General features: G+C 69.0%; 66 protein-coding genes (1 of these 66 cut by a window edge). 11 read left to right on the top strand and 55 right to left on the bottom strand.

The genetic code is table 11. The features are described from left to right. Both AB0J97_RS07545 and AB0J97_RS07540 read left to right on the top strand, forming a co-directional pair. Window positions 1-609 carry the 3' portion of a class I SAM-dependent methyltransferase gene (locus AB0J97_RS07545; protein ID WP_364085826.1) on the top strand. It extends 573 nt beyond the left edge of the window, so 609 of the gene's 1,182 nt are visible here — the last part of the coding sequence; its start codon lies off the left edge, out of view; the stop codon is at window positions 607-609. 195 nt (window positions 610-804) lie between these two features. Next, window positions 805-2,613 (top strand): hypothetical protein, encoded by a 1,809-nt coding sequence (locus tag AB0J97_RS07540; RefSeq protein WP_357705880.1) that lies wholly within the window; start codon window positions 805-807, stop codon window positions 2,611-2,613. Window positions 2,614-2,674: 61 nt separating this feature from the next. Here AB0J97_RS07540 and tsaD read toward each other — a convergent pair whose 3' ends face one another. The 12 genes from tsaD to AB0J97_RS07480 form a co-directional block, all read right to left on the bottom strand. Next, window positions 2,675-3,706: a tRNA (adenosine(37)-N6)-threonylcarbamoyltransferase complex transferase subunit TsaD gene (gene tsaD / locus AB0J97_RS07535; RefSeq protein WP_352318676.1), complete on the bottom strand. Its 1,032-nt coding sequence runs from the start codon at window positions 3,704-3,706 to the stop codon at window positions 2,675-2,677. After that, window positions 3,699-4,133: a ribosomal protein S18-alanine N-acetyltransferase gene (rimI, locus tag AB0J97_RS07530; protein ID WP_364086655.1), complete on the bottom strand. Its 435-nt coding sequence runs from the start codon at window positions 4,131-4,133 to the stop codon at window positions 3,699-3,701. Before rimI ends, tsaD begins: the two co-directional genes overlap by 8 nt. 11 nt (window positions 4,134-4,144) lie before the next feature. Further along, a complete protein-coding gene (gene tsaB, locus AB0J97_RS07525; RefSeq protein ID WP_364085822.1) occupies window positions 4,145-4,789 on the bottom strand; it encodes a tRNA (adenosine(37)-N6)-threonylcarbamoyltransferase complex dimerization subunit type 1 TsaB in 645 nt (214 codons plus the stop codon). Window positions 4,790-4,816: 27 nt separating this feature from the next. After that, the gene (locus tag AB0J97_RS07520) at window positions 4,817-5,770 is read right to left on the bottom strand and encodes an aminoglycoside phosphotransferase family protein (RefSeq protein WP_364085818.1); all 954 of its coding nucleotides are present in this window, start codon (window positions 5,768-5,770) and stop codon (window positions 4,817-4,819) included. A 10-nt stretch (window positions 5,771-5,780) separates the two neighbouring features. Beyond that, window positions 5,781-6,317, bottom strand: coding sequence for a class F sortase (locus AB0J97_RS07515; RefSeq protein WP_357705883.1), 537 nt, complete (start codon window positions 6,315-6,317; stop codon window positions 5,781-5,783). A 3-nt stretch (window positions 6,318-6,320) separates the two neighbouring features. After that, complete coding sequence (locus tag AB0J97_RS07510) at window positions 6,321-7,013, bottom strand: hypothetical protein (RefSeq protein WP_364085811.1); 693 nt, start codon at window positions 7,011-7,013, stop codon at window positions 6,321-6,323. 172 nt (window positions 7,014-7,185) lie between these two features. Beyond that, window positions 7,186-7,638: a tRNA (adenosine(37)-N6)-threonylcarbamoyltransferase complex ATPase subunit type 1 TsaE gene (gene tsaE, locus AB0J97_RS07505; protein WP_352362852.1), complete on the bottom strand. Its 453-nt coding sequence runs from the start codon at window positions 7,636-7,638 to the stop codon at window positions 7,186-7,188. Beyond that, window positions 7,638-8,693 (bottom strand): alpha/beta hydrolase, encoded by a 1,056-nt coding sequence (locus tag AB0J97_RS07500; RefSeq protein WP_357705885.1) that lies wholly within the window; start codon window positions 8,691-8,693, stop codon window positions 7,638-7,640. Before AB0J97_RS07500 ends, tsaE begins: the two co-directional genes overlap by 1 nt. A gap of 19 nt (window positions 8,694-8,712) precedes the next feature. Continuing rightward, on the bottom strand, window positions 8,713-9,861 hold the full coding sequence (gene alr, locus AB0J97_RS07495) for an alanine racemase (RefSeq protein ID WP_364086653.1): 1,149 nt from the start codon (window positions 9,859-9,861) through the stop codon (window positions 8,713-8,715). 24 nt (window positions 9,862-9,885) lie between these two features. After that, window positions 9,886-11,376 carry an NAD(P)H-hydrate dehydratase gene (locus tag AB0J97_RS07490; RefSeq protein WP_364085797.1) on the bottom strand — a complete coding sequence of 497 codons (1,491 nt, stop codon included), beginning with the start codon at window positions 11,374-11,376 and terminating at the stop codon, window positions 9,886-9,888. Window positions 11,377-11,492: 116 nt separating this feature from the next. Then, a complete protein-coding gene (locus tag AB0J97_RS07485) occupies window positions 11,493-11,843 on the bottom strand; it encodes a holo-ACP synthase (protein ID WP_357705887.1) in 351 nt (116 codons plus the stop codon). Between the two features lie 13 nt (window positions 11,844-11,856). Continuing rightward, the gene (locus AB0J97_RS07480; RefSeq protein WP_364085791.1) at window positions 11,857-13,260 is read right to left on the bottom strand and encodes an alkaline phosphatase PhoX; all 1,404 of its coding nucleotides are present in this window, start codon (window positions 13,258-13,260) and stop codon (window positions 11,857-11,859) included. A gap of 204 nt (window positions 13,261-13,464) precedes the next feature. Here AB0J97_RS07480 and coaA point away from each other — a divergent pair, with 204 nt between their 5' ends. After that, entirely contained in the window at window positions 13,465-14,367 is a 903-nt protein-coding gene (gene coaA / locus AB0J97_RS07475; RefSeq protein WP_357705919.1) for a type I pantothenate kinase, read from the top strand. On the opposite strand, the gene AB0J97_RS07470 is transcribed toward coaA, so the two are convergent. Then, window positions 14,339-14,473: a hypothetical protein gene (locus tag AB0J97_RS07470; protein WP_357705889.1), complete on the bottom strand. Its 135-nt coding sequence runs from the start codon at window positions 14,471-14,473 to the stop codon at window positions 14,339-14,341. The two genes, coaA and AB0J97_RS07470, sit on opposite strands and share 29 nt — an antisense overlap. Window positions 14,474-14,536: 63 nt before the next feature. Between AB0J97_RS07470 and AB0J97_RS07465 the strand changes: the two genes are divergently transcribed. The 5 genes from AB0J97_RS07465 to AB0J97_RS07445 are packed head-to-tail and all read left to right on the top strand — an operon-like array spanning window position 14,537 to window position 18,887. Further along, complete coding sequence (locus AB0J97_RS07465; RefSeq protein WP_364085787.1) at window positions 14,537-15,463, top strand: DUF389 domain-containing protein; 927 nt, start codon at window positions 14,537-14,539, stop codon at window positions 15,461-15,463. A gap of 40 nt (window positions 15,464-15,503) precedes the next feature. Then, on the top strand, window positions 15,504-16,412 hold the full coding sequence (locus tag AB0J97_RS07460) for an ABC transporter ATP-binding protein (protein WP_357705891.1): 909 nt from the start codon (window positions 15,504-15,506) through the stop codon (window positions 16,410-16,412). Continuing rightward, window positions 16,405-17,259, top strand: coding sequence for an ABC transporter permease (locus AB0J97_RS07455; RefSeq protein WP_357705892.1), 855 nt, complete (start codon window positions 16,405-16,407; stop codon window positions 17,257-17,259). The genes AB0J97_RS07460 and AB0J97_RS07455 overlap by 8 nt, the downstream gene beginning before the upstream one ends. After that, the gene (locus AB0J97_RS07450) at window positions 17,256-18,170 is read left to right on the top strand and encodes an ABC transporter ATP-binding protein (protein WP_364085775.1); all 915 of its coding nucleotides are present in this window, start codon (window positions 17,256-17,258) and stop codon (window positions 18,168-18,170) included. Before AB0J97_RS07455 ends, AB0J97_RS07450 begins: the two co-directional genes overlap by 4 nt. Beyond that, window positions 18,171-18,887: an ABC transporter permease gene (locus AB0J97_RS07445; RefSeq protein WP_364085770.1), complete on the top strand. Its 717-nt coding sequence runs from the start codon at window positions 18,171-18,173 to the stop codon at window positions 18,885-18,887. It abuts the gene before it with no gap. 45 nt (window positions 18,888-18,932) lie between these two features. Here AB0J97_RS07445 and glmM read toward each other — a convergent pair whose 3' ends face one another. From glmM to rplM, 3 genes are read right to left on the bottom strand one after another with little or no spacing between them, the layout of a single operon-like run. Next, window positions 18,933-20,282, bottom strand: a complete 1,350-nt coding sequence (gene glmM, locus AB0J97_RS07440; protein WP_357705895.1) for a phosphoglucosamine mutase — start codon at window positions 20,280-20,282, stop codon at window positions 18,933-18,935. A gap of 1 nt (window position 20,283) precedes the next feature. Continuing rightward, complete coding sequence (gene rpsI / locus AB0J97_RS07435) at window positions 20,284-20,805, bottom strand: 30S ribosomal protein S9 (protein ID WP_125644639.1); 522 nt, start codon at window positions 20,803-20,805, stop codon at window positions 20,284-20,286. Window positions 20,806-20,831: 26 nt separating this feature from the next. Beyond that, a complete protein-coding gene (gene rplM / locus AB0J97_RS07430; protein WP_125644641.1) occupies window positions 20,832-21,275 on the bottom strand; it encodes a 50S ribosomal protein L13 in 444 nt (147 codons plus the stop codon). A gap of 322 nt (window positions 21,276-21,597) precedes the next feature. Between rplM and AB0J97_RS07425 the strand changes: the two genes are divergently transcribed. The 3 genes from AB0J97_RS07425 (at window position 21,598) to AB0J97_RS07415 (ending at window position 26,806) form a co-directional block, all read left to right on the top strand. Continuing rightward, window positions 21,598-22,362: a CAP domain-containing protein gene (locus AB0J97_RS07425; protein ID WP_364085765.1), complete on the top strand. Its 765-nt coding sequence runs from the start codon at window positions 21,598-21,600 to the stop codon at window positions 22,360-22,362. A gap of 54 nt (window positions 22,363-22,416) precedes the next feature. After that, window positions 22,417-23,403, top strand: coding sequence for a hypothetical protein (locus tag AB0J97_RS07420; protein ID WP_364085759.1), 987 nt, complete (start codon window positions 22,417-22,419; stop codon window positions 23,401-23,403). Window positions 23,404-24,790: 1,387 nt separating this feature from the next. Next, window positions 24,791-26,806, top strand: coding sequence for a hypothetical protein (locus tag AB0J97_RS07415; protein WP_364085756.1), 2,016 nt, complete (start codon window positions 24,791-24,793; stop codon window positions 26,804-26,806). Here the strand turns inward: AB0J97_RS07415 and truA are convergent. The 39 genes from truA to AB0J97_RS07220 form a co-directional block, all read right to left on the bottom strand. Further along, window positions 26,771-27,649, bottom strand: a complete 879-nt coding sequence (truA, locus tag AB0J97_RS07410; protein WP_364085753.1) for a tRNA pseudouridine(38-40) synthase TruA — start codon at window positions 27,647-27,649, stop codon at window positions 26,771-26,773. The genes AB0J97_RS07415 and truA overlap by 36 nt on opposite strands. 80 nt (window positions 27,650-27,729) lie before the next feature. Continuing rightward, entirely contained in the window at window positions 27,730-28,275 is a 546-nt protein-coding gene (gene rplQ, locus AB0J97_RS07405) for a 50S ribosomal protein L17 (protein ID WP_364085747.1), read from the bottom strand. Window positions 28,276-28,435: 160 nt separating this feature from the next. Then, the gene (locus AB0J97_RS07400; protein WP_043623495.1) at window positions 28,436-29,452 is read right to left on the bottom strand and encodes a DNA-directed RNA polymerase subunit alpha; all 1,017 of its coding nucleotides are present in this window, start codon (window positions 29,450-29,452) and stop codon (window positions 28,436-28,438) included. A 105-nt stretch (window positions 29,453-29,557) separates the two neighbouring features. Further along, on the bottom strand, window positions 29,558-30,184 hold the full coding sequence (rpsD, locus tag AB0J97_RS07395; RefSeq protein WP_352327498.1) for a 30S ribosomal protein S4: 627 nt from the start codon (window positions 30,182-30,184) through the stop codon (window positions 29,558-29,560). 23 nt (window positions 30,185-30,207) lie between these two features. Beyond that, the gene (gene rpsK / locus AB0J97_RS07390) at window positions 30,208-30,612 is read right to left on the bottom strand and encodes a 30S ribosomal protein S11 (RefSeq protein WP_020542285.1); all 405 of its coding nucleotides are present in this window, start codon (window positions 30,610-30,612) and stop codon (window positions 30,208-30,210) included. A gap of 42 nt (window positions 30,613-30,654) precedes the next feature. Next, on the bottom strand, window positions 30,655-31,035 hold the full coding sequence (rpsM, locus tag AB0J97_RS07385) for a 30S ribosomal protein S13 (RefSeq protein WP_125644650.1): 381 nt from the start codon (window positions 31,033-31,035) through the stop codon (window positions 30,655-30,657). A 215-nt stretch (window positions 31,036-31,250) separates the two neighbouring features. Next, on the bottom strand, window positions 31,251-31,364 hold the full coding sequence (gene rpmJ, locus AB0J97_RS07380) for a 50S ribosomal protein L36 (RefSeq protein ID WP_003956441.1): 114 nt from the start codon (window positions 31,362-31,364) through the stop codon (window positions 31,251-31,253). A gap of 24 nt (window positions 31,365-31,388) precedes the next feature. Beyond that, window positions 31,389-31,610, bottom strand: coding sequence for a translation initiation factor IF-1 (infA, locus tag AB0J97_RS07375; protein WP_012887858.1), 222 nt, complete (start codon window positions 31,608-31,610; stop codon window positions 31,389-31,391). Window positions 31,611-31,883: 273 nt separating this feature from the next. Beyond that, window positions 31,884-32,261 carry a hypothetical protein gene (locus AB0J97_RS07370; protein ID WP_357705901.1) on the bottom strand — a complete coding sequence of 126 codons (378 nt, stop codon included), beginning with the start codon at window positions 32,259-32,261 and terminating at the stop codon, window positions 31,884-31,886. Window positions 32,262-32,369: 108 nt separating this feature from the next. After that, entirely contained in the window at window positions 32,370-32,795 is a 426-nt protein-coding gene (locus tag AB0J97_RS07365; protein ID WP_364085733.1) for a DUF1707 domain-containing protein, read from the bottom strand. 17 nt (window positions 32,796-32,812) lie between these two features. Further along, the gene (gene map, locus AB0J97_RS07360) at window positions 32,813-33,622 is read right to left on the bottom strand and encodes a type I methionyl aminopeptidase (RefSeq protein ID WP_357705903.1); all 810 of its coding nucleotides are present in this window, start codon (window positions 33,620-33,622) and stop codon (window positions 32,813-32,815) included. 126 nt (window positions 33,623-33,748) lie between these two features. Then, window positions 33,749-34,399, bottom strand: coding sequence for an adenylate kinase (locus AB0J97_RS07355; RefSeq protein ID WP_357705904.1), 651 nt, complete (start codon window positions 34,397-34,399; stop codon window positions 33,749-33,751). Then, entirely contained in the window at window positions 34,399-35,703 is a 1,305-nt protein-coding gene (gene secY / locus AB0J97_RS07350) for a preprotein translocase subunit SecY (protein WP_357705905.1), read from the bottom strand. Before secY ends, AB0J97_RS07355 begins: the two co-directional genes overlap by 1 nt. A gap of 170 nt (window positions 35,704-35,873) precedes the next feature. Continuing rightward, the gene (gene rplO / locus AB0J97_RS07345; protein WP_364085718.1) at window positions 35,874-36,329 is read right to left on the bottom strand and encodes a 50S ribosomal protein L15; all 456 of its coding nucleotides are present in this window, start codon (window positions 36,327-36,329) and stop codon (window positions 35,874-35,876) included. A 2-nt stretch (window positions 36,330-36,331) separates the two neighbouring features. Beyond that, window positions 36,332-36,514, bottom strand: coding sequence for a 50S ribosomal protein L30 (rpmD, locus tag AB0J97_RS07340; protein WP_080043226.1), 183 nt, complete (start codon window positions 36,512-36,514; stop codon window positions 36,332-36,334). Window positions 36,515-36,516: 2 nt separating this feature from the next. Further along, complete coding sequence (gene rpsE / locus AB0J97_RS07335) at window positions 36,517-37,146, bottom strand: 30S ribosomal protein S5 (protein ID WP_357705907.1); 630 nt, start codon at window positions 37,144-37,146, stop codon at window positions 36,517-36,519. Between the two features lie 25 nt (window positions 37,147-37,171). After that, on the bottom strand, window positions 37,172-37,555 hold the full coding sequence (gene rplR, locus AB0J97_RS07330) for a 50S ribosomal protein L18 (protein ID WP_125644663.1): 384 nt from the start codon (window positions 37,553-37,555) through the stop codon (window positions 37,172-37,174). Between the two features lie 2 nt (window positions 37,556-37,557). Further along, window positions 37,558-38,100 (bottom strand): 50S ribosomal protein L6, encoded by a 543-nt coding sequence (rplF, locus tag AB0J97_RS07325; protein ID WP_125644665.1) that lies wholly within the window; start codon window positions 38,098-38,100, stop codon window positions 37,558-37,560. A gap of 16 nt (window positions 38,101-38,116) precedes the next feature. Then, window positions 38,117-38,515 (bottom strand): 30S ribosomal protein S8, encoded by a 399-nt coding sequence (gene rpsH / locus AB0J97_RS07320; RefSeq protein ID WP_125644666.1) that lies wholly within the window; start codon window positions 38,513-38,515, stop codon window positions 38,117-38,119. Between the two features lie 145 nt (window positions 38,516-38,660). Further along, window positions 38,661-38,846 (bottom strand): type Z 30S ribosomal protein S14, encoded by a 186-nt coding sequence (locus tag AB0J97_RS07315; protein ID WP_020542298.1) that lies wholly within the window; start codon window positions 38,844-38,846, stop codon window positions 38,661-38,663. Window positions 38,847-38,850: 4 nt separating this feature from the next. Continuing rightward, window positions 38,851-39,426 carry a 50S ribosomal protein L5 gene (rplE, locus tag AB0J97_RS07310; RefSeq protein ID WP_357705909.1) on the bottom strand — a complete coding sequence of 192 codons (576 nt, stop codon included), beginning with the start codon at window positions 39,424-39,426 and terminating at the stop codon, window positions 38,851-38,853. Next, on the bottom strand, window positions 39,426-39,713 hold the full coding sequence (rplX, locus tag AB0J97_RS07305) for a 50S ribosomal protein L24 (protein ID WP_357705920.1): 288 nt from the start codon (window positions 39,711-39,713) through the stop codon (window positions 39,426-39,428). The genes rplE and rplX overlap by 1 nt, the downstream gene beginning before the upstream one ends. 8 nt (window positions 39,714-39,721) lie before the next feature. Next, window positions 39,722-40,093: a 50S ribosomal protein L14 gene (gene rplN / locus AB0J97_RS07300; RefSeq protein ID WP_090769698.1), complete on the bottom strand. Its 372-nt coding sequence runs from the start codon at window positions 40,091-40,093 to the stop codon at window positions 39,722-39,724. A 191-nt stretch (window positions 40,094-40,284) separates the two neighbouring features. Beyond that, entirely contained in the window at window positions 40,285-40,578 is a 294-nt protein-coding gene (gene rpsQ / locus AB0J97_RS07295; protein WP_357705910.1) for a 30S ribosomal protein S17, read from the bottom strand. Next, complete coding sequence (gene rpmC, locus AB0J97_RS07290; RefSeq protein ID WP_080047279.1) at window positions 40,571-40,807, bottom strand: 50S ribosomal protein L29; 237 nt, start codon at window positions 40,805-40,807, stop codon at window positions 40,571-40,573. The genes rpsQ and rpmC overlap by 8 nt, the downstream gene beginning before the upstream one ends. Continuing rightward, window positions 40,807-41,226 (bottom strand): 50S ribosomal protein L16, encoded by a 420-nt coding sequence (rplP, locus tag AB0J97_RS07285; RefSeq protein WP_125644673.1) that lies wholly within the window; start codon window positions 41,224-41,226, stop codon window positions 40,807-40,809. The genes rpmC and rplP overlap by 1 nt, the downstream gene beginning before the upstream one ends. Window positions 41,227-41,228: 2 nt before the next feature. After that, window positions 41,229-42,077: a 30S ribosomal protein S3 gene (rpsC, locus tag AB0J97_RS07280; protein ID WP_355378612.1), complete on the bottom strand. Its 849-nt coding sequence runs from the start codon at window positions 42,075-42,077 to the stop codon at window positions 41,229-41,231. Further along, window positions 42,077-42,430, bottom strand: a complete 354-nt coding sequence (gene rplV / locus AB0J97_RS07275; protein WP_080043235.1) for a 50S ribosomal protein L22 — start codon at window positions 42,428-42,430, stop codon at window positions 42,077-42,079. The genes rpsC and rplV overlap by 1 nt, the downstream gene beginning before the upstream one ends. Window positions 42,431-42,461: 31 nt before the next feature. Then, window positions 42,462-42,740, bottom strand: a complete 279-nt coding sequence (rpsS, locus tag AB0J97_RS07270; RefSeq protein ID WP_030451498.1) for a 30S ribosomal protein S19 — start codon at window positions 42,738-42,740, stop codon at window positions 42,462-42,464. Between the two features lie 11 nt (window positions 42,741-42,751). Then, window positions 42,752-43,588: a 50S ribosomal protein L2 gene (gene rplB, locus AB0J97_RS07265; RefSeq protein WP_125644676.1), complete on the bottom strand. Its 837-nt coding sequence runs from the start codon at window positions 43,586-43,588 to the stop codon at window positions 42,752-42,754. 106 nt (window positions 43,589-43,694) lie between these two features. Continuing rightward, entirely contained in the window at window positions 43,695-43,997 is a 303-nt protein-coding gene (gene rplW / locus AB0J97_RS07260) for a 50S ribosomal protein L23 (protein WP_111180891.1), read from the bottom strand. Then, window positions 43,997-44,647 (bottom strand): 50S ribosomal protein L4, encoded by a 651-nt coding sequence (rplD, locus tag AB0J97_RS07255; RefSeq protein ID WP_357705911.1) that lies wholly within the window; start codon window positions 44,645-44,647, stop codon window positions 43,997-43,999. The genes rplW and rplD overlap by 1 nt, the downstream gene beginning before the upstream one ends. Further along, window positions 44,644-45,297 (bottom strand): 50S ribosomal protein L3, encoded by a 654-nt coding sequence (rplC, locus tag AB0J97_RS07250; RefSeq protein WP_357705912.1) that lies wholly within the window; start codon window positions 45,295-45,297, stop codon window positions 44,644-44,646. Before rplC ends, rplD begins: the two co-directional genes overlap by 4 nt. 14 nt (window positions 45,298-45,311) lie before the next feature. Next, on the bottom strand, window positions 45,312-45,620 hold the full coding sequence (gene rpsJ / locus AB0J97_RS07245; protein WP_012887830.1) for a 30S ribosomal protein S10: 309 nt from the start codon (window positions 45,618-45,620) through the stop codon (window positions 45,312-45,314). A 252-nt stretch (window positions 45,621-45,872) separates the two neighbouring features. Next, window positions 45,873-47,066, bottom strand: a complete 1,194-nt coding sequence (tuf, locus tag AB0J97_RS07240) for an elongation factor Tu (protein ID WP_125644684.1) — start codon at window positions 47,064-47,066, stop codon at window positions 45,873-45,875. 111 nt (window positions 47,067-47,177) lie between these two features. Then, the gene (gene fusA / locus AB0J97_RS07235; protein WP_357705913.1) at window positions 47,178-49,277 is read right to left on the bottom strand and encodes an elongation factor G; all 2,100 of its coding nucleotides are present in this window, start codon (window positions 49,275-49,277) and stop codon (window positions 47,178-47,180) included. A 39-nt stretch (window positions 49,278-49,316) separates the two neighbouring features. After that, complete coding sequence (rpsG, locus tag AB0J97_RS07230) at window positions 49,317-49,787, bottom strand: 30S ribosomal protein S7 (RefSeq protein ID WP_043623423.1); 471 nt, start codon at window positions 49,785-49,787, stop codon at window positions 49,317-49,319. A 2-nt stretch (window positions 49,788-49,789) separates the two neighbouring features. Next, a complete protein-coding gene (gene rpsL, locus AB0J97_RS07225) occupies window positions 49,790-50,164 on the bottom strand; it encodes a 30S ribosomal protein S12 (RefSeq protein ID WP_020542315.1) in 375 nt (124 codons plus the stop codon). A gap of 556 nt (window positions 50,165-50,720) precedes the next feature. Continuing rightward, a complete protein-coding gene (locus AB0J97_RS07220; RefSeq protein WP_357705914.1) occupies window positions 50,721-54,596 on the bottom strand; it encodes a DNA-directed RNA polymerase subunit beta' in 3,876 nt (1,291 codons plus the stop codon). Between the last annotated feature and the right edge of the window lie 119 nt (window positions 54,597-54,715).

Here is a 54,715-nt window from a genome sequence, read left to right as displayed (position 1 = left end):
GTCGCGCGGGCCCCGCGGGCCTGCCTGAAGGTCGCCCCCGGCATCCCGTACGAGTTCATCCCCGACGGCGCCGAGGCCGAATGGGTCTCCTGGAAGGGCGAGGTCAAGGAGGCCACCCTCTGGACCGGCCCAGAGGACGGTCCGGCCGACGGCACCGACCTCGTCCGCCGCGCCACCCTCCTCCCCGGCGGGCACACCCTGACCGCCACCGGCGTGCAGGCCCCCGTCGGCCCCATGGGCCGCTACGTCTACGAGCCCGACGGCGCCGCGATCCGGGCCCACCTCGTGGGCGAGGTGGCCGAAATGATCGACGGACGCCTGGCCGACCCCATGATCGCCTACATCACCGCCGACGAGCCGAGACACACCCCCTGGGCCGCCGGATACGAGGTGGACGAGGTCATGCCGTTCTCGCTGAAAAAGCTCCGCGCGGCCCTGCGCGAACGCCGGATCGGCAATGTCACCATCAAGAAACGTGCGTCTGCGGTCGACATCGAACGCCTGCGAACCGATCTCCGACTTTCCGGCGAGAACTCGGTGCTCATTATCCTGACCCGCATTCTCGATAAGCCTTCGGTTATCATCTGCAACCCCATCTCACCTGCCTGAACAAACCAAAGCGGTCATTCTTCCGCTAAATACGATCTTTCACTGTGGCCCTGCCGGACCTTGATCGAAAGGCTAAGGTGGACGGGCGGGAGTTCTCCCCCTTATGCGGTAACCCGCGTACTCGCCTTTTCATCTGCAAACCGGACCTATCCCACCGCTGCGCGGCAGACCGTCGGCGAGCGAAGGAGCCTTTCGGTGGACCATTCCAACCACACCACCCTTCTGCAGGCAGGCGGCCAGTCCGCCATCTCCGAGAGGATGCGAGACCTCCTTGCGCGCGCCGCCCAGGACCATGTCTATGAGCAGCGCACCCAGGGAGCCGTGCTCGACGAGATCCGCCAGCGGCTGGAAGGCATGGAGTGGCTGCTGCGCGAGGTGCGCGAACGCGAGCTCGGCGGTCTGAGCGGCACCCTCGAATCGGTCAGCGGGCGGCTCGACGACATCACCGCCAAGCCGCCGATGTGGGCGGAGGGCCTGGCCCAGCACGTCGAGGCCGTGCGCGACCACGTCGACGCCGTCGGGGAGAAGATCGGCCATGTCGACGCCCGGGTCGCGCCGGTGGCCGAGCTGCCGAGCCTGTGGGCGGATCTGGGCACCGTGGGCGAGGCCGTCGACGAGGCGCTCAAACGCCTGCAGACGGTGCTCGACACCACCGACGGCATCACGCAGGGCATGACCGACTTCGCCGCCAAGCTGACGCAGCTCAACTCCAGCATGGAGGCGGCGGCCAGCCGCTTCACCCGGCTCGACAAGTCGGTGGCCGACCTGTCGGGCCGTACCGAACGGGTCGAGGGCGTGGTCGGCGAGCTGGCCGAGAGCGTCGCGGCCACGTCGCAGCAGGTGGCGGTCAAGATCGACGCGGCCGAGCAGCGGCTGACCGGCCGGCTCGACGACACCGACCTGCACATCGCCGCCCGCCTCGACGAGGCCGACAAGCGCCTGGCGGGCCGGCTCGACGAGACCGACGAGCGCCTGACCCACCGCCTGAACGAGCGGCTCGACCGCGCCGACGAGCGCCTGGCCGCCCAGCTCGACGAGGCCGACCAGCGGCTCACGGGCCGGCTGTCCGACGTCGAGCAGCGGCTCACCGCCCGCCTCGACGAGGCCGACCGACACCTCGCCGTCCAGCTCGGGGAGAGCGAGCTGCGGCTCAGCGGGCGGCTCGACGGCGTCGACTCCCGGCTCGACCGGGTCGAGGGCCGGCTCCTGGGGCTGGACACCCGGCTCACCGGGTTCGACGGGCGGCTGGAGTCGGCCGACGAGTGCCTGGCCGACATCGACACCAGGCTCGACGGCGTCGACGGCCGCATCAGCGGCGTCGACAAGCGCCTCACCTCGGTCGACGGCCAGCTCGGCGGCCTCGGCAAGCGCCTGGGCACCATCGACGGCCACCTGGTCCGCCACGACGACCGCTTCGACGCCCTCGACGGCCGCCTGGGCTCGCTCGACGAGCGCGCCTCGGGCACCGACCAGCGCCTCACCGAGACCGCCGTCCGCAGCGAGGGCCGCTTCAACAAGCTCGACAACCAGATGGAGTCGATCGACGAGCGGCTGGTCGAGGCCGAGGAGCACCTCATCACCCGCTTCGACACCCTCGACGGGCAGTTCAGCGGCCTCGACAGCCGGTTCAACGGCCTCGACACCCACCTCAACGGCCTGGCCGCCCGCGCCGATCAGGCCGGCGAGCACCTGGAGTCGGTCGACGACCGCATCCAGGCCATGAACCAGCAGGTCAGCCAGCTACCGGCCGCCCTGGCCATCCCCGAGCGAGTCGGCGAGCTGATCCAGTCGCAGGCCGGCGCGCAGGCCGACCGCCTGTCGGCCGCCGCCGACACGCTGACCGAGCTGGTGCGTTCCAGGCCCGACCGCGACGAGCTGAGCGAGACGGTCAGCGGCATCGTGCAGCCCGCCACCGACGACCTCACCAAGCGGCTGGCCGCGCTGGAGGAGACCATGCTGGTGCTGGCCGAGGCCCTGCTCCGGCCCACCAGGACGAAAGACTGAGGCCGCCCCGGCGGTGTGGCACACCCGCGCCGCACCGCCGGCCTTCCCGGCCCGCCAGGGCTCAGACGTGGACCGTCGTGATCGGCAGCGACGAGTCCGCCGGGATCTCCAGGGTCGAGGGCGTGACCCCCGCCGCCACCAGGTCGGACCCCAGAGCGGCGACCATGGCCCCGTTGTCGGTGCACAGCCCCGGCCGGGGCACCCGCAGCCGCACGCCCGCCGCGTCGCAGCGCTCCTGGGCCAGCGCCCGCAGCCGCGAGTTGGCCGCCACGCCGCCGCCGATCAGCAGGTCGTGCACGTCGTACTTCTTGCACGCCTGCAACGCCTTGCGGGTCAGCACGTCGACCACCGCCTCCTGGAAGGACGCGGCCACGTCGGGCACGTGGATCGACTGCCCGGACGCCTCGCGCGCCTCCACCCAGCGGGCGACGGCGGTCTTGAGCCCGGAGAAGGAGAAGTCGAGCGTGCCGTCGTCGATCTTGCCTCGCGGGAAGGTCACGGCGGTGCCCGAGCCCTCGCGGGCGGCCCTGTCGATGTGCGGGCCGCCGGGGAAGGGCAGCCCGAGCACCCGGGCCACCTTGTCGAACGCCTCGCCGGCCGCGTCGTCGACGGTCGAGCCGAGCGAGATGACGTCTTCGGCCACGTCTGGCACCAGCAGCAGCGAGGAGTGACCGCCCGAGACCAGCATGGCGATGCACGGCTTGGGCAGCGGGCCGTGTTCGAGCTGGTCGACGGCCACGTGGGCGGCCAGGTGGTTGACGCCGTAGAGCGGGACGCCCAGGCCCAGCGCGTACGACTTGGCGGCGGCCACGCCCACCAGCAGCGCACCGGCCAGGCCCGGCCCGGCGGTGACGGCGATGGCGTCGATGTCGGAGAACTTGAGCCCGGCCTCGGCCAGCGCCGCCTCAACGGTCGGCGTCATGGCCTCCAGGTGCGCGCGGGAGGCGACCTCGGGCACCACGCCGCCGTACCTGGCGTGCTCGTCCATGCTGGAGGCGATGGTGTTGGCGAGGAGCGTGTGGCCTCTGACGATGCCGATGCCGGTCTCGTCGCACGACGTCTCGATGCCCAGGACCAGGGGTGCGTCAGCCATCCAGCTTCCTTCTCATCATGATCGCGTCGGTGCCGTCGTCGTAGTAGCGGCGGCGGGTGCCGATCTCCTCGAACTCGAAATGCCGGTAGACGGCCTGGGCGCGCGGGTTGTCGGCGCGCACCTCCAGGAAGATCTCGCGCGCTCCCCTGCGCCGCGCCTCGGCCAGCAGCTCGGTCAGCATCGCGCTGCCGATGCCGGTGCCCTGGTGCTTCTCCAGCACGGCGATGGTCTGCACGTCGGCCTGGTCGGCCGCGACCGCGATGCCGCTGTAGGCGACGATCTCGTCATCATCGGCCAGGGCCACCAGGTAGTGGCGCGAACGCGGCATGTCGGCCAGCTCGCCGCGCATCATGCCCTCGCTCCACGCGTCGAGCGGGAACATGGCCCGCTCGATCGCCATGACCGCCGGCAGGTCGGCCTCGGTCATCGGCCGGAGTCTCACGCCGTCACCCTCTTGGGCGCGCCCGGCACCACGGCGTCGGGCCTGCGCAGGTAGATGGGCCGCGGCGGGTCGAGCGGCACGCCCGCGGCCAGCCGTTCGGCGGCCAGCGCGGCCAGCGCCCCCGCGTAGGGGTAGGGCGGGGCGTCATGGCCGCCCAGGACGTCGGGGTAGAGCGCGGCGCCGGCGCCCACCACCGGCAGGCCCTCGACGGGCACGTCGGCGGGCCGGTCGACGAACGGGCCGTCGATCCGGGTGCGCATGTCCTGGTAGCGCGCCCAGAACACCTCCTTGCGCCGGGCGTCGGTGGCGGCCAGGAACGGCTCGCCGAGCCCGCTGCCGTAGGCGACCGCGTCGAGGGTGCAGATGCCGTACGCGGGGACGGCGAGCGTCGTCGCGAGCCCCTGCGCGGTCATCAGACCGACGCGCAGGCCCGTGTAGGGCCCGGGGCCGCTGCCCGCGACGATGGCCGTCACGTCACGCAGGGCGGCGCCCGACTCGGTCAGCACGCGTTCGATGGTGGGGACGAGCAGCTCGCCGTGGCGGCGGGCGTCGATCGTCGTGGACTCGGCGAGCACCCGCTCACCGTCGTGGAGGGCGGCGGTGACGGCGGGCGTCGCGGTATCAAAGGCCAGGACCAGCACGACTGTTTAGCCTACCCGCCGGACGGGTCACACCCAGCCGGTACGCCGTTTCAGCCAGTCGAGGGCGACCACTCCCTGCGCCCGCTGGAACGCCCTGAGCGTGGGCAGCCCCGGCGGATCCGGCTGCCGGCCCTGCCGGACGAAGTAGCCGGTGATGGCCGCGATGACCGCGGTGACCGCCGGGTCGGGGTCGTCGAACAGCTCGTGCGGGGCGGGACCGCCCTGCATGCCGACCGACGGCAGCATGGCCACCTGGTCGTACCAGGGCGCGGCCAGGCAGGCCCACGGCCAGTCGACCACGTAGACGCGGTCGGGCGTGAGCAAGACGTTGTCGGCCCGCACGTCGGCGTGGACCAGAGTGTCGCCGGCCGCCGCCGTCGCCCAGCCGGACTCCAGCTCGGCCAGCTCGGCCAGGTGGCGCGCCGCCCACGGGTCGAGCCCGGCGGCGTCGTCGGCGGCGTCGTCGGCGGCGTCCTCGGCGAGGAGGGTGCGCCAGCCTCGGAAGGACTTGTCCATGACCTCCCCGATCGCGGGCGCCTCGATCGGCGACGGGGTGAGCGCGGCGGCCATCTCCTTCACGGCCGTGAGCACCCGGTCGAGCTCGTCGCGCCGCCAGGGCATCGCGGGGTGCACGGCCTCGACGTCCTCGAAGACCAGCGCCACCCAGCCCTCCAGCTCGAACGCCGTCAGCAGTTTCGGCGCGGGGACGGACTCGGGCAGCGCGGCGGCGTTCCTGAGCTCGGAGCGGTAGATGCGCACGCTGTCGGGGTTGGGCTCGGGGCCGACGGCCTTGACGAACACGCGCCGTCCGTCGCTCGTCCGCAGGCGCACGGCGGCCGCCGGGGAGAAGCCGCCCTCCTGGGTGACGGCCTCCACGACCTGGTCGCCGAGGAAGCCCTCGACCGCCTCGCGCACCAGCGGGTGGACCTCTTCCCAGGGCACACGGGAGCCGGACGCCGGCGGGTTGTTGTCTGTGCTCATACCTCCATGATCAAGCCTTGGAGGCGTAGACGATGATGTTGTCGACGTATTCGCCCTTGGCGGAGTCGAACTTGCCGCCGCAGGTCACCAGCTTGAGCCCGTCGTCGACGTACACGCGGCGGGCCGGGAAGCTGTCCTTGGAGACCTGCTCGATGGCGTCCACCTTGAAGCTGACGACCTTGCCGTCGCTGCGTTCCACCTTGACGGTCTCGCCCTTGCGCAACTGCCTGAGCTTGTAGAACACGGCGGGGGCGGTCTTGGTGTCGACATGGCCGATGATCACCGAGGCGCCCTTCTCGCCGGGCACCGCGCTGCCGCTGTACCAGCCGGCCACCTTCGGCTTCTCGTACGGCGGCAGCTCGACCTCGCCGTCCTTGCTCAGCCCGAGCTTCATCAGCGGGGCCTCAAGGTCGAGCGAGGGGATGTCGATGCTCTTGGGCACCACGCTCGCCGCGGGAGTGGAGGAGTTCTGCATGCTCTTGCCGAAGGCGACCAGCAGCAGGCCCGTGACGGCGCCCGCGAGCACCACCCGACCCGGACGTGCCATCCGTCAGGCCCGGCTGCGCCGCTTGGCCACCACGACCGCGCCTCCGACGAGGACCAGGGCGACCAGCGCGCCGGCCGGGCCCAGCGGGATCGAGGACTCGTCGTCGACGTCGCGGCCGAAGGTGCCGCCGCCGCCGGCCCTGGGCGCCTTGGTCGGCACGCCGGTCGGCTCGGCCTCGGCCCTGACCACCTTGATCGTGGCCTTGCCGACGTCGTTGGTGCCGTCGCACTTGACGTCGACGGTGTAGGAGCCGCGCTTGACCGTGCCCGAGACCGTCGCCTCACCCCGGACCCAGGGCGAGCCGTTGGCCGGGGTGCCGGACGCGGTCGGCGAGGCCGATCCGGCCGGCACGGGGTTGAGCGGGACGCCGTTGATGAACGCCTTCGAGGTCGCGGTGCCGGTGTGGGCCGGACCGCCGGAGGGCACCGGGCAGTTGGCCAGGATCCACACCTTGGACGTCTCGCCCGCGGTGACCCGGTCGGGGTTGAGCTGGACCGCGATGCTCGGCCGTTTGGCGGCCGGCGTGGCCGTCGCCGTGGTCGTCGCCGTCGTCGTCGCCGTCGTGGTGGCGGTGGTGGACGTGGTGGCTGTGGCCGTCGGTGTGGCTGTCGGTGTGGTCTCGGCCGAGGCCGCACAGCCGGTCAGCCCGACCACCATGATGGCACCCGCGTACGCGACTCGCCTGACCCTGAGCACCGCCGCACCCCACTTTGCCGTCTTGCACCCAGCATCCACCAAAAAAGTGGATGTCGCCCCTCCTGATACCCAGAAATTCTGGGCAAATCCCTGACCAACGATCATGATTTATGTCTTCGGACAGGTACGTCAAGGGTGCCAGCTTTGCCAGGAATTGACGGACGTTTTAGCCTTAGGCCGGATCAGACGGCGTGTCGGCCCACCGGTCGCCCACCCCGCGCAGGGTCACCAGGCGGGCGTCGTCGCCGGTCTCGCGGTCGATGTGGATCTCCAGCCGGTCTTCGGCCAGCCCCTCGACCAGGCCCTCGCCCCACTCGACCACGGTGACCGACTCCTCCAGCGAGGCGTCGAGGTCGAGGTCGTCGACCTCCAGGTCGCCGCCCAGCCGGTAGGCGTCGGCGTGCACCAGGGGCGGGCCCTGCCGCAGCGACGGGTGCACCCTGGCGATCACGAAGGTGGGCGAGGTGATCGGCCCGCGTACCTTGAGACCTTCGGCGATGCCCTGGACCAGCGTGGTCTTGCCCGCGCCGAGCGGGCCGGACAGCACGATCAGGTCTCCGGGCCGCAGGTGGGCCGCCAGGCGGGCGCCGTAGGCCCGCATGTCCTCCGCTGTCGCCAGTCGCACTACAACTCCACTCGCTTGATCAGGTCGCGCAGCGCGTCGTTGACGATCCCCGGGCGTTCCAGCTGGATCAGGTGGGAGGTGTCGGGGATCTCGGTGACCTGCGCCTTGGGCAGCGCCGCCGCGATGGCCCTGCTGTGGTCGGGCGGGGTCAGCCAGTCGCGCTCACCGTAGACGATGGCGGTCGGGACCGGGTCGAGGACGTGCAGCGCGGACAGCTTGTCGTGGTTCATCAGGGCCGGGTAGAAGGCGGCGAACACCTCGGTGGGGGTCTGCCTGATCATCGACTCGGCGAAGTCGACCACGGTCGGGCTCACGTTCGCGGAGTCGCCGAAGCCCATGTAGCGGGTGATCAGGAAGGCGATGTCGCTGCCCGCGTGCCGGGTCTTGTCGACCAGCGAGCCCTTCCTGCCGAGCAGCGACACCGTGGACGGCGCCACCTTGTGCACGGCCTTGGACACCATCGCCGGCAGCCCCAGCGTCAGCTCGGCCAGCTTGCCCGCCGAGGTCGCGATGAGCGCGGCCGCCCGGATCTTCCCGCCGAACAGCTCAGGGTGGCTGTCGGCCAGCGCCATGATCGTCATGCCGCCCATCGAGTGGCCGACCACCACGCACGGGCCGGGCACGAACTCCTCGATCACCTCGGCGAGGTCCTGGCCCAGCCGGTCGATCGTGCTGTCGTCGGCCGTGCCGCGCTGCGAACGGCCGTGGGAGCGGATGTCCCACAACACCAGACGGTAGTTCTCGCGCAGGTCCTTGCGCTGGTAGTGCCACGATTCGAGGTTGAGGCAGTAGCCGTGGCACATCACGATCGTCAGCGGCGCGTCCTCGGGGCCGTCGATCTCGACGTGCAGCGCCACCCCGTCGGAGGTGACGAGCGTGCGCTCCCTGCCGCGCAGCTCGCCGAACGGCTCGCTGGCCTCCTCGTCGTGCCGCAGCCTGATCCGGCCGACCGCGTAGCGCTTGGCCAGCGCCGCCGCCGCGACACCGGCCGACGCCGCTCCGACGATCGCGCCGGCGATCCCGACCCTGCGCCGCCGTGTTGTCGTCGTCGTCATGTCCCCGATCCTTCTCCGCTCATGGCCGCTCCGGAGTGCTCGTCGTCACATGCTGGTGGACCCGTGGCACCCGGGAACCGATCCTGGTCACGATCTCATGCGTGATCGTGCCGAGGGTATCCGCCCATTCCTGGGCGGTCGGCTCGCCCCCGTCGCCGGGACCGAACAGCACGACCTCGTCGCCCGGCGACAAGGGGTCGTCGCCGACGTCGATCACGAACTGGTCCATGCACACCCGGCCCGCCACCGTCCGGCGGCGCCCGCCCGCCAGCACCTCGGCTCTTCCCGTCGCGTGCCGGAGTATGCCGTCGGCGTAGCCGAGCGGCACGAGGCCGAGGGTGGTCTCGCGGTCGGTGACATAGAGGTGGCCGTAGGAGACCCCCGATTCCTCCGGGACCCGCTTGACGAGCGCGATCCTGGCCGTCAGGGTCATGGCCGGACGCAGCCCGAAGTCGCCCAGCTCCGGCACGGGGCTCAGGCCGTACATGGCGATGCCCGGCCTGACCAGGTCGAAGCGGGCGGCGGGCAGGGTCAGGACGGCGGCCGAGTTGGACAGGTGCCTGATCACCGACGACCCGGCGGCCCCCGCCTGCTCGGCCAGCTTCAGCGCGCTCTCGTACGCCTCCACCTGCTGACCGACCGACGGATGGCCGGGGACGTCGGCGCAGGCGAAGTGGGACCACAGGCCGACGATCTCGACGACGCCCTCGGCCCGCAGCTCCAGCGCCCTGCTCAGCAGGCCCGGCCAGGTGGCCAGGGGCGCGCCGCCCCTGCACATGCCGGTGTCGGCCTCCAGGTGGACCTTGGCCGGGCGGCCCGCACGGCGGGCGGCGGCGGCGATCTCGCCGAGCACGCCCTCGTGGGCCGCCGACAGCTCGATGTCCTCCGCGACGGCCCGGTCGAGGGGCTCGCCGGGGGTGATCAGCCAGGCCAGGACGGGCGCGGTGACGCCGCCTTCGCGCAGCGCCAGCGCCTCGGCGACGAACGCCGTGCCCAGCCTGGACGCGCCGCCCTCAAGGACGGCCCTGGCCGAGGGCACCAGCCCGTGGCCGTAGGCGTCGGCCTTGACGGCCCCCATCAGCTCGGCGCCGCCCGCCCGCTCCTTCAGCAGGGCCACGTTGTGCCTGATCGCGGACAGGTCGACCCGCGCCTCGGCGGGGGTGGCCATCGAGGAGTACATCTCTCCAGTGTGTCAGCTCGGACGGGTGGTCGAGCGCGGTTCGCGCCGCTCAGGGGCGGGGTTCGCCGTGACGGAGCGGATCGCCTCCGGGACGGCCGCCGCCACCCCGGCGGCGGTGAGCGGGGCGCCGCGGGCGGCCAGCCGTCCGGCCAGCCCGTGCACGTACGCGCCGACGGAGCCCGCGTCGTAACAGCACAGCCCCTGGGCCAGCAGCGCGCCCGCCACGCCCGACAGCACGTCGCCGGTGCCCCCGGTGGCCAGCCAGGACGTGCCGGTCTCGTTGACGCGGACCGGCCTGGCCTCCTCGGCCACCACCGTGGTCGAGCCCTTGAGCAGCACGGTCACGCCCAGCTCGGCGGCGGCCCGGCGGGCGTGCTCCAGCCGGGCGGCCTCGATGTCCTCGCGGCTCACGCCGATCAGCCGCGACAGCTCGCCCGCGTGCGGCGTGATCAGCACGGGCGCCCGCCTGCGCAGCAACGACCGGTCGCGGGCCACCAGCGTGAGCCCGTCGGCGTCGATCAGCACGGGGACGTCGGAGGCCAGCACGCGGGCGGCCAGCTCGTGCGCCCAGTCGCCGGTGCCGAGCCCCGGGCCGAGCAGCCACGCCTGGACGCGGCCGACGTCCTCGATGGACGGCCGGTCGAGCGGGGTGATCACCGCTTCCGGCCAGTGCGCGCGCACCTGCTGGACCGGCTCGTGGGTGCCCGCGTAGCGGACCATGCCCGCGCCCGCCCGCAGCGCGCCACCCACGGCCAGCACGGCCGCGCCGGTGTACAGGTCGCTGCCCGCGGCCACCCCGAGCACGCCTCTGCGGTATTTGTCGGACTCGTTGCCGGGCCTGGGCAGCAGGTCCTCCACGTCCGCGTGGGTCGGCGCCGCCACGTCCGGATCGGGCAGGAAGGGGCCCAGCCCGATGTCGACCAGCTCGACCCTGCCCGTGTGCGCGGCCCCGGGATCGACCAGCAGGCCCGTCTTGTACGCCCCCATCGTCACCGTGACCCGCGCCCGCACCGCCGCGCCCGCGACCTGCCCGGTGCTCGCCTCGACGCCGCTCGGCACGTCGACCGCGACGATCGTGCCGTGGGCCGCGTTCGCCTCCTCGGCCAGCCGGGCGTACGGCTCGCGCAGCGCGCCCGTGGCGCCGATGCCGACCAGCCCGTCCACGATCAGGTCGGCGTCCGCGACGGCGTCCTGGCCGGCGACGCGGCCTCCGGCGCGCAGGAAGGCGCGCAGCCCGGCCTCGTGCGTCCTGGAGCCGGCCAGGACCGCCGCCACCCGGGCTCCCCGGCGGGCCAGGCGTTCGCCGGCGTAGAGGGCGTCGCCGCCGTTGTCGCCGCTGCCGACCAGGAGCACGACGCGGGCGCCGTACACCCGGCCCAGCAGGTCGGCGCAGGCGGCGGCCAGGCCGTGGGCGGCCCGCTGCATGAGGGCGCCCTCGGGCAGGCGCGCCATCAGCGTGCGCTCGGCGCCCCGGATCTGGTCGGCGGTGTAGGCGGTCTTCATGGCCTCACCCCGTTCGGCTGCTCGGTCGCCATGTGCCGCCGCCTTCCCCCGCTCCGGTCGCTTCGCTCCCGCCGCTCCTCCACGGGACGGCACTGCCTCGCGCGCATGATCCGAAGTTATCCCTCCGCGATCACGTAGGCCACGGCGACGCCCCCGTCATGGCTGAGCGACAGGTGCCAGCGCTTGACCCCGAGGCCGTACGCCACGTCGGCGACCTTGCCCGACACGTGCAGCTCCGGCTTGCCCAGCTCGTCGCAGCGCACCTCGGCCTCCAGGTGACCGAGCCCCCTGGGCGCGCCGAGCGCCTTGGCCACCGCCTCCTTGGCGGCGAACCTGGCGGCCAGCGAATGCGTCGGCAGGGGCCGCTCGATGTCGGTGAACAGCCGCTCACGCAGCTGCGGTGTACGTTCGAGAGCCGCCTCGAAGCGGGCGATGTCGACGATGTCCACTCCGATACCCAGGATCATCGTCCCAGGCTACTCAGAACAGGCCGCGTTCCCACGGCCCCCAGATGGCGAACGAGCGCCCCCGCTTGGCCTGGACGTTCACGAAGAGCGTCAGCCCGCCCGGCCCGAACGTCGAGCCGGCGAACTCGGCGCCCGGATCGTCCGGGATCGGGTGGAGGCGGCAGAAGTCGAAGATCTCGCCCGTCCTGGTGAGGCCGCGCAGGTAGTTGTCGCCGTCGCCGTCCTCGCAGAGCACCAGCGTGCCGCGCCGGCTGACGGTCACGTTGTCGGGCAGGTCGAGCACCGACGAGCGCGGCGACTCGTGGACGAGCCTGAGCCGCCCGCTCCACGTCTCGTACGCCCACACCTGCCCCCGCCCGTCGCCGAACCCGGAAGGCGGCGGGTCACCCGGCGCGGTCGCCCCGCCCTGGGTGGAGACGAAGTACACGACGCCCTGGTGGAACACCGCGCCCTCCAGCCTGGCGAAGATCGCCGCGCCCTCCGCGCGCCCCTGCCGCCCCACCGCCTGGACCGCCTCCTCGTACGGCGGCCTGCCGGTGAAGCGCGGGTCGGGGTCGTCGATGTCCACCCAGCGCGTGGCGTAGGAGGCCCCCGCCCGCTGCCCGCGCGACAGGTCGGCGCGCTTCACCCCGTCGACGGCGAGCATCTGGAGCCTGCCGCCGTCGAGCAGCCGGCCCTCCCGCATCGGGTGCCTGGGCGGCAGGTAACGGTAGAAGCCGGAGGGGAAGGAGAAGTTGTCCTCGGTGAGGTAGACGGCGCCGGTGGAGGGGTCGAAGGCGGCCGACTCGTGCGGGAAGCGGCCGGCCGACCTGATCGGTCGCGCGCTCGCGACCCCGTCGACCGGCACCTCGAACAGGTAACCGTGCCGGCGCGTGAGCCTGCTGTTGTCGCCGCCGGACGGGTCGTCGCCCACGTCGGGGCCGTTGACCGTCTCCTCGCAGCTCACCCAGGCCCGCCAGGGCATCGGGCCGCCGGAGCAGTTCATCATGGTGCCGTTGAGCGAGGGGCCGCTCCTGAGCACCTCGCCGTGGCCGGTGACGTGCAGGGTCGAGGTGCCGCCGCCCGCCATGGGGTCGTAGGCGGCGTCCTTGTCGCCGAACGCGCCGACCGGGCCGGCGACCTCGTGGTTGCGTACGAGGATCGTGCCGCCCTTGGGACCGGCGAAGGCCGCCATGCCGTCGTGCCGGCCGGGGACCGTGGTCCCGTCGGAGAACGTCTCGCCCGCGGCGCTGAACGAGCGGTAGCGGAAACCGTCGGGGAGGTGCAGGCGTACCTTGCCGTCGCGCAGGTCGGCGACCGGCTTCAGCGGCCCGTAGCCGGCCGCGGGACGGACGCCGCCGCGGGCCCCGGCGCAGGCGACCCCGGCGAAGGGCCCGGCGACGGCGACCACGCCGGCGAGGAAGCGGCGACGATCCACAAGACCTCCCGGAGGATACGTCCGGAACGGTAGCCGCCTGCCGGTTCCGGCATGCCCGGATCGTCAGAACCGCTCTTCCTTCCCGGAATCATGCTTTGGTAATCCCACGTTTTTATCCACAGGCTGTGGACGACCGCCGCGCCGCACCCGCCCATGATCGCATTTGTCCCCCATCGCTACGCTGCCTAGGTGAACAACGGCTACGTGGAACTGAGCAGGGAGCAGTGGAGCGAGCTCCGCAAGAACACGCCCTTGACTCTCACCGCAGACGAGCTGGAGGACCTTCGCGGCGTCGATGACCCCATCGACCTGACCGAGGTCACCGACATCTACCTCCCCCTGACCCGGCTGCTGAACCTGCACTTCACCGGGTCCAAGCAGCGCAGCAGCGTGCTGAGCGCCTTCCTCGGGGACGCGGGGACGCGCCTCCCGTACATCCTGGGCATCGCCGGCAGCGTCGCGGTCGGCAAGTCGACCACGGCGCGGCTCCTGCACACCCTGCTGGCCCGCTGGCCCGAGCACCCGCACGTGGAGTTGATCACCACCGACAGCTTCCTCTACCCCAACGCGGTGCTGGAGGCCAAGGGCATCATGCAGCGCAAGGGCTTCCCGGAGAGCTACGACCGGCGCGCGCTGGTCAGGTTCGTGGCGGAGGTCAAGGCGGGCGCCCCCGAGGTGTACGCGCCCGTCTACAGCCATCTGGAGTACGACATCGTCCCCGGCGCCCGCCAGGTCGTGAAAAATCCAGACATCTTGATCATCGAGGGCCTGAACGTCCTCCAGCCCGCCCCGCCCACGTCCCTGGCCGTCAACGACTACTTCGACTTCTCCATCTACGTGGACGCCAAGGTCGAGGACATCCGCACCTGGTACGTCGAACGCTTCCACAAGCTGCGCCGCACCGCCTTCGAGGACCCCAAGTCCTACTTCAAGTACATCGCCGAGCTCACCTACGAGCAGGCCACGGAGTTCGCGGTCAACGTGTGGCGCGACATCAACGAGCGCAACCTGGTCGAGAACATCGCCCCCACCAGGGGCCGGGCCGATCTCGTCCTGAAGAAGGGCGCCGACCACGCGGTCAGGCGGGTACGGCTTCGCCGGACCTGAACACCTCGTCGAAGACGTAGGCGGCGAACCGGCCCGCGCACTCCTGGTCGTCGATGTCGGCGAACCAGCAGTCCTCACCATGATCGTGGCATCTGAAGCGAATCATGTGAGGCAGCCTCGCGTACGCCGGTCAACGCGACGTCAATGTCCGATGGACAACAATGGCGGAGTGCTGCATCTGCGACTGATCATCCCTCCCGACCGCACCGACGAGGCCGTCGAGCTGCTTCAGGAGTGCACGGGCGTCACCAACATCGTCGTCCTGCCGGGCGCCGCCCGCGAGCCGGCGGGCGACGTCGTCCTCTGCGACTCCGCCCGCGAGGCGGCCAACGAGGTGATCAGCCGGCTCAAGTGGCTGGAGGACGTCGGCTCGATCGCCATCGAGCAGGTGGACCTGTCGCTGTCCAGGGCGGCCACGGCGGCGGTCGAGGAGGCTCCCGGCGATCCCGACGACGCGGTGGTGTGGGAGGAGCTGGCCCACAAGGTCTCCAGCGAGTCCCGCATCACCTGGGCCTACCTGGCCTTCCTGGCCATCGCGACGCAGCTCGCGGGCATCGGCGTGCTGCAGAACTCGCCCATCCTGATCGTCGGCGCGATGGTGCTCGGCCCGGAGTTCGGCGCGATCGCCGCCATCTGCTTCGGCCTGCTGGGCCGGCGCGGACGTCTGATCACCACCGCCCTCCGGACGCTGGTCATCGGCTTCACGGTCGCCATCGCCGTCACCTTCGCCTGCGCGCTCGTCTCCAAGTGGTTCGGCTGGATCGACATCGGCAACCTGAAGGCGAACGCGGAGGTGCAGTTCATCGTCAAGCCCGACAAATGGTCGTTCATCGTGGCGCTGCTGGCGGGGGCGGCGGGCGTCCTGTCGGTGACGGCGGGCAAGTCCTCGGCGCTGATCGGCGTGTTCATCTCGGTCACCACGGTCCCGGCGGCCGGCTACCTCGCCGTCGCGCTGGGGCTCGGCGACTGGGCCGAGGTCGCGGGGTCGGTCTCGCAACTCGCGGTGAACATCCTCGGCATGATCATCTCGGGCACGGCCACGCTCATGGTCCAGCGGAAATTCTGGCCTCAAGTAGGACAGCGTTCATCCGTGTGAACGAGGCCACGCCCACCCCGCGACGGGTAGGGTCCGCCACATGCACATCCTCGCCACCGAGGGGCTGACCAAACGCTTCCCCACCGTCACCGCGGTCGACGGGCTCACGGTGACCGTGGGATCCGGCGTCACCGGTCTGGTGGGGGCGAACGGCGCGGGCAAGTCGACACTGATCAAGATGCTGCTCGGCCTGCTGCCGCCCAGCCAGGGCGCCGCGCGGGTGCTCGACCTCGACGTGACCGCGCAGGGCGCCGAGATCCGCCGGCTCGTCGGCTACATGCCCGAGCACGAATGCCTCCCTCCCGACGTCTCCGCGACCGAGCTGGTCGTCCACCTCGCCAGGATCTCCGGGCTGCCGCGTACGGCCGCCCGCGAGCGCGCCGCCGACGTGCTGCGCCACGTGGGCCTGGCCGAAGAGCGCTACCGCCCGATCGGCGGCTATTCCACCGGCATGAAGCAACGGGTCAAACTGGCCCAGGCCCTCGTGCACGACCCCAAGCTCGTCTTCCTCGACGAGCCCACCAACGGGCTCGACCCGCGCGGCCGCGACGAGATGCTGACGCTGATCAGGCGCATCGGCACCGAGTTCGGCATCAGCGTGCTGGTCACCTCCCACCTGCTGGGCGAGCTGGAACGCGTCTGCGACCACGTCATCGTCATCGACGGCGGCCGCCTGCTGCGCTCGTCGGCGATCTCGGAGTTCACCCAGGCCACCCAGACGGTCACGGTCGAGGTCGAGGACGGCTTGGAGCCGCTGGCCCGGCGGCTGACCGAGACCGGCCAGACCGTCTCCCAGCAGGGCCGCCTGCTGGTGGTCAAGGTGCTCGGCCCCGAGACCTACGACGCCATCCGCGACGCCGCCGTCGACCTCGACCTGTGCCTCATCCGCCTCGAACAGGGACGCCACCGCATCGAGGACGTCTTCAGGGAGGAGACGGCCAGTGTCTGAGATCTACGACATCGGCTACCGGCACTACGACGGCCCCCGCATGGGCGGCGCGTACGCCACCCGCGCGCTCACCGTCCACAGCCTGCGCGGCATCTTCGGCCTCGGCCGTCCGGCGCGCAGCAAGATCGTGCCGTTCGCGCTGGTCGTCATCATGCTGCTGCCCATGGTGGTGTCGATCGCGCTCATGGCGCTGGCCCAGCAGCGCGGCATCCCCTACAGCGGATTCGCGGTCCTCCTGCAGGCCGTGGTGGCCATCTTCCTGGCCTCCCAGGCCCCCACGGTCGTCGCCCCCGATCTGCGCCACCGCGTGCTGCCCCTGTACCTGTCCCGGCCGATCTCGGTCTTCCAGTACGTCGCCGCCAAGGTGATCGCGATGACCGCCGCGCTCTTCCTGCTGGTCGGCGGGCCGCTGACGCTGCTGTGGATCGGCGAGCTGGTCGTCGACCTGCCCGGGCCGCCCGCCACCGGCGAGTACCTCGGCGCGCTGCTCATGGCGCTGGTGCTGGCGCTGCTGCTGTCGGCGTTCGGCCTGGCCCTCGCCTCGTTCACGCCGCGGCGCGGGCTGGGGGTGGCCTCGGTGATCACGGTCTACCTGCTGAGCTCGGCGTCGGTGCCGCTGCTCTACGGGACGATGATCAGCACCGGGAACGAGTCGGGGGCCGCCTGGGCCTGGCTGATGAACCCGTTCTGGCTGGTCGACTCCGTGCAGTCGTGGCTGTTCGGCACCCCGTCCCACGCCGATGGCCCCTACCCCAGCGGTCCCGCCTCGGCGGCGATCCTGGTGGTGCTGATCGGCGTCGGCCTGGCCGCTCTCGCGCTGCGCTACAGGAAGGCGGCCTCGCGATGAGGATCGAGCTCTCCCAGGTGTCCCGCTGGTACGGCAACGTGGTGGCGGTCAACGACGTGACCATGACGATCGGCCCCGGCGTCACCGGCCTGCTCGGGCCCAACGGCGCCGGCAAGTCGACGTTGCTGCACATGATGGCCGGGTTCCTGGCGCCGTCCGGCGGCTCGGTCACGCTGGACGGCACCCAAGTCTGGAAGAACCACCACATCTACCGAAATATCGGTCTGGTCCCGGAACGCGAGGGTGTGTACGGCTTCCTCACCGGCTGGCAGTTCGTGCTGTCCGCCGCCCGCCTGCACGGCCTCCCCGACCCCGTCGAGGCCGCCCGCAAGGCCCTGGCCACGGTCGAGATGGAGGAGCCGAAGGACCGCCGGGTGGAGACGTACTCCAAGGGCATGCGCCAGCGGGTCAAGGTGGCCGCCGCCCTCGTCCACGACCCGGCCGTGCTGCTGCTCGACGAGCCGTTCAACGGCATGGACCCGCGCCAGCGCCTGCACCTGATGGACCTCATCCGCGCCATGGGCACCGCCGGCAAGACGATCCTGTTCAGCTCGCACATCCTGGAGGAGGTCGAGCGGGTCGCCCAGCACATCGAGGTCCTGGTGTCCGGCCGGCACGCGGCCTCGGGCAACTTCCGCGAGATCAGGCGCCTGATGACCGACCGGCCCCACCTGTTCGTCATCCGGTCCAGCGACGACCGGAAGCTCGCCGCGGCCCTGATCCGCGACGAGTCGGCCGGCGGCATCACGCTCCGCCCGGACGGCCTGGAGGTCCAGGCGACCGAGTTGCGGCGATTCGCCCGGCTGCTCCCCCGCGTCGCCCGCGACGAGGGTGTGCGCCTGCACCAGGTCTCCCCCGCCGACGAGGACCTGGAGAGCGTCTTCGCCTACCTGATCAACAGGAGCACCTGAATGAACACCGTGGTCGCGGGCATCACGTACCGCTCACTGCTCGGGCGTCGCCGCATCATCCTGCTCCTGCTGCTCCCGCTGGCCCTGATCGCCCTGGCCGTGCTGCTGCGCGTGGCGACCGGCACCGACCAGAAACTGGCCGTGGACCTGATGCAGAAGTTCGCCGTCCAGGCCATGCTGCCGCTGCTGGGAGTCATCGCGGGCACCGGCGTCATCGCGCCGGAGATCGACGACGGCACCGTCATCCACCTGATGTCCAAGCCGATCTCCAGGCCCGTGATCGCGCTGACCAAGTTCGGGGTGGCGGCCTCGCTCATGGCCGTGTTCGGGGCCCTGCCGACGTACGTGGCGGCCTGGATCCTGGTGGGCGGCGAGGACGGCATCGCGACCGGTTTCGCCCTCGGCGCCCTGGTCGCCGGCATCGCCTACGCCGCGCTCTTCCTGCTCCTCGGGGTCGTGACCAAGCACGCGGTCACGATCGGCGTCATCTACGCCCTCGTCTGGGAGGTCACCGTGGTCACCTTGATGCCAGGGGCGGGCAAGTTCTCGGTCCAGGAGTGGGCCAGGACCATCGCCGACCAGATCTCCGACTCGCCGTTCCTGCAGTCGACCGTCACGATGGGCTTCGCCGTCCCGGCGCTCGTCATCGTGACCGTGGGCGCGGTCTTCTGGGCCGGCCGCAGGCTGCGGGTGTTCGCCCTCACCGGCGACGAGTAGCGGCCCGGCGGGTACGGCGCGACGCCGTACCCGCCCAGGCGCGCGTCAGGAGGCGCAGGCCGTACGGACCACGTCGGCCAGGCGACCGGCCACCTGGTTGGCGTGCTCCTCGGAGGCGGCCTCCACCATCACCCGGATCATGGGCTCGGTGCCGCTCGGCCGGATCAGGACCCGGCCGGTCTCCCCCAGCTCCGCCTCGGCCTCGGCCACGGCGGCGATGAGCTCGGGCACCGACGCCTTGCCCTTGTCGACGTCCTTGACGTTGATCAGGATCTGCGGCAGCGGGGTCATCACCGAGGCCAGCTCCTTCAGCGGGACGCCCGACTTGGCCACCACGCCCAGCAGGTGCAGCGAGGTGAGCAGGCCGTCGCCCGTGGTGGCGTGGTCGAGCAGGATGACGTGGCCGGACTGCTCGCCGCCCAGGTTGAACCCCTCGGACTTCATGCGTTCGAGGACGTAACGGTCGCCGACCGCGGTCTCGATCACGGTGATGCCGGTCTCGCGCATCGCCAGCTTGAAGCCCAGGTTGGACATGACGGTCGCGACCACGGTGTCCTTGGCCAGCTGGCCGTCGCCGTGCATGGCGGCGGCGAGCACCGCCATGATCTGGTCGCCGTCGACGACCGTGCCCGTGTGGTCGACCGCCAGGCAGCGGTCGGCGTCGCCGTCGTAGGCCACGCCCAGGTCGGCGCCCCTGGACACGACCACCTGCTGGAGCTTGTCCAGGTGGGTGGAGCCGTGCCCGGCGTTGATGTTGAGCCCGTCGGGCCTGGCGCCGATGGCCTCGACCCGGGCGCCCGCACGCACCAGCGCCTCGGGCGCGACCATGTGGGCGGCGCCGTGCGCGCAGTCGACCACGATGTGCAGGCCGTCGAGCGCGGCGGTCATCGTGGTCAGGACGTGCGAGATGTAGCGGTCGGCCTCGCCGTACGCGTCGCGTACGCGCCCGACCCCCGAACCGACGGGGAAGGACCAGTTCTCACCGAGCCGGCGCTCGATCTCGTCCTCGACCACGTCGGACAGCTTGAAGCCGCCCCTGGCCAGGAACTTGATCCCGTTGTCCGGCGCCGCGTTGTGCGAGGCGGACAGCATGACGCCGAGGTCGGCGCCGAGAGCGGCGGTGAGATGGGCGACGGCCGGGGTGGGCAGCACGCCGAGGCGCAGCACATCCACTCCAGACGCCGCGAGGCCGGCGACCACTGCGGCCTCCAGGAACTCCCCGGAGGCTCGCGGGTCCCGGCCCACGACGGCCACGGGACGACGCCCCGTGGCCGCGAACGCGCCCGCATCACCGAGTACGTGGGCGGCCGCCACGGACAGATCCATGGCCAGCTCGGCCGTGAGGTCGCGACCAGCGACCCCACGTACCCCGTCGGTGCCGAAGAGGCGCGCCAATTTAGCGCTTGCTGTACTGCGGAGCCTTGCGGGCCTTCTTGAGGCCGTACTTCTTCCGCTCCGTGGCGCGGGCGTCACGGGTGAGGAAGCCGGCCTTCTTCAGCGGCGGCCGGTTGACGTCGACGTCCAGGATCGCCAGGGCGCGGGACAGGCCCATGCGCAGCGCGCCGGCCTGGCCGGTGACGCCGCCGCCGTCGATGCGCGCGATGACGTCGAACGCCTCTTCGGCACCGAGCACCACGAAGGGCTCGTTGACGATCTGCTGGTGGACCTTGTTGGGGAAGTAGACGTCCAGCGAACGACCGTTGATCGTCCACTTGCCGGTGCCGGGGACGATGCGCACGCGGGCGATCGCCTCCTTGCGGCGGCCGGTGCCGTACGAGTTACCCGTGGTGACGGGCTTGCGCACGGGCGCGTCAGCGCTGGCAGCGGACTCGGTGGTGTACTCGGACGGGAAGTCCTCGCCGGAGAATTCCTCCAGCTCGGTCTCGACGACCGTCTCGACACCGGTGGGCTCAGCCACGGTTCTCCTCTAACTCTTTCGAACTACTACTGGGCGATCTGGGTGATCTGGAACTGCACCGGCTGCTGGGCCTGGTGCGGGTGGTCGGTACCCGCGTAGACCTTCAGCTTCTTGGCCATCTTCCGGCCGAGGGAGTTCTTCGGCAGCATGCCCTTGACGGCCTTCTCGACGGCCTTCTCCGGCCGCTTGTCCATGAGCTCGCCATAGGTGACGGAACGCAGACCGCCCGGGTAGCCCGAGTGACGGTACGCCTTCTTCTGCTCACGCTTGTTACCGCTCAGCGCGATCTTGTCGGCGTTGATGACGATGACGAAGTCACCGGTGTCGACGTGGTTCGCGAAGATCGGCTTGTGCTTGCCGCGGAGCAGGTTCGCGACGTGGCTGGCCAGCCGGCCCAGCACGACATCGGTCGCGTCGATGACGTACCACTGACGCTGGACGTCGGCGGGCTTCGGTGAGTACGTGCGCACGGTCGTAGCCTTCTTTTGCTCGCGTCTTCGGCGCTGTCGGATGCGACAGCTACATGGGTCGGTCGGTGCGGGCACACGGCAGCCCGGACCTTCCGTCTCCCGAGCCCGATGGGCTTGATGATGGGAGATGACGCCGGACGCGCCGCGCATCGGTCACGCTGGACCTATGCACACAACGAACGATTAGGTTACCCGCCTGAAGGCGCGCAGGTCAAAAGACCGGTAACCCTGCACGAGTCTACCCGACGACAGAACGGTTCCATTTCGTTTCCCTGGCATCCCTTCTTTCCCGGTACCCGACATCTCTATCGTTAGCTGCGGTATGTGGCGGAACTCTCACACCCGGCAAACCCAGCGGGGCGCGCGGCGCCGGAACAGCCTGGGCGTGCTGACCTGCCTGATGGCCGCGTTGTTCACGGGCGTGCTGCTCGGCCGGCTGTCCGACGACGTCGAGCCCACCGCGCACATCTACCTCAACGAGACCGCCCCGCCCGCCGCGGCCACCGCGCGCCCCGCCCCCACCACGGCGCAGAAGGCCCGGCCCGAGCTGGACCGCATCCCGCGGCAGGCCACCACGGTCAGGACCCCGCGCGGCAGATCCACCCCCAAGCCCACGAAGACCCCGGAAGGGCAGATCGCGGGCTTCGACGCCAAGGGCGACCCCACCCAGGTGTTCACCGGCGGCGGCGACGACCAGGCCAAGGTGATCCCCGGCATGGCCGCCCGGGTCATCACGCTCACCAACGCCGCCCGCGCCGAGCACGGCTGCGGCCCGCTGCGCGTGGACGGCAGGCTCGCACGCTCGGCGCGCCAGCACTCGCTGGAGATGGCGCGTACCGGGCAGCTCGCCCACAACTCCCCCGACGGCGCCTCCCCCTGGGACCGCATGGACCGCGCCGGCTACCACTGGGGCGCCGCCGAGAACATCGGCAACGGTTACAGCACTGCCGAGCAGGCCGTACGCGGCTGGCTGGACAGCCGCGACCACCGCAGGAACATCCTGGACTGCACTCTCAAGGCCATCGGCGTCGGCGTCGCCTCCGGACCGGACGGCCCATGGTGGACCCAGGACTTCGGGACCCGATGACGAACATCACGGTAATGTCTCCGCATGGTTTCCAACGGCAATGAGGAACGTGGCATGGACAGCGGTCCCCGCCGTTCGCGTAGAGACCGCGCCGCCGGGGCCGAGACCACTCAGCAGTCACCGCAGGCCCCGCCGTACGCGCAGTCCTCGTTCGGGCAGTCTCCGTTCACACCGGCCCAACAGCAGCAGCCGCCGACCGGGCAGCCCGGACAGCCGCCGCTGAGCGGGCCGACGCCGCCGGCCGGGCAGTCCGCCCAGTCGCCGGACTCCGGGCAGCCGACGCAGGCGCAGCAGAGCAGGGTCGGCTGGAGCCCCTACGACGAGGGCCGGCGCTCACGCGCCCCGCTGTGGTTCGCGATCGGCGGCGTCCTGCTGCTGGGCCTGCTCGGCGGCGGCCTGGCGATGATGTGGAACGCGGGCAGCCCCAGCACGGCCGAGGCCGGCGCGCCCACCCGTACCTCCGCGCCGCTCCCGTCGGCCCCGCCCGGCAAGTACGGCTTCGCGGCCGACCGCAAGACCGACCCCGACCCGATCACGGTCAAGGAGATCTTCGGGTCGGCGAAGAAGTTCACCGTCTCGGGGCGCGGCTACGAGATGACGGTCACCAGCAAGGACAAGAAGTGCACCGACGGCGCCCTGGGCGACAAGCTCCAGAAGGCCCTCAAGTCCGGCAAGTGCACCCAGTTCCTGCGGGCCAGCTTCCGTGACAAGGCCGGCAAGGTGATCGGCACGATCGGCGTGGCCAACCTCAAGACGAGCGGCACCGCCACCAAGGTGGCCAAGGTCGGCGACGCGAGCAACTACGTCAAGCCGCTGGCCGGCAAGGACAGCGTCACCAAGATGCTCGGCTCGGGCAGCGGCGGCGCCAAGATCTCGACCCACGGCCACTACGCGATCATGGTGTGGTTCCAGAACAAGGACGGCAGCAAGCCGGACAAGAAGGGATCGAAGCGTATCTTCGAGGCCATCAAGGACCTCACCGACGCGACGGTCTTCAAGGCTCTGGACAGCCGGTCGATGACGGGGAGCGCGCTCAGCTGAACCGGCATCACGGTCGATAACCCCTCAAAGGGGACGGCGGTTCCCGTTGGGAACCCCCATACCGACATAACGATCTCGCTACTCTCGCTAGGCTCGCCCTATGCGTGGCCAGGAACCCGGGTCTGAGCACGATCGCAGGGAAGCCGACCGTACGACCGCATCACCGATGCCACCGCCGAGTTTCGGCCGCATCGGGGGCGGCGTTCCGTCGGCCATCACCCCGTCCGACGAGCCGACCGGCGACGAGACGCGGGTTCCGCGTGGCACCCCACCGGAGCCCGCCGGGTCGTCCGCCGGCGTACAACCGTGGGAGGTGGCCGGCGACGACTCGGCCCCCTACGACTGGTTCGCCGACGACGCCCCCGCCCCCTCTTCCGCCCCCACCAAGCCCCCCTACGGAACCGGCGCCCCCTCCGGCCCCGTCACGGGCGGCCCGTCCGGCACACCGGGGCCCACCGCCTCCGGTCCCGACGAAGAGACCATCACCGCCTCCCGCCCCCCACACAGAGGGGACGCCCCCACCTGGGCCCCCGGAACTCCAGCCACGCCCACCCCTGGCTCCAACGCCCCCGGCACGTTCGCCGACGCCCCCGGTACGTTCACCGGTGCGCCCACCGCGGCGTCCGGCCCCCTTGGCGCCCCCGCCGGCATCTCCGACCCCGCCGGTGCCCCCGCCGGTGCCCCTGACTGGGCCATCGACGCCCCCACGAGACCCGCCTGGGCTCCCCACATTCCCGAGGACCCCACAGGGCCGCCCCGATCGTCCGACCGACCCGGCTGGACCCCGGGCACCTCCCACGAGACCGGCTGGCCCCCCGGCGCCTCCCCCGAGTCCGGCTGGACCCCTGAGCAGCCGCCCGCAGCCCCGGGGCGCGCACCCGGAGCGCCCAGCCAACCCGCGTGGGTCCCCCCCGACCAACCTGGGCGAACTCCCGCCACCCCCGGCCAGGCCGCACGGGCCCCCGGAACCCCGCACGACACCGGACGAACCGACGGAGCTCCAGGCCAACCCGCATGGGCACCCGCCCCTCCCGAGGAGACCGGCCGAGGGCCCGGAACCCCAGACCAGGCAGCATGGGGCCCCAGGGCGTCCAACGAGACCGGCCGAAGCGCCGGGCCCTCCGACACGCCCGGCCGGAACGCCGGGCCCGCCGACGCGCCCGCCTGGCCTCCCCCCACCTCCGACGCGCCTGCGTGGCCTCCTCGCACCTCCGACACGCCCGAGTGGGCTCCCAGCGCGTCCGACGAAGCCACCTGGACGCCCAGAAACGCCGCCGAAGCCACCTGGGGTCCCCAGCCTGAGGACGACGCCTCCTGGTCCGCCGCCCCCGCGCAGTGGGCCGCCACCCCGGAGGAGGACCCTCCCGGCTGGCCCGCCAAGCCGGTCGTGCCCGGCGCGCCGCCGTGGGAGCCGCCACCGGCGTTCACGGCCGCCGCCGCGGGCCTGCAGGTGTGGCCCGCCCCGGTCGCCGACCCGGACGTCATGCCCCCCTGGCCCGCCGCCACGGGCGAACTGGTGGCCGAGCCGGACAACGACGACCCGGCCACGGGCGAACCCACCGCCCGCTTCCCCACCACCCCGACCGGCCACCCCGCGGACCCGACGGCAGCCGACCAGCACCCCAACCGACCCCCCACCCCACCAACCGGCACGCCCGGTGGCCACACGCCGCCGACCGGTACACCGACCGCCCACCCCGTCGATGCACCCACCAGCCCGTCGGCCGCCGGGGCCGACACCATCGGCACCGCCGCCACCGGCACGCCCGGCGACCGGCACGCCGCCGAGCCCGCGTTCCCCCGCGACCCCGACGCCACACTGCCCGGCCGCAACCCCGCGCCCCACACAAACCCGGCACCCCACAAACCCGACACCCCGCCGTACAGCCCGGACGCCACGCCGTACAGCCCGGACCCGGCGCCGTACGCGCCGGACCCCGCGTCGTACGGCGGTTCCGACGCAGAACCGTTCAACGGCGGGGGCGCAGGGTCGTACGACCCCGATGCCACCCGCCCCGGCGGGATTCCCAAAGCGGCCCACTACTTCGACCCCGAGGCCGCCAAGCGCGAGGCCGCGGCCGCCGTCCAGCAGCACGCCGCGCCCGCCCCTCCCCACGGGGACGACCCGACGGCCCAGGACACCCCGCCGCAGGGCATGCGCGCGTCCGACCCCCGCGAGGAACCCACGGGCCCCATGCGGACGGCCCACTACGTCGAGCCCCACCCCACCAACCCGACGGGACGCCCCCCGGAGCCCGGCGACGTGCCCGTATGGCCCCCCGCGACCCCCGTGCCCCCCGCCGAGGAGAGGCTCCCGGAGGAGGTCCACACGGAGGACGGCCGCGAGGAGGCGAACCAGCGCACGTCCGGCCACACCCCGACGACGCACCCAGAAGGCGCACGCCCGGCGGACCCCCACCCCGAGCCCAGGCACCCAGCCGAAACGGCCTCAGCGGACCGGCCCGCCGACGACGAGCGTCCATCAGACCAGCGCCCGGACGAGACACCCGCCACGGACAAACTCCCCGACCTGCCCTTCAACCAGGACCTGTGGAGCAAGAGGCCCAGCACCGCCCTGGACCTCCCCACCCCGCCCGCCGGCACCCCCACCTTCCCACCCGGCGCGTTCAGGCAACCCCCGTTCCAGATCCCGCCCCCGCCGCCCCCCGCCCGGGGCAAGAGCAAGCGGGCCCTGCTCGTCACCCTCGGCGCCCTGGCCCTGGCAGGCGTCGCGACCGGCGGCTTCTTCGCCTACCGCGCCCTGAACACCGCCCCGCCGGCCGCCACGACCGCGGGTCCCCGCCCCACCCCGCCCACGTTGCTGCCCAGCACGGAGCTGTCCAGCAGCCCGCCCGCCGACGTCCCGGGCTCGTCGATGCTGAACTCGGAGGAGACGGACCCGAAGAAGATGTCCCTGACGGAGGCGTTCCCGAAGAAGAAGGTCTCGGCGGCCGGCGTGACGTTCACCAGGGTCAAGACCGACACGGAGACGAGCTGCGACAAGGCGGCGACCGGCGCGTTCGCCGACGCGCTGAGCGAGCGGAAGTGCAGCCGGATCATCCGCGCCACCTACGTCGACAGCAAGCGCCGCTGGGCCGTCACCACCGGCATCGCGGTGCTGCCGACCAAGGAGGACGCCACCCTGACCGACCAGGCCAAGAACCTCTCGCGCAACATCTGGTTCCGCGCGCTGCCCGGCGCGAAGGGAAGCGGGGGCGAGCGGGTGTCCATCGCCGGCGGCTACGCGGCCGGCCTGGTGTGGGGCAGGTACATCGTCTTCAGCTACGCCACCCACGTCGACGGCCACACCCCGGACGCCAAGGACAAGACGCTGGCCAAGGTCAGCGGGGCGTTCAGGGACCAGACCTCACTCGTCCTGGAGCGCCGCGTCACCAAGGGCTGAGAGCGTGCGGACCCGCCGCGTGGCGGCTGCCCGCGCGGCGAGTTCGTCCGCCGCCGGGTAGCCCACCTCCTCCAGGCACAGCCCGTGGGCGGGCGCGACGTGCACCCCGGAGTCCCGTACGGCCCGCGTCAGCACCTGGCCGGGCCACTCCACCGGCCGGCGCCCGTCGCCGGCGGCCAGCAGGGAGCCGACCAGCGCGCGGACCATCGAGTGGCAGAACGCGTCCGCCACGACGGCGGCCACCAGCACGCCGTCCGCCTCGCGCGTCCACTCCAGGCGTTGCAGCTCCCTGATCGTCGTGGCGCCCTCGCGCTTCTTGCAGAACGCCGCGAAGTCGTGCTCGCCCACCAGCCGCCGGGCGGCCTCGTTCATGGCGTCGAGGTCCAGCGGACGGCTGTGCCAGACCACCTCGTGCCGTCGCAGCGGATCGGCCCCGCCGGCCGTGTCGCACACCCGGTACGCGTACCGCCGGAACATTGCGGAGAACCGGGCGTCAAAGCCCTCAGGAGCCACCGAGACCCGATGAACGCGTACATCCAAGGGCAGAATCCCACCCAGCCGCCGGACGAGCGCAGAGAGCCGCTCATCGAGCTCCAGGGGCCCGCGGTTGCCGTCGAGCTCGGCCAACGACGTGACCGGCACGTCCACGTGCGCCACCTGCCCGCGCGCGTGCACGCCCGCGTCAGTGCGCCCCGCCACGGTCAGCGCGGCGGGCTCGGCCAGGCGCAGGATCCTGGTGAGCGCCAGCTCGATCTCACCCTGGACGGTACGGCGACCGGGCTGCCTGGCCCATCCGGAGAAGTCGGTCCCGTCGTATGCCAGATCCAGGCGGAGCCGTAGCACGATCGTCCCTTTCACGTTCACGGAAAAGGGCCCGGACCCCCGCGAAGGGGATCCGGGCCCGATTCAACCAGCCTGAGAGATCAGGCCTCGTCCTTCTTCGCCTCGGCCTCGGCGGCCGGGGTCTCCTCAGCGGCAGCCGGGGTCTCCTCGGCGGCGGCCTCAGGAGCCTCGGGGGCCTCGGTCTCGGCGACCTCGGTCTCCTCGGCGGCCGGAGCCGGAGCGGCAGCGGCGGCCGGCGCCTCGGCGCGGCGGGTGGTGACACCGTTCAGCGGCTCGGACACCAGCTCGATGACGGCCATCGGAGCGTTGTCGCCCTTACGCGCGCCGATCTTGGTGATCCGGGTGTAACCCCCCGGACGCTCGGCGAACGTCACCGCGATCTCGGTGAACAGGTGGTGAACCACGCCCTTGTCCCTGACCACGGTCAGGACCTGGCGACGGTTGTGGATGTCGCCCTTCTTCGCCTTGGTGATCAGGCGCTCCGCCAGCGGACGAAGGCGCTTGGCCTTGGTCACCGTCGTGCGGATCTTGCCGTGGCGGAACAGGTCCGTGGCGAGGTTCGCCAGGATCAGCCGCTCGTGCGCCGGGCTGCCGCCAAGACGTGCACCCTTGGTGGGCTTGGGCATTGCTTTCTCCTCTTGGGTTAACCCGCCCCGGCCGTACCAGGTACCGGAGTCGGGCCGGCCGCAATCATGGCGACTGGGCCGTTACGTTCGTCACGCGCCGAGCGGTCGGACCACTCGGCGCGTGCGGGGCACGTGCGGAGACGGGGTCTCCGCACGAAGCTCAGTACTGCTCGGTCTCGACGTACGCGCTGTCGTCGTCGTCGTAGCCGCCGCCGGCCACCGCGCTCGGGTCGAACCCGGGCGGGGAGTCCTTGAGCGCCAGCGACATCTCGTGCAGCTTCTGCTTGACCTCTTCGATCGACTTGGCCCCGAAGTTCCTTATGTCGAGAAGGTCCTGCTCGCTGCGGGCGACGAGCTCACCCACGGTGTGGATGCCCTCGCGCTTGAGGCAGTTGTAGGAGCGAACGGTCAGGTTCAGCTCCTCGATCGGCAGCGCCAGGTCGGCGGCCAGGGCGGCGTCGGTCGGCGACGGGCCGATGTCGATGCCCTCGGCCTCGACGTTGAGCTCACGGGCCAGGCCGAAGAGCTCGACGAGGGTCTTGCCGGCCGAGGCCACCGCGTCGCGGGGCTTCATGGCGGGCTTGGTCTCGACGTCGAGGATGAGACGGTCGAAGTCGGTGCGCTGCTCGACTCGGGTCGCCTCGACCTTGTAGGTGACCTTGAGCACCGGGGAGTAGATCGAGTCGATCGGGATGCGCCCGATCTCCTGGCCCGGCTGCTTGTTCTGGGCGGCGGAGACGTAGCCGCGACCGCGCTCGACGGTCAGCTCCATCTCCAGCTTCGCCTTGCCGTTGAGCGTGGCGATGCGCAGCTCGGGGTTGTGCACCTCGACACCGGCCGGCGGCGCGATGTCGGCGGCGGTGACCTCACCGGGGCCCTGCTTGCGCAGGTACATCACGACCGGCTCGTCGTGCTCGGAGGAGACGACCAGCTCCTTGAGGTTCAGGATGATGTCGGTGACGTCTTCCTTGACCCCGGGAACGGTCGAGAACTCGTGCAGCACGCCCTCGATGCGGATGCTCGTCACGGCCGCGCCCGGGATGGACGACAGCAGCGTACGGCGCAGCGAGTTGCCGATGGTGTAGCCGAAGCCCGGCTCCAGCGGCTCGATGACGAACCGGGACCGGGTCTCGTCGATCGACTCTTCGAGAAGAGTCGGACGCTGAGCGATCAGCATGGTGTGGGTTCTCCCCTTGTCGTGTGGCGCCCGCTATATGACGCCACTCCGATAAACAGTCTAGTTCGGGCACGGAAATCCGCACCCGAACTAGGACGTCAGTGACTACTTGGAGTAGTACTCGACGATGAGCTGCTCTTGGACCTGGGTGTCGATCTGCTGGCGAACCGGCAGCTGGTGGACCAGGACGCGGAGCTTCTCCGGCACGACGCCGAGCCACGCGGGAACCGTGCGCTCGCCCGCGGTCGCCCGAGCGACCTCGTACGGCAGCAGGTTGCGCTTGGTCTCGCGGACCTCGATGATGTCGTGCTCGCGAACGCGGTACGACGGGATGTCGACCTTCTTGCCGTTCACCAGGATGTGGCCGTGGCGCACCTGCTGGCGGGCGGCGTCACGCGACTGGGCGAAGCCGGCGCGGTAGACGACGTTGTCGAGACGGCTCTCCAGGATCTGGAGCAGCACCTCACCCGACTTGCCGCTCTTGCCCGCGGCCTCCTCGTAGTAGTTGCGGAACTGCTTCTCGAGGACGCCGTAGATACGACGGGTCTTCTGCTTCTCGCGAAGCTGAAGCTGGTACTCGGACTCCTTGGGGCGTCCGCGGCCGTGCTCACCCGGCGGGTAAGGACGGATCTCGATGGGGCACTTGGCGGACTCGCACTTGCTGCCCTTGAGGAAGAGCTTGGTCTTCTCGCGACGGCAGAGCTTGCAGTCCGCGCCCGTGTAACGAGCCATTTCTCAATATCTCCTGGGGAAATTCAGACGCGGCGGCGCTTCGGCGGACGGCAGCCGTTGTGCGGGACCGGCGTGACGTCCTGGATCGAACCCACCTCGAGGCCGGTGGCCTGGAGGGAGCGGATCGCGGTCTCGCGGCCGGAGCCGGGACCCTTGACGAACACGTCGACCTTGCGCATGCCGTGCTCCATGGCGCGGCGGGCGGCGTTCTCGGCGGCCATCTGGGCGGCGAACGGGGTGGACTTACGGGAGCCCTTGAAACCCACGTGGCCGGCGCTGGCCCAGGAGATCACGTTCCCGTTCGGGTCGGTGATCGAGACGATCGTGTTGTTGAACGTGCTCTTGATGTGGGCGTGCCCGTGAGCGACGTTCTTCTTTTCCTTGCGGCGCACCTTCTTCGGTGCACCCTGACGGCTCTTAGGAGGCATTGTTTGCCATTACTCCTGAGATCTTCGGTCCGCGGCTGTGGACTACTTCTTACCGGGCTTCTTCTTACCGGCGACGGTCTTCTTCTTGCCCTTACGGGTACGCGCGTTGGTCTGCGTGCGCTGACCGTGGACCGGAAGGCCCTTGCGGTGCCGGATGCCCTGGTAGCAACCGATTTCGATCTTGCGACGGATGTCGGCCTGGACCTCGCGGCGCAGGTCACCCTCGATCTTGAAGTTCGCCTCGATGTAGTCACGCATCGGGACGAGCTCGGTGTCGGAGAGCTGGTGCACGCGGAGGTCGCCGCTGACACCGGTCGCCTGGAGGATCTCCTGGGCGCGGGTGCGGCCGATTCCGTAGATGTAGGTGAGAGCGATCTCCAGCCGCTTCTCGCGGGGGAGGTCGACGCCAACCAGGCGAGCCATGGTCGGGCATTCTCCTTCTTTTGAGCGGAGGTCTTGCGCCGCACTACCCCTCCCCATGCCCGGGGTGAGGGCCCCGGCCTCCGACCGGGGGTCTCCTGAGAGGTACGGATCGCTCCGCCTGCTCAGGTGTGAGACGCGATTACTGTCGCAGGCTCCTCATGCGTCGAGCCCGCTCCCTGAAATTCGGGGCGGACTCGGAGAAACCTTGCGTACGACTAACCCTGACGCTGCTTGTGGCGCAGGTTGTCGCAGATCACCATGACGCGACCGTGCCGGCGGATCACCTTGCACTTGTCGCAGATCTTCTTGACGCTCGGCTTTACCTTCATTGTCCTTCGTGTTCCTCAGACGTCTTACTTGTATCGGTAGACGATCCGCCCGCGACTCAGGTCGTAGGGGCTCAGTTCAACGACTACCCGGTCGTCAGGAAGAATCCGGATGTAGTGCATCCGCATCCGTCCGCTGATGTGGGCCAGGACCTTATGGCCGTTGTCGAGCTGCACCCGGAACATGGCGTTCGGGAGCGACTCAACCACAGTGCCCTCGATCTCGATGGCGCCGTCTTTCTTGGCCAAAATCCCTCGCGTTTCACTGATCGGTCGTCTGAGGCTACGGTTCACTAAGCAGCCGCGACCTCACGCTTCGAAGAGAGCGGCGATCGGCAAAGACCGCCGACGCGTGATAGTCATAGTGAGCCGACTAAGGAGTGTACGACACCTGAGCCAAAAACGCGAAACGCGTGCCAGGTGTCCTGACACAACCACGTAAGAGTCTACCCCACGGCTCCTACTCCTAAGACCGTACGACGGAAGGCCCGCCGGGGAGGGCGGGCCTTCCGCGAGGCGTTCCTAATAGATGCGGTGCCGGTCACCGCAGTACCGGACCGAGCCGCCCCAGCAGGTCCAGGTGTAGATCTTCTTGATGTCCCGGCCGGACCAGGTCTCGTCGTGGTTCCCGTCCCACTTCTTGAAGAACTGGTGCCAGCTCCCGTTCGCGTAGTACCGGAACCACACGTAGCCGAACTTCGGCGTGGACTCCCTGCCGTACCAGTGGGTGTAGACCCTGCCGTGCGACCGGTACGTGCTCCCGTGGGTGGACGCCTTGTGGTTGCCGGCGTAGAACGTGCCCCACCCGCCGGACGAGGCCGCCTGCGCGGCGGGGGCGACGGCGAGACCGGTGACGGCGATCGAGCCGGCGAGGGCGGCGGCTGCGAGGACCTTGCGCATCTGATTCCTCCGTGAATCGTGTTCCTGACACGGCTCACGCTAGGAACGACCGCCCTCATGCACTGCGGAGGAATACACACAGTGCATTACGGCACAAACGGCTCCGGACTAGTCGCGCTTCTGCCCGTTCCCGAAGATCGTGCTCATCAGCAGGATCGCGCCCCACGGGCCCATCACCCACAGCGGCCACGGGTAGATCATGTGGCCGGTCGAGATGCCCACGATCAGCCAGATCACCCAGTTGACGGCGCTGGCCGCGGCCCAGGCGCCCCAGGCCGCCCGCATGCCCGGATGGAGGTTGCCACGCGTCGCGGGCACGGCCTCGGGCTTGGCGGGCCGGTGGCGCAGGTCGACGTCGGGCAGGTCGGCCGTCAGCTTGGCCAGGTCGCCGTAGGTCTTGCTCTTGTAGAGCTCTTCAAGCCGCTCATTGAACTCGTCCATCGTGATGCGGCCCTGCGCGGTGTGCTCGCGGAGGATGGCGGCGACCCGATCGCGGTCGACGTCCGAGGCACGCATCTCGGGGCTGTTCGCCATTCCCACCACTCCCGGGGTCAGAGCTGAAGGTGACGCAGGCGCTCTTCGCCGCCGTCCAGGGCGGTAAGCACCCAAGGTCCATTATGTGTCACCGCGACGCTGTGTTCGAAGTGTGCCGACGCCTTCCCGTCGATCGTCACCACCGTCCAGTCGTCGGACAGCACGCGCGTGCGCTCGGTGCCCAGGTTCACCATGGGCTCGATGGCCAGGCACATGCCTTCCTCCAGCAGCGGGCCACGGCCCGGCTTGCCCTGGTTGGCGATCCACGGGTCCATGTGCATCTCGGTGCCGATGCCGTGGCCGCCGTACTCCGGAGGGATGCCGAAGCGGCCCTGAGACTTCACGTAGCGCTCGACCTCGTAGCCGATGTCGGACAGGTGGCGGCCGATCTTCAGCGCGGCGATGCCGCGCCACATGGCCTCCTCGGTGACCCGCATCAGCTCGGTCAGCTTCGGGTCGACCTCGCCGACCGGCACCGTGACGGCGGAGTCGCCGTGCCAGCCCTCCAGGATCGCGCCGCAGTCGATGGAGATGACGTCGCCCTCGCGCAGCTTGCGGGCGTCCGTGGGGATGCCGTGCACCACCTCGTCGTTGACCGACGCGCAGATCGTCGCCGGGAAACCCTGGTAACCCTTGAACGACGGGATCGCGCCTTCGTCCCGGATCGCCTTCTCGGCGATGGAGTCGAGGTCGAGCGGCGTCATGCCCGGCTCGACGGAACGCCTCAGCAGATCGAGCGTCCGTCCGACCACCAGGCCGGCGGCCCGCATCTTCTCCAGCTGCTCGGGCGACTTGATCTGGATTCCGTGTCGGTTTCTCTTGAACATTGTTCGGCACCCCCCGGGGGTTCTAACGGGCCTCGTGGGAGCCCTAATTCCCCCACAATAGCCGCACACAAAAAAGGAAGGTGGCACGGATATCCGTGCCACCTTCGCAGGAGATCGTGTCCGGCGTCATCCCAGGAACGGGCGGATCGCCTCCATTGCCCGCTGAGTCACCTCTTCGACCGGCCCGGTCGCGTCTACGCCCACGAGGATGTCCTCGTCGACGTAGTACGAGACCAGCGGCGCGGTCTGCTCCTGGTAGACCTCCAGGCGGTGCCTGACGGTCTCTTCCTTGTCGTCGTCACGCTGGAACAGCGCGCCGCCGCAGGCGTCGCACTTGTCGTCCTTCTTGTCGTCGAACTCCACGTGCCAGATGCGGCCGCACTGACTGCACGTACGCCGCCCCGCCAGCCGCCGGACGACCTCGTCGTCGTCCACGACCAGCTCCAGCACCAGGTCGAGCTCCAGACCCCAGTCCTTGAGCATGTCGCGCAGGATCTCCGCCTGCGCGACGTTCCTCGGGAAGCCGTCGAGCAGGAACCCGTCCTGCGCGTCGTCCTCGGACAGTCGGTCGCGGACCATGGCGATGGTGACCTCGTCGGGCACGAGATCGCCACGGTCCATGTAGGTTTTGGCCAGCTTGCCAAGGTCCGTGCCGCCGGAGACGTTGGCACGGAAGATGTCACCTGTCGAGATCTTCGGGATGGACAGGTTCGATGCGATGTACTGGGCCTGAGTCCCCTTACCCGCTCCGGGGGGCCCGACGAGAACGAGACGCACTACCGCAGGAAACCTTCGTAGTTACGCTGCTGCAGCTGGCTCTCGATCTGCTTCACCGTGTCCAGGCCGACACCAACCATGATCAGAATGCTCGTCCCTCCGAACGGGAAGTTCTGGCTAGCCCCGGCCACCGCCAGCGCGACGATCGGGATCATGGAGATCAGACCCAGATAGAGCGCGCCAGGCGCGGTCAGACGGGTGAGCACGAAGTTCAGGTATTCAGCCGTCGGACGGCCGGGACGGATGCCCGGAATGAACCCACCGTACTTCTTCATGTTGTCGGCGACTTCAGCGGGGTTGAACGTAATCGACACGTAGAAGTACGTGAAGAAGACGATCAGCAGGAAGAACGTGGCCATGTAGACCGGGTGGTCGCCTCTGACCAGGTACTGGGAGATCCACTGGACGACCGCGTTGTTCGAGGTCGGGAAGAGCGAGGTCAGCAGCTGCGGCAGGTAGAGCAGCGACGAGGCGAAGATGACCGGGATGATGCCGGCCTGGTTGACCTTGAGCGGGATGTACGTCGAGGTGCCGCCGTACATCCTGCGGCCCACCATGCGCTTGGCGTACTGGACCGGGATGCGGCGCTGCGCCTGCTCGACGAAGACCACAGCCGCGATCATGAAGACACCGACGACCATGACCACCGAGAAGGTGAACTTGTTCGCACGGAAGATGTTGGACAGCTCGGACGGGAAGACCGCGACGACCTGCGTGAAGATCAGGATGGACATGCCGTTGCCGACGCCGCGGTCGGTGATGAGCTCACCCAGCCACATGATCACCGACGTGCCGGCCGTCATGATGATGACCATCGTGACGATGCCGAAGATGTTGTCGGGGTCGAGCAGGACGTCCTGCTGGCAGTTCGGGAACAGCTGACCGGAACGCGCGAGCGCGATGAAAGCGGTCGACTGGAGGATGCCGAGGCCGATGGTCAGATAACGCGTATACTGCGTGATCTTGGCCTGACCCGCCTGGCCTTCTTTCTTGAGAGCCTCAAGACGTGGAATCACCACGACGAGCAGCTGGAGAATGATGCTCGCGGTGATATACGGCATAATGCCCAGCGCGAACACCGACAGCTTCAGGAGCGCACCACCACTGAAGAGCTGCACCATCCCATAGATGTTGCCGGTGGCTCCGTTACGGGCCTGATCGAAACAGGCCGCGAGGTTCTGGACGTGAACTCCCGGAGTCGGAAGAACCGAGCCGAGACGGAACAGCGCGATGATGCCCAGGGTGAAGAGCAACTTCTTGCGCAGGTCCGGTGTCCGGAACGCCCGGGTAAACGCGGTCAGCACGGTCCCTCCTGCGCGCCTTTATGGCGATGTGAGTATGCGGTGGTGCGGGGATCTGCCATGTCAAGTCTCAGTCAAACGAGCCGGACAGAATCCTGCCGCCTCGCCGAACTCTAACGCACTAAGGGCGTGGGGGCCCATTGTCGGAACCCCCACGCCTCGTCATAGCGGAGCTACAGCTCGGTAACGGAACCACCGGCGGCGGCGATCTTCTCCTTCGCGGCGGACGAGAAGGCGTGAGCCGTAACGTTCACAGCGACGGAGATCTCGCCGGTGCCGAGCACCTTCACGAGCTGGTTCTTGCGAACGGCGCCCTTGGCCACCAGGGCCTCGACGGTGACGTCGCCACCCTCGGGGAACAGCTCGCCGAGCTTGTCCAGGTTGACGACCTGGTAGGTCGTCTTGAACATCGCGTTGGAGAAGCCCTTGAGCTTCGGCAGACGCCTCTGCAGCGGCACCTGGCCACCCTCGAAGCCGAGGGGAACCGTGGTACGGGCGTGGCTGCCCTTGGTGCCGCGACCGGCCGTCTTGCCCTTGGACGCCTCGCCGCGACCCTTGCGGATCTTGGCCTTGTTGGCACCCGGAGCAGGACGCAGGTCGTGAATCTTGAGCGGAGCCTTGTCAGTCATGACTAGTCGACCTCTTCCACCTCGACGAGGTGCGTCACCACGGACACCATCCCGCGAATCTCGGGACGGTCCTCCTTGACGACGACATCGCCGATTCGCTTCAGGCCAAGCGAACGCAGCGAGTCACGCTGGTTCTGCTTGCCACCGATCTTCGAGCGAACCTGAGTGATCTTCAGGCGTGCCATGACTAGCTCACCGCCTTCGCGGCCGCGGCCTCGGCGATGCCCTCGCGCTGAGCCTTGAGCATGCGGGCCGGGGCGACGTCCTCGATCGGCAGACCACGGCGGGCGGCGATCTCCTCGGGGCGCGAAAGGCCCTTCAGAGCCGCCACCGTGGCGTGCACGATGTTGATCGGGTTGTCCGAGCCGAGCGACTTGGACAGCACGTCATGGATGCCGGCGCACTCCAGGACCGCGCGCACCGGGCCACCGGCGATGACGCCGGTACCGGCCGAGGCCGGACGCAGGAAGACGACACCGGCCGCCTCCTCGCCCTGCACGGTGTGCGGGATGGTGCCCTGGATCCGAGGCACCTTGAAGAAGTGCTTCTTCGCCTCTTCGACGCCCTTGGCGATGGCCGCGGGGACTTCCTTGGCCTTGCCGTAACCGACGCCGACCAGGCCGTTGCCGTCACCGACGATGACGAGGGCGGTGAAGCTGAAGCGACGACCACCCTTCACGACCTTGGCCACTCGGTTGATCTTCACTACGCGCTCGATGTACGAGACGCCCTTGTCGGCGGCGCCACCGCGGCGATCGTCACGACGGTCCCGCCGCTCGCCACCGGTGCCGCCACCGCGACGCGGAGCTGCAGCCATCAGTGGTTCCTCTTCTCAGTTGCCATCAGAATTCCAACCCGCCTTCGCGGGCGCTGTCCGCCAGAGCCGCGATGCGACCGGCGTAGCGGTTGCCACCGCGGTCGAAGACGACCTTGGTGATCCCGGCTTCCTTGGCCCGCTGAGCGAGGAGCTCGCCGACCTTCTTGGCCTTCTCCGTCTTGTCGGCCTCGAGGGTGCGCAGCGAGGCGTCCATGGTGGACGCGCTGACCAGCGTGTGGCCGACGGAGTCGTCCACGATCTGGACGAACATGTGACGGGTCGAGCGGTTGACGACCAGGCGCGGACGCTCGGCCGTACCGACGACGAACTTGCGGACGCGGCGGTGACGGCGAGCCCGCGAGACGGTGCGGGCAGCCGTGTGCTTGCTGAACGCAGTCTTCGGAGCCATGCCTACTTACCAGCCTTTCCGACCTTGCGGCGGATCTGTTCGCCCTGGTAACGCACGCCCTTGCCCTTGTACGGGTCAGGCTTGCGCAACTTGCGGATGTTGGCCGCGACCTCGCCGACCTTCTGCTTGTCGATGCCGTCCACGTGGAACAGGGTCGGCTTCTCGACGCGGAAGGTGACACCCTCGGGGGCGTCGACGATGACCGGGTGGCTGAAGCCCAGCGAGAACTCCAGCTGCGTCGGGCCCTTGGCCTGGACGCGGTAACCGACGCCGACGATCTCAAGGGCCTTGGTGTACCCCTGGGTGACGCCCTGCACCATGTTGGCGATCAGCGTCCGGGACAGGCCGTGCAGCGCACGGACCTTGTTCTCGTCGTTGGGCCGGGAGACGGCGATGGCGCCGTCGTCGTCACGACCGACCGAAATCGGGTCCGCGACCGTGTGAGAAAGCGTGCCCTTCGGGCCCTTGACCTGGACATCCTGGCCGGTGATCGTGATGTCTACGCCACTGGGCACAGGGATGGGCAGCCGTCCGATTCTCGACATGCTGTGTTCCTCCCCTCTACCAGACGTAGGCGAGGACTTCGCCGCCCACGCCACGCTTGCCGGCCTGCTTGTCAGTCATGAGACCGGCGGACGTCGAGATGATCGCGACGCCCAGCCCGCCCAGGACTCGAGGCAGGTTGTCCTTCTTTGCATAAACCCGCAGACCGGGCTTGGAAACCCGGCGCAGGCCCGCGAGCGAACGCTCACGGGTGGGCCCGAACTTGAGCTCCACCACGAGGTTCTTTCCAACCTTGGCGTCTTCGACGGCCCAGGACTGGATGTAACCCTCCTGCTGGAGGATCTCGGCGATGTGCGCCTTGATCTTCGAATACGGCATTGACACGCTCTCGTGGTACGCCGAGTTCGCGTTACGCAGACGCGTCAACATGTCTGCGATCGGGTCGGTCATCGTCATGGCCAGTGGCCTTCCTCGCCGCGGTTTCCAGTCGGCCAAGCAGCGCTCTGCCGGTGGACCTTCGGCGCGGTCATGGACGCGGAGCGTCCTGTCTTCTTCTGAACATGGGTCCCAGGGGACGACGCGGGGCCGTCCCCCAGGGTATCTACCAGCTCGACTTGGTGATGCCGGGCAGCTCGCCCCGGTGCGCCATCTCGCGGAAGCACACGCGGCACAGGCCGAACTTGCGGTACACGGCGCGCGGACGACCGCAACGCGAGCACCGGGTGTAGGCCCTGACCTCGAACTTCTGCTTGCGCCCCGCCTTGGCGATCAGCGACTTCTTCGCCATTGGATCAGGCCTCCTTGAACGGGAAGCCGAGGAGCTTCAGCAGCGCCCGGCCCTGGTCGTCGTTCGTCGCGGTGGTCACGACCGTGATGTCCATGCCCCGCGGACGGTCGACCTTGTCCTGGTCGACCTCGTGGAACATGACCTGCTCGGTCAGACCGAACGTGTAGTTGCCGTTGCCGTCGAACTGCTTCGGCGACAGGCCGCGGAAGTCACGGATACGGGGCAGCGCGAGCGCCAGCAGGCGGTCGAGGAACTCCCACATGCGGTCGCCGCGCAGCGTGACGTGCGCACCGATCGGCATGCCCTCACGCAGCTTGAACTGCGCGATGGACTTGCGCGCCCGGACGACGGCCGGCTTCTGGCCGGTGATCACGGTGAGGTCGCGTACGGCGCCTTCGATGAGCTTGGAGTCGCGAGCCGCCTCACCGACACCCATGTTGACCTTGATCTTGGTCAGGGCCGGGATCTGCATGACGTTCTCGATGCCGAACTGCTCGCGAAGCTGGGCCGCGATCTCCTCGCGGTACTTCGTCTTGAGTCGCGGCGTCGGGCGCTCGGTCTCAGTGGTCGTGGCGGTCATCAGCTGTCCTCACCCGTCTCCTCGGCCTTGTCGGCCTTCTTGTCGGCGGGCTTCTCGTCCTTGAGCTTCTTCACGTTGGACACGTGGATGCGGCCCTCCATGGTCTGCACGCCGCCGGTCTTGGCGCCGCGCGGACCCTGGTGGGTCTCCTTGGTGTGCTTCTTGATCATGTTGACGCCCTCGATCACCACGCGGTCCTCGCGCGGGTACGTGGCGATGACGTGACCCTTGACACCCTTGTCCTTGCCGGCGATGACCTGAACCAGGTCACCCTTCTTCACATGCAGCTTCGGCATTACAGCACCTCCGGGGCGAGCGAGATGATGCGCATGAACTTCTTGTCGCGCAGCTCGCGGCCGACCGGGCCGAAGATACGAGTGCCACGAGGGTCACCGCTGTCCTTGATGATGACGGCGGCGTTCTCGTCGAAGCGGATGTAGGAGCCGTCGGGCCGGCGGCGCTCCTTGACCGTGCGGACGACGACGGCCTTGACCACGTCGCCCTTCTTGACGCCCGTGCTGCCCGGCAGCGCGTCCTTGACAGTGGCGACGATGATGTCGCCGATACCGGCGTAGCGTCGGCCCGAGCCACCGAGAACACGGATGCAAAGGATCTCCTTTGCACCAGTGTTGTCGGCGACCTTGAGCCGCGACTCCTGCTGGATCACGTTGAACTCCTGTTAGTCGCGCCGGTTCTCATTTCTGAGCCTGGCGGAACCTGTCGTTGTCTTGTTCCCACGGCCACAGTCCACGCAGGGGCCGCACCGCAGGCGACGCGAGGCCCTGGAGGACCTCGCGTCCTTGGACGCCGTCATGGGGGCCCTGAGGCCCCCACGAGGCGCGGTATATCCGAGAAGGCCTACTTGGCCTTCTCGAGGATCTCCACGACCCTCCACCGCTTGGTGGCGGAGAGGGGGCGGGTCTCCATGAGCAGCACGCGGTCGCCGACGCCGCAGGCGTTGGCCTCGTCGTGCGCCTTGTACTTGGTCGTACGGCGGATGACCTTGCCGTACAGACGGTGCTTGACGCGGTCCTCGACGGCGACGACGACGGTCTTGTCCATCTTGTCGCTGACGACCAGGCCCTCACGGACCTTGCGGAAGTTCCGCGAGTCGTTCGTCTCGGTGGTCTCGGTGGTCTCGGTCTCAGCCATCGCTCGTCTCCTTCTCGACCGTGACGATGCCGAGCTCACGCTCGCGCATCACGGTGTAGATACGGGCGATCTCGCGGCGGACGGCGCGCAGCCGCCCGTGGCTCTCCAACTGACCGGTCGCTGCCTGGAAGCGGAGGTTGAACAGCTCCTCCTTGGCCTCCTTGAGCTTCTGGACCAGAGTGTCCTGGTCCTCCACTCGCAGCTCGCCGGCGGTCAGGCCCTTAGCCATCACGCCTCACCCACTTCACGCTTAACGATCTTGCACTTCATCGGCAGCTTGTGGATCGCCCTGGTGAGGGCCTCACGCGCGACCGACTCCGCCACGCCGGACAGCTCGAACATCACGCGTCCGGGCTTGACGTTGGCGATCCACCACTCCGGCGAACCCTTACCGGAACCCATGCGGGTCTCGGCGGGCTTCTTGGTGAGGGGACGGTCGGGGTAGATGTTGATCCACACCTTGCCGCCACGGCGGATGTGACGGGTCATGGCGATACGAGCGGACTCGATCTGGCGGTTGGTCACGTAGGAGTGCTCAACAGCCTGAATGCCGAACTCGCCGAACACGACCCTGGTGCCGCCCTTGGCGGCTCCGCTGCGGTCAGGCCGGTGCTGCTTGCGGTGCTTGACCCTGCGCGGGATCAGCATGGTCAGCTCCCTTCAGCACCCGGCTGCGCAGCCGGGCCGGTCTCAGGGGCAGCCTGCGAAGCTGCCTCGGTACGGGGGGCGCGGTCGCCACGGCCACCGCCACCACGACGCGGACGGTCACCGCCGCCACGACGCGGACGGTCGCCGCCGCCACCGCGACGGTCGTCACGCTCGCGACGCTGGCCGGCACGAGCGCCGGCGGCGGCCGCCTCACGCTCGGCGCGGCTGGTCGGAGCCTCGCCCTTGTAGATCCAGACCTTCACGCCGATACGGCCGAAGGTGGTACGGGCCTCGTAGAAGCCGTAGTCGATGTCCGCGCGAAGGGTGTGCAGCGGCACGCGACCCTCACGGTAGAACTCCGACCGCGACATCTCGGCGCCGCCCAGACGACCGGCGCACTGGACACGGATGCCCTTGGCGCCGGACTTCATGGCCGACTGCATCGCCTTGCGCATGGCGCGGCGGAACGAGACACGGCTGGACAGCTGCTCGGCGACGCCCTGGGCGACGAGCTGGGCGTCGATCTCCGGGTTCTTGACCTCGAGGATGTTGAGCTGGACCTGCTTCTTGGTCAGCTTCTCGAGGTCGCCACGGATACGGTCCGCCTCGGCGCCGCGGCGGCCGATCACGATGCCGGGACGCGCGGTGTGGATGTCCACCTGAACGCGGTCCGTCGTGCGCTCGATCTCGACCTTGGAGATGCCGGCCCGCTCCATGCCCTTCTGCAGCATGCGACGGATCGCCACGTCCTCGGCGACGTACGACTTGTACAGCTTGTCGGCGTACCACCGGCTCTTGAAGTCGGTCGTGATGCCGAGGCGGAACCCGTGCGGGTTAACCTTCTGGCCCACTATCGGGTCCTTCCCTTCGGCTCGCGGGATTCCACGATCACGGTGATGTGGCTCGTCCGCTTGTTGATCCGATAGGCGCGACCCTGTGCACGCGGGCGGAACCGCTTCAGCGTCGGGCCCTCGTCGACCCAGGCGCGGCTCACGACGAGCGTGCTGGGGTCGAGGTTGAAGTTGTGCTCGGCGTTCGCCATGGCGCTGCTGAGCACCTTGTAGATCGGCTCGCTCGCCGACTGGGGAGCGAACTGCAGCACGGCCTGCGCCTCCGAAGCGGGCAGCCCGCGAATAAGGTCCACCACGCGGCGGGCCTTGAGGGGCGTGACACGGACGAACCGCGCCTGAGCCCTGGCTTCCATCGCTTACTCCTCTAAATGCTTCTGAAGGCGTCTATCGCCGGCTGCGCCGGTCTTCCTTGACGTGGCTGCGGAACGTCCGCGTCGGGGCGAACTCTCCGAGCTTGTGGCCGATCATCGACTCGGTGACGAACACCGGGACGTGCTTGCGGCCGTCGTGCACGGCGATCGTGTGCCCGAGCATGTCGGGAACGATCATGGAGCGCCGCGACCACGTCTTGATGACGTTCTTGGTGCCCTTCTCGTTCTGGGCGTCCACCTTCTTCTGAAGGTGGTCGTCCACGAAGGGACCCTTCTTAAGGCTACGTGGCATTTCGGCTGCTCCTACCGCTTCTTCCTCTTGCTCCGACGACGGATGATCAGCCGGTCGCTGGACTTGTTGGCCTGGCGGGTGCGGCCCTCGGGCTTGCCCTTGGGGTTCACCGGGTGGCGACCGCCGGAGGTCTTGCCCTCGCCACCACCGTGCGGGTGGTCAACGGGGTTCATGGCGACACCACGGACGGTCGGGCGCTTGCCCTTCCACCGCATACGGCCGGCCTTGCCCCAGTTGATGTTGGCCTGCTCGGCGTTGCCGACCTGGCCCACAGACGCCCGGCAGCGCACGTCGACCATGCGCATTTCACCGGACGGCATACGCAGGGTGGCGTACTGGCCTTCCTTGGCGAGCAGCTGGATCTGGGCGCCCGCGGAACGACCGAGCTTCGCGCCGCCGCCCGGACGGAGCTCCACCGCGTGGATGAAGGTACCGGTCGGGATGTTGCGCAGCGGCAGGCAGTTGCCCGGCTTGATGTCGGCAGCGGGGCCGTTCTCGATTCGGTCGCCCTGCTTGAGGCCGGTCGGCGCGATGATGTAGCGCTTCTCACCGTCGGCGTAGTGGAGCAGAGCGATGTTGGCGGTGCGGTTGGGGTCGTACTCGATGTGAGCGACCTTCGCCGGGATGCCGTCCTTGTCATGCCTACGGAAGTCGATGATCCGGTAGGCGCGCTTGTGTCCGCCGCCCTGGTGGCGCGCGGTCACCCGGCCGTGTACGTTTCGGCCGCCCTTGCTGTGAAGGGGCGCAAGCAGCGACTTCTCGGGCGTGCTGCGGGTGATCTCGGAGAAGTCCGAGACACTCGACCCGCGGCGACCCGGAGTCGTCGGCTTGTACTTACGGATGCCCATCTTTTTCGTTCATCCTTCGTCGGTTACATGGGCGAGCCCGCCGCACCGAAATGCGACGGTCTCGTCCCTCGCAGACCTTTCGGTCCGCTTCCTATCTATGGCGCTGCTAGCCGATCTGACCGAAGATGTCGATCCGATCGCCCTCGACCAGGCTCACGATGGCGCGCTTGGTGTCGGGACGCTTGCCGAAACCGGTGCGGGTGCGCTTGCGCTTGCCCTGCCGGTTGATGGTGTTCACGCTGGTGACCTTGACCCCGAAGATCTGCTCAACGGCGATCTTGACCTGGGTCTTGTTCGCGGTCTTCTTCACCAGGAACGTGTACTTGTTGTTCTCATCGATCAGGCCGTAGCTCTTCTCAGAGACGACCGGCTTGATGATGATGTCGCGCGGGTCGGCGATCTTCTCCATCAGGCGTCTTCCTTCCCGCCCTGGCTCAGCCGCGCGACGACCTGGTCGTACGCCTCCTGGGTGAAGACCACGTCGTCGTGCACGAGCACGTCGTAGGTGTTGAGCTGCCCGGCGTCCAGCAGGTGGACCTCGGGAGCGTTACGCAGGCTCATCCAGGTCAGCTCGTCGGCCTCGTCGACGACGACGAGCACGCGGGGAGCCTGGGTGATCTTGCGCAGGGCCTCAAGGGCAGCCTTGGTCTTGGGGGTCTCCCCCGCGATCAGCGTGCTGACCACGTGGACGCGACCGCCACCGGCCCTGTCGGACAGCGCACCGCGCAGGGCGGCGGCCTTCATCTTCTTGGGCGTGCGCTGCGAGTAGTCACGCGGCACGGGCCCGTGGACGGTGCCACCGCCGGCGAACTGCGGCGCGCGGGTCGAGCCCTGACGGGCGCGGCCGGTGCCCTTCTGGCGGTACGGCTTCTTGCCGCCACCGCGGACCTCACCACGGGTCTTGGCCTTGTGGGTGCCCTGCCGGCGAGCGGCGAGCTGGGCCACGACCACCTGGTGGATCAGCGGAACGTTGACCGTCGTGCCGAAGACGTCTTCGGGCAGTTCGACGGTGCCGGCCTTGGCGCCGCTGGCGTCGAGGACGTCAATAGTGGTGCTCACTTGGCAGCCCCCTTCTTGGCAGCGGTGCGAACGAGGACCAGGCTGCCGTTAGCGCCGGGGATCGCACCCTTGATCAGGATGAGGCCCTTCTCGGCGTCCACGGAGTGAACCTTGAGGCTCTGCACAGTGGTGCGGACGTTACCCATCCGACCGGCCATGCGCAGGCCCTTGAATACGCGGCCCGGGGTGGCGCAGCCACCGATGGAACCCGGCGAGCGGTGCTTGCGCTGCGTACCGTGCGACGCGCCCAGACCGGCGAAGCCGTGCCGCTTCATGACACCGGCGAAGCCCTTGCCCTTGCTCTTGCCCGTCACGTCGACGAACTGGCCGGCCTCGAAGGTGTCGGCCAGCAGCTCCTGGCCCAGGGTGTAGTCGCTCGCGTCGTCGGTGCGGATCTCCGCGAAGTAACGGCGCGGGGTGATGTCGTGCTTACGCAGGTAGTCGCCGAGCGGCTTGTTGACCTTCCGGGGGTCGACCTGTCCGAAGCCGAGCTGAACGGCGGAGTAGCCGTCCTTGTCTGCGGTGCGGACCCGGGTCACCACGCACGGACCGGCCTCGACCACGGTCACCGGAACCATCCGGTTGTCCGCGTCGAAGACCTGGGTCATGCCGAGCTTCTTGCCCAGGACGCCCTTGATCGTCTTAGCCATGTCAGTGCGTTCCCTCAGAGCTTGATCGAAATGTCGACACCCGCGGGGAGGTCGAGCCGCATGAGCGAGTCAACCGTCTTGGGGGTCGGGTCGATGATGTCAATCAGCCGCTTGTGCGTGCGCATCTCGAAGTGCTCGCGGCTGTCCTTGTACTTGTGCGGCGAGCGGATGACGCAGTACACGTTCTTCTCGGTCGGCAGCGGCACCGGGCCCGCGACCTTCGCGCCAGTCCGCGTCACCGTCTCGACGATCTTCTTGGCCGAGCTGTCGATGACCTCGTGGTCATAGGCCTTAAGCCGGATGCGGATCTTCTGTCCCGCCATAGTGGCCTCGGTGTCCTTCGCTGTCGTCTGAAAAAGTATCGTGCGGCCTTGTGCCGCTGTGTTGGTGCAGGTCTGACCCTGCGTAACCCCACGAGACAGACACTGTTGATCTGTCTTTTCTTCCGTGATCCGGCAGTTACTTCGGTCACTATGGCCGAAGCGACTGCTGGATCACGGCGCTTTACGCGAGGCCCTTGACGTGGTGCGGCGGTCGGCCCTGATGTGGGGCCGACCGCCGCCCCGACGGTCGAGCTACTTGAGGATCTTCACGACCCGGCCGGCGCCGACGGTGCGGCCACCCTCACGGATCGCGAACTTGAGGCCTTCCTCCATGGCGATGGGCTGGATCAGCTCAACGCGCATTTCGGTGTTGTCGCCCGGCATGACCATCTCGGTGCCCTCGGGGAGGTTCACAACACCGGTCACGTCAGTCGTACGGAAGTAGAACTGCGGGCGGTAGTTGTTGAAGAACGGCGTGTGGCGGCCGCCCTCGTCCTTGGACAGGATGTAGACCTGGCCGGTGAACTCGGTGTGCGGGGTCGTCGTGCCCGGCTTGATGATGCACTGGCCGCGCTCGACGTCGTCGCGCTTGATGCCGCGGAGCAGCAGGGCGGCGTTGTCGCCGGCGTGACCCTCGTCGAGCATCTTGTTGAACATCTCGATGCTGGTGACGGTGGTGGTCGTCTTCTCCGGCTTGATGCCGATGATGTCGACCTGCTCGTTGACCTTGACGATGCCGCGCTCGATACGACCGGTGACGACGGTGCCGCGACCGGTGATCGAGAAGACGTCCTCGACGGGCATGAGGAACGGCTTCTCCGTGTCACGGGGAGGCTCGGGGACGTTCTCGTCCACCGCGTTCATCAGCTCGATGATGCTGTCGGCCCACTTCTCGTCACCCTCAAGAGCCTTGAGAGCCGAGACGCGGACGACGGGCAGGTCGTCGCCGGGGAACTCCTGCGCGGACAGGAGCTCACGGACCTCCAGCTCGACGAGCTCGAGGATCTCCTCGTCGTCGACCATGTCGGACTTGTTCAGCGCCACGACGATGTAGGGGACGCCGACCTGGCGGGCCAGGAGGACGTGCTCCTTCGTCTGCGGCATCGGGCCGTCGGTGGCGGCGACCACGAGGATCGCGCCGTCCATCTGAGCGGCACCGGTGATCATGTTCTTCACGTAGTCGGCGTGACCGGGGCAGTCAACGTGAGCGTAGTGACGCTTCTCGGTCTGGTACTCGACGTGCGCGATGGAGATCGTAATACCGCGAGCCTTCTCCTCGGGCGCCTTGTCGATCTTGTCGAACGGAGTCGCCTTGTTGAGCTCGGGGTAACGGTCGTGAAGCACCTTGGTGATCGCCGCGGTCAGCGTGGTCTTGCCGTGGTCGATGTGTCCAATGGTGCCGATGTTCATGTGCGGCTTAGTCCGCTCGAACTTGGCCTTGCCCACTGGTTCTCTCCTTGAGAATCTGACTGACTTTCGTCTACACACTCGGGCCCGGGAGATCCCAGACCCCTAGGCGGCGGGGTGGCTCGCACCACCCCGCCAGGGACCGGGAAGTTATTCGCCCCGGGCCTTCGCGACGATCTCCTTGGCGATGCCCGGGGGCACCTCCGCGTAGGAGTCGAACTGCATGCTGTAGCTCGCGCGCCCCTGCGTCTTGCTACGCAGGTCACCCACGTAGCCGAACATCTCAGACAGCGGCACGAGCGCCTGGACGACTCGGGCGCCGGCCCGCTCGTCCATCGCCTGGATCTGCCCGCGGCGACCGTTGAGGTCACCGATGACGTCACCCATGTAGTCCTCGGGCGTGGTGACCTCGACGGCCATCATCGGCTCGAGAAGAACGGCGTCCGCCTTGCGCGCGGCCTCCTTGAAGGCCATCGAGCCGGCGATCTTGAACGCCATTTCCGAGGAGTCGACGTCGTGGGCGGCACCGTCGGTCAGCGTAACCTTCACGCCCACCATCGGGTAACCGGCCAGCACGCCGAACTCGGCGGCCTCCTGGGCACCGGCGTCGACCGAGGGGATGTACTCCCTCGGGACGCGGCCACCCGAGACCTTGTTCTGGAACTCGTAACCGTCGTTGCCCTCGCCCAGCGGCTCCAGGTCGATGATCACCCGCGCGAACTGACCGGAACCACCGGTCTGCTTCTTGTGGGTGTAGTCGACCTTCTCCACCTTGCGGCGGATGGTCTCGCGGTAGGCCACCTGCGGGCGGCCCACGTTGGCCTCGACCTTGAACTCACGACGCATACGGTCGACGAGGATCTCCAGGTGAAGCTCGCCCATGCCCCAGATGACCGTCTGACCGGTCTCCTCGTCACGACGGACCTGGAAGGACGGGTCCTCCTCGGCCAGCCGCTGGATGGCGGTGGACAGCTTCTCCTGGTCGCCCTTGGTCTTGGGCTCGATGGCGACGTTGATGACCGGAGCCGGGAACGTCATCGACTCGAGCACGACCGGGTTGGCCGGGTCGGCAAGGGTGTCGCCGGTCGTGGTGTCCTTCAGACCCATGACGGCGACGATCTGACCGGCGATCGCCTGCGGGCGCTCTTCGCGCTTGTTGGCGTGCATCTGGTAGATCTTGCCGATCCGCTCCTTCTTGCCCTTCACCGAGTTCACGACCTGTGAACCGGTGTCGAGCGTGCCGGAGTAGATGCGGATGTAGGTGAGCTTGCCCAGGTGCGGGTCGCTGGCGATCTTGAAGGCCAGCGCGGAGAACGGCTCGGTCGGGTCCGCGTGACGCTCGATCACCTTCTCCTCGTTGCCGACCGCGTAACCCTTGAACGCCGGGATGTCGGTCGGGGCGGGGAGGTAGGCGACGATCGCGTCGAGCAGGGGCTGAACGCCCTTGTTCTTGAACGCGGTGCCGCAGAGCACCGGGTTGATGGAGCTGGTCAGCGTGGCGCGGCGGATGGCCGCGACCAGCTGCTCCTCGGTGGGCTCGGTGCCCTCCAGGAAGAGCTCCATCAGCTCGTCGTCGTTCTCGGCGACCGTCTCGATGAGGCGGTCACGCCACTCGCGGGCGGCGTCGGCGTGGTCGGCCGGGACGTCGACGGTGTCGTACATCTCGCCCTTGGCCGCGTCGGCGCTCCAGATGAGCCCCTTCATCTTGATGAGGTCGATGACGCCCTTGAAGTCGGCCTCGACACCCCACGGAAGCTGAATCACAGCGGGGGTCGCGCCCAGGCGGCTGACCATCATCTCGACGCAGCGGTGGAACTCCGCGCCGACACGGTCCATCTTGTTCACGAAGCAGATGCGCGGGACTTCGTAGCGGTCGGCCTGCCGCCACACCGTCTCCGACTGCGGCTCGACACCGGCGACACCGTCGAACACGGCGACGGCACCGTCGAGGACGCGGAGCGAGCGCTCCACTTCGATGGTGAAATCGACGTGACCCGGAGTGTCGATGATGTTGATGGTGTGACCGATCCACTCACAGGTCGTCGCGGCAGACGTGATCGTGATGCCGCGCTCCTGCTCCTGCTCCATCCAGTCCATGGTGGCAGCGCCCTCATGGACTTCACCGATCTTGTAGTTGATACCGGTGTAGAACAGGATGCGCTCGGTCGTGGTGGTCTTGCCCGCGTCGATGTGGGCCATGATCCCGATGTTGCGGACCTTGGCCAGGTCAAGAGCGGTCGTAGCGGCCACTTTAACTCGCGTCCTCGTCGTCTCGTCGAACCCGCCGGGTTACCAGCGGTAGTGGGCGAAGGCCTTGTTGGACTCGGCCATCTTGTGGGTGTCCTCGCGCTTCTTCACACTCGCCCCGAGGCCGTTGCTGGCGTCGAGGAGCTCGTTCATGAGGCGCTCGGTCATGGTCTTCTCGCGGCGGGCGCGGGAGTACTGCACCAGCCAGCGCAGGGCCAGGGTGGTGCTGCGCGCGGCGCGCACCTCGACCGGCACCTGGTACGTCGCGCCACCGACACGGCGGCTGCGAACCTCGAGGGTCGGCTTGACGTTGTCAAGCGCGCGCTTGAGGGTGACGACCGGGTCGTTGCCCGTCTTCTCCCTGCAGCCTTCGAGGGCGCCGTACACGATCGACTGCGCGATGGAGCGCTTGCCGTCCAGGAGCACCTTGTTGATCAGGGCGGTCACCAGCGGCGAGCTGTAAACCGGGTCAGACATGAGCTGACGACGGCCAGGAGAACCCTTACGAGGCATTGTTAGCTCTTCTCCTTCTTCGCGCCGTAGCGGCTGCGGGCCTGCTTGCGGTTGCGGACACCCTGGGTGTCGAGCGAACCGCGGATGATCTTGTAGCGAACACCAGGCAGGTCCTTCACACGACCGCCACGCACGAGCACGATGGAGTGCTCCTGCAGGTTGTGGCCCACACCGGGGATGTAAGCCGTGACCTCGATGCCGTTCGTGAGCCGAACGCGAGCCACCTTGCGCAGTGCCGAGTTGGGCTTCTTCGGGGTCGTGGTGTAAACGCGCTGGCACACACCGCGCCGCTGCGGACTCCCCTTGAGGGCAGGAGTCTTGGTCTTGGAGACCTTGTCCTGCCGGCCCTTGCGGACCAACTGCTGAATAGTGGGCACTGCCACTCCGTTTCGTGCCTTGGCCGGTGTTACGTCATTGGGTCTTGCTTTTCGCAGGTTCTGCCGGTGTCATGACCTGCTGGTTTTCCTCGTCTCGGCGCCCCCGCGGTCGGGCGTGTCGCGCTATTCACACAGACACAGCCACGGAGACTTGCGAGCCTGAGAGTCCAGCCGACGCTCTCCCTATGGATATGAGCGCACAGCCGAAAGCCCGCTAGAGACGGGCACGATGCTCAAGACTACCCAGGCCCAGCCGACACGTCAAAACGGCACGGCAACGCCTGTCGGCCTCGCCGCTCCGTGCCACCGTGGCCTGTCTCATCCAGCCCATCCGAAGCGCCGCGGCAATGATACCGGCACTGAGGGCCGACGTGTGCCAATTCGCCAGGGAGCCCCGCAACCGGCCCACAGACCGCCACGGCGGCGGACCCTCTCCCCCGGACCGCCCCCGACGCCCAGAGCGCCTGTGACCGCCTACGGCAGCGCGTACGGCCGGAAAAGCGCCACGCCCGGGCCTCTCGGAAGAGACCCGGGCGCGGCGCTTGCGAAACAACTGCTATCGGTTGTACTGACCGAAGTCGTACTCCTCCAGCGGGACGGCCTCGCCGCTGCCCGTGCCGAAGGTGTAGTCGGCCGCCGAACCGTCGTAACCGCCGACGGTGTACATGGCCGCCTTGGCCTCCTCGGTCGGCTCGACCCGGATGTTGCGGTACTGGGGCATGCCCGTACCGGCCGGGATGAGCTTACCGATGATGACGTTCTCCTTCAGGCCCAGCAGCGAGTCGGACTTGGCGTGGATCGCCGCGTCCGTCAGCACCCTGGTCGTCTCCTGGAAGGAGGCCGCCGACAGCCACGACTCGGTGGCCAGCGACGCCTTCGTGATGCCCATGAGCACCGGACGGCCCGCGGCCGGCGAGCCGCTCTCGGCCACCGTCTCGCGGTTCATCTGCTCGAAGCGCGGACGCTCCACGAGCTCGCCGGGCAGCAGGTCGGTGTCACCGGACTCCAGCACGTTCACGCGCTTGAGCATCTGCCGCACGATGATCTCGATGTGCTTGTCGTGGATCGACACACCCTGCGACCGGTAGACCTGCTGGACCTCGGCCACCAGGTGCAGCTGCACGGCCCGCGGGCCGAGGATGCGCAGCACCTCGTTGGGGTTGACCGCACCGGCGATCAACTGGTGGCCGACCGTCACGCGCTGACCGTCCTGGACGAGCAGGCGCGAACGCATCGAGACCGGGTAGGCGATCTCCTCCGACCCGTCGTCGGGGGTGATGACGATCTTCCTGGTCTTGTCGGTCTCGTCGATCCGGGCCCGGCCCTCGGCCTCGGAGATCGGGGCGACACCCTTGGGGATGCGCGCCTCGAACAGCTCCGTGACACGGGGCAGACCGTGGGTGATGTCGGCGCCGGCCACACCACCGGTGTGGAACGTACGCATCGTCAGCTGCGTGCCGGGCTCACCGATCGACTGGGCGGCGATGATGCCGACCGCCTCGCCGACGTCCACGAGCTTGCCGGTGGCCAGCGAGCGGCCGTAGCAGGTCGCGCAGACACCGATCTTGGCCTCGCAGACGAGCGCGCTGCGGGTGCGGACGGTCTCGACACCGGCCTCGACCAGCTTCGTCACGTGGATGTCGTTGATGTCGACACCCGCCGGGACGATGACCTTGCCGTCGACCTCGACGTCCTCGGCCATGATGCGGCCGTGCACGTTGGACTCGGCGTTCTCCGCCTTGACCAGGTTGCCCGACGCGTCGCGCTCGCCGACGTGCAGCGGGACCGCGCGGTCGGTGCCGCAGTCGATCTCGCGGACGATGACGTCCTGGGCGACGTCCACCAGACGACGGGTCAGGTAACCCGAGTCGGCGGTACGCAGGGCGGTGTCGGCCAGACCCTTCCGCTGACCGTGGGTGGAGATGAAGTACTCCAGCACCGACAGGCCCTCACGGAAGGAGGCCTTGATCGGACGCGGGATCGTCTCACCCTTGGTGTTGGACACCAGGCCACGGATGCCGGCGATCTGCCGGACCTGCATCTTGTTACCACGGGCGCCCGAGTTGACCATCATCCAGACCGGGTTGGTCGCCGGGAAGGCGTTGACCATGTCGGTCTCGACGTCGGCCGTGGCGTGGGTCCAGATCTCGATGAGCTCCTGGCGGCGCTCCTCGTCGGTGATCAGACCACGCTCGTACTCGCGCTGGACCTTGTCGGCCCGGCGCTCGTAGTTCTCCATGATGTCGGTCTTGTTCGGCGGCGCGACGACGTCCTCGATCGAGATCGTGACGCCGGAGCGGGTCGCCCAGCGGAAGCCCGCGTCCTTGAGCGCGTCGAGCGAGTTGGCGACCTCGACCTTGGGGTAGGTGTCGGCCAGCTCGTTCACGATCGTGGACAGCTGCTTCTTGCCCACCTGGAAGTTGACGAACGGGTAGCTCTCGGGGAGCGTCTGGTTGAACAGGCACCGCCCGAACGTCGTCTCCAGCCGGATCGAGTCACCCTGCTCCCAGCCCTCGGGAGCGACCCAGTCGCGCGGAGGCAGGACGTCCTTGACCCGGATCTGGATCTTCGCCTGGATCTCCAGCTCGCGACGGTCGAAGGCCATCTGCGCCTCGGCGATCGAGCCGAACACGCGGCCCTCGCCGGTCGCGCCTTCCTTCTGGGTGGTCAGCCAGTAGAGGCCGATGACCATGTCCTGGGTGGGCATCGTCACGGGCTTGCCGTCGGCCGGCTTGAGGATGTTGTTGGTCGAGAGCATCAGGATGCGTGCCTCGGCCTGGGCCTCAGCCGACAGCGGCAGGTGCACGGCCATCTGGTCGCCGTCGAAGTCCGCGTTGAAGGCGGTGCAGACGAGCGGGTGGATCTGGATGGCCTTGCCCTCGACCAGCTGCGGCTCGAACGCCTGGATGCCCAGACGGTGGAGCGTCGGAGCGCGGTTGAGCAGCACCGGGTGCTCGGTGATGACCTCTTCGAGCACGTCCCACACGACGGGGCGGGCGCGCTCGACCATCCGCTTGGCCGACTTGATGTTCTGCGCGTGGTTGAGGTCCACGAGCCTCTTCATCACGAACGGCTTGAACAGCTCCAGCGCCATCTGCTTGGGCAGACCGCACTGGTGCAGCTTGAGCTGCGGGCCGACGACGATGACCGAACGGCCGGAGTAGTCGACTCGCTTGCCCAGCAGGTTCTGGCGGAAACGACCCTGCTTGCCCTTCAGCATGTCGCTGAGGGACTTCAGCGGCCGGTTGCCGGGGCCGGTCACCGGGCGACCGCGACGGCCGTTGTCGAACAGCGCGTCGACGGCCTCCTGGAGCATCCGCTTCTCGTTGTTCACGATGATCTCGGGCGCACCGAGGTCGAGCAGACGCTTGAGGCGGTTGTTCCGGTTGATGACCCGGCGGTACAGGTCGTTGAGGTCGGAGGTCGCGAACCGGCCACCGTCGAGCTGCACCATCGGGCGCAGGTCCGGCGGGATGACCGGGATGCAGTCGAGCACCATGCCGCGCGGCGAGTTGGTCGTGTTCAGGAACGCCGACACGACCTTGAGCCGCTTGAGGGCGCGGGCCTTCTTCTGGCCCTTGCCGCTGCGGATGGTCTCGCGCAGGTTCTCGGCCTCGGCGTCGAGGTCGAAGCTGATCAGACGGTCCTGGATCGCCTGCGCGCCCATGCCGCCCTTGAAGTAGCGGCCGAAGCGGTCGCGCATCTCGCGGTAGAGCAGCTCGTCGCCCTCAAGGTCCTGGACCTTGAGGTTCTTGAAGCGGCTCCAGACCTCGTCGAGCCGGTCCAGCTCGCGCTGGGCGCGGTCGCGGAGCTGGCGCATCTCGCGCTCGGCGCCCTCGCGGACCTTGCGCCGCTGGTCGCCCTTGGCGCCGGCGGCCTCCAGCTCGCCCAGGTCGGACTCGAGCTTCTTCTGCCTGGACTCGACGTCGGCGTCACGGCGCTGCTCGATGTGCTGCCGCTCGACGGAGATCTTCGCCTCCAGCGAGGGCAGGTCACGCTCACGCATGTCGGTGTCGACGTGCGTGATCATGTAAGCCGCGAAGTAGATGACCTTCTCCAGGTCCTTCGGGGCCAGGTCGAGCAGGTAGCCGAGGCGCGACGGCACGCCCTTGAAGTACCAGATGTGCGTGACGGGCGCGGCCAGCTCGATGTGGCCCATCCGCTCACGGCGCACCTTGGCCCGGGTCACCTCGACGCCACAGCGCTCACAGATGATGCCCTTGAACCGGACGCGCTTGTACTTGCCGCAGTAGCACTCCCAGTCGCGGGTCGGACCGAAGATCTTCTCGCAGAAGAGTCCGTCCTTTTCCGGCTTGAGAGTCCGGTAGTTGATGGTCTCGGGCTTCTTGACCTCGCCGTGCGACCACTGACGGATGTCGTCGGCGGTCGCAAGACCGATCCTGAGCTCGTCGAAGAAGTTGACGTCTAGCATTGTGTGCGATCTCCCCCTCAGACTTCTTCCACGCTGCTCGGCTCACGCCGGGACAGATCGATACCGAGTTCCTCCGCCGCGCGGAAGACGTCCTCGTCGGTGTCGCGCATCTCGATGGA

Source organism: Nonomuraea sp. NPDC049607 (genome assembly GCF_040675375.1).
Classification (GTDB): Bacteria; Actinomycetota; Actinomycetes; order Streptosporangiales; family Streptosporangiaceae; genus Nonomuraea.
Note: the sequence above shows the minus strand (reverse complement) of the source record. Positions and strands in the feature narration are given on the sequence as shown.

What these genes read in the sequence shown, in the direction of transcription:
- alr (WP_364086653.1), bottom strand. Translation starts at nt 9,861, where the DNA reads ATGGCCACCCCCGCCGAGGCGCGGGTCGACCTGTCCGCGATCAGGCAC.
- rplO (WP_364085718.1), bottom strand. Translation starts at nt 36,329, where the DNA reads ATGACTGACAAGGCTCCGCTCAAGATTCACGACCTGCGTCCTGCTCCG.
- rplQ (WP_364085747.1), bottom strand. Translation starts at nt 28,275, where the DNA reads ATGCCCAAGCCCACCAAGGGTGCACGTCTTGGCGGCAGCCCGGCGCAC.
- AB0J97_RS07490 (WP_364085797.1), bottom strand. Translation starts at nt 11,376, where the DNA reads ATGAAGACCGCCTACACCGCCGACCAGATCCGGGGCGCCGAGCGCACG.
- AB0J97_RS07515 (WP_357705883.1), bottom strand. Translation starts at nt 6,317, where the DNA reads ATGGCACGTCCGGGTCGGGTGGTGCTCGCGGGCGCCGTCACGGGCCTG.
- rpsM (WP_125644650.1), bottom strand. Translation starts at nt 31,035, where the DNA reads ATGGCTCGCCTGGTTGGCGTCGACCTCCCCCGCGAGAAGCGGCTGGAG.
- AB0J97_RS07425 (WP_364085765.1), top strand. Translation starts at nt 21,598, where the DNA reads ATGTGGCGGAACTCTCACACCCGGCAAACCCAGCGGGGCGCGCGGCGC.
- AB0J97_RS07470 (WP_357705889.1), bottom strand. Translation starts at nt 14,473, where the DNA reads ATGATTCGCTTCAGATGCCACGATCATGGTGAGGACTGCTGGTTCGCC.
- rpsG (WP_043623423.1), bottom strand. Translation starts at nt 49,787, where the DNA reads ATGCCTCGTAAGGGTTCTCCTGGCCGTCGTCAGCTCATGTCTGACCCG.
- AB0J97_RS07420 (WP_364085759.1), top strand. Translation starts at nt 22,417, where the DNA reads ATGGACAGCGGTCCCCGCCGTTCGCGTAGAGACCGCGCCGCCGGGGCC.
- rplC (WP_357705912.1), bottom strand. Translation starts at nt 45,297, where the DNA reads ATGGCTAAGACGATCAAGGGCGTCCTGGGCAAGAAGCTCGGCATGACC.
- AB0J97_RS07315 (WP_020542298.1), bottom strand. Translation starts at nt 38,846, where the DNA reads ATGGCGAAGAAGTCGCTGATCGCCAAGGCGGGGCGCAAGCAGAAGTTC.
- AB0J97_RS07400 (WP_043623495.1), bottom strand. Translation starts at nt 29,452, where the DNA reads ATGCTGATCGCTCAGCGTCCGACTCTTCTCGAAGAGTCGATCGACGAG.
- rpmC (WP_080047279.1), bottom strand. Translation starts at nt 40,807, where the DNA reads ATGGCTAAGGGCCTGACCGCCGGCGAGCTGCGAGTGGAGGACCAGGAC.
- rplF (WP_125644665.1), bottom strand. Translation starts at nt 38,100, where the DNA reads ATGTCGAGAATCGGACGGCTGCCCATCCCTGTGCCCAGTGGCGTAGAC.
- rpsK (WP_020542285.1), bottom strand. Translation starts at nt 30,612, where the DNA reads ATGCCTCCTAAGAGCCGTCAGGGTGCACCGAAGAAGGTGCGCCGCAAG.
- rpsQ (WP_357705910.1), bottom strand. Translation starts at nt 40,578, where the DNA reads ATGGCTGAGACCGAGACCACCGAGACCACCGAGACGAACGACTCGCGG.
- rplP (WP_125644673.1), bottom strand. Translation starts at nt 41,226, where the DNA reads ATGCTGATCCCGCGCAGGGTCAAGCACCGCAAGCAGCACCGGCCTGAC.
- rpmJ (WP_003956441.1), bottom strand. Translation starts at nt 31,364, where the DNA reads ATGAAGGTAAAGCCGAGCGTCAAGAAGATCTGCGACAAGTGCAAGGTG.
- AB0J97_RS07445 (WP_364085770.1), top strand. Translation starts at nt 18,171, where the DNA reads ATGAACACCGTGGTCGCGGGCATCACGTACCGCTCACTGCTCGGGCGT.
- AB0J97_RS07450 (WP_364085775.1), top strand. Translation starts at nt 17,256, where the DNA reads ATGAGGATCGAGCTCTCCCAGGTGTCCCGCTGGTACGGCAACGTGGTG.
- rplR (WP_125644663.1), bottom strand. Translation starts at nt 37,555, where the DNA reads ATGGCTCCGAAGACTGCGTTCAGCAAGCACACGGCTGCCCGCACCGTC.
- AB0J97_RS07500 (WP_357705885.1), bottom strand. Translation starts at nt 8,693, where the DNA reads ATGACGACGACGACAACACGGCGGCGCAGGGTCGGGATCGCCGGCGCG.
- rimI (WP_364086655.1), bottom strand. Translation starts at nt 4,133, where the DNA reads ATGACCGAGGCCGACCTGCCGGCGGTCATGGCGATCGAGCGGGCCATG.
- AB0J97_RS07365 (WP_364085733.1), bottom strand. Translation starts at nt 32,795, where the DNA reads ATGGCGAACAGCCCCGAGATGCGTGCCTCGGACGTCGACCGCGATCGG.
- AB0J97_RS07520 (WP_364085818.1), bottom strand. Translation starts at nt 5,770, where the DNA reads ATGAGCACAGACAACAACCCGCCGGCGTCCGGCTCCCGTGTGCCCTGG.
- rpmD (WP_080043226.1), bottom strand. Translation starts at nt 36,514, where the DNA reads ATGGCACGCCTGAAGATCACTCAGGTTCGCTCGAAGATCGGTGGCAAG.
- rpsD (WP_352327498.1), bottom strand. Translation starts at nt 30,184, where the DNA reads ATGGCTCGTTACACGGGCGCGGACTGCAAGCTCTGCCGTCGCGAGAAG.
- AB0J97_RS07485 (WP_357705887.1), bottom strand. Translation starts at nt 11,843, where the DNA reads ATGATCCTGGGTATCGGAGTGGACATCGTCGACATCGCCCGCTTCGAG.
- rplB (WP_125644676.1), bottom strand. Translation starts at nt 43,588, where the DNA reads ATGGGCATCCGTAAGTACAAGCCGACGACTCCGGGTCGCCGCGGGTCG.
- rpsJ (WP_012887830.1), bottom strand. Translation starts at nt 45,620, where the DNA reads ATGGCGGGACAGAAGATCCGCATCCGGCTTAAGGCCTATGACCACGAG.
- rpsE (WP_357705907.1), bottom strand. Translation starts at nt 37,146, where the DNA reads ATGGCTGCAGCTCCGCGTCGCGGTGGCGGCACCGGTGGCGAGCGGCGG.
- map (WP_357705903.1), bottom strand. Translation starts at nt 33,622, where the DNA reads ATGTTCAAGAGAAACCGACACGGAATCCAGATCAAGTCGCCCGAGCAG.
- AB0J97_RS07220 (WP_357705914.1), bottom strand. Translation starts at nt 54,596, where the DNA reads ATGCTAGACGTCAACTTCTTCGACGAGCTCAGGATCGGTCTTGCGACC.
- rplV (WP_080043235.1), bottom strand. Translation starts at nt 42,430, where the DNA reads ATGGAAGCCAGGGCTCAGGCGCGGTTCGTCCGTGTCACGCCCCTCAAG.
- rpsS (WP_030451498.1), bottom strand. Translation starts at nt 42,740, where the DNA reads ATGCCACGTAGCCTTAAGAAGGGTCCCTTCGTGGACGACCACCTTCAG.
- rplE (WP_357705909.1), bottom strand. Translation starts at nt 39,426, where the DNA reads ATGACCGCCACGACCACTGAGACCGAGCGCCCGACGCCGCGACTCAAG.
- rpsH (WP_125644666.1), bottom strand. Translation starts at nt 38,515, where the DNA reads ATGACGATGACCGACCCGATCGCAGACATGTTGACGCGTCTGCGTAAC.
- AB0J97_RS07460 (WP_357705891.1), top strand. Translation starts at nt 15,504, where the DNA reads ATGCACATCCTCGCCACCGAGGGGCTGACCAAACGCTTCCCCACCGTC.
- AB0J97_RS07370 (WP_357705901.1), bottom strand. Translation starts at nt 32,261, where the DNA reads ATGCGCAAGGTCCTCGCAGCCGCCGCCCTCGCCGGCTCGATCGCCGTC.
- tsaD (WP_352318676.1), bottom strand. Translation starts at nt 3,706, where the DNA reads ATGGCTGACGCACCCCTGGTCCTGGGCATCGAGACGTCGTGCGACGAG.
- rplW (WP_111180891.1), bottom strand. Translation starts at nt 43,997, where the DNA reads ATGGAGAAGATCGCCGACCCGCGCGACATCATCATCAAGCCGGTCGTC.